Genomic DNA, 57671 nt, shown 5'->3' on the forward strand with positions numbered 1-57671 from the left:
ATCGGCGAGTCGCCGTTTCACGGCGAAAAGGCGGAAGCACTCGCGTTCAGCGCAGGGCGCGTGCATCGCAAGACGGACGCGGCGGAAAAGGGCGTGCCGTTCGCGCAGATTCTTGAAGCGGCACGAATGCATTCGGCGACGGGCCGCGGCAGCGCGACAGGCGGCTTCGACGATCCGCTGAAGAAGGACTATTCGATCTATTCGTACGGCGTGCATTTCGCCGAGGTGACGTGGCAGCCGGAAATCGCGCGGCTGCGCGTGAGCCGCGTCGTCACGGTGATCGACGGGGGGCGCATTTTAAACCCGCGCGCCGGGCGTAATCAGATCGAAGGGGCCGTCGTGATGGGCGTCGGCATGGCGCTGTTCGAGCACACGATGTACGACGCGCAAAACGGCGCGCCCATCAACAGCAATCTCGCCGATTACATCGTCGCGTCGCATGCGGATTCGCCCGAGATCGACGTGACGTTTCTCGATTATCCCGATCCTGTGTTCAACGAACTCGGCGCGCGCGGGATCGCGGAGATCGGGCTAGCGGGGATTGCGGCCGCCATCACGGACGCCGTGCATCATGCGACGGGTGTCAGAGTGCGCAAGCTGCCCGTGATGATCGAGGATCTGCTGGGCGGCGAAGCGTAACGGTTGCGGGGGCTTACGCCTCGCCAACCACCTCCGCCCCCGCGGCGGGCGCTGCCTCGACGCCCGCTGCATTCTTCTCATCCCTCGCGCTTTTCACGCGCCCGATCCACGCACACGCGAACACCGCGCCCGCTGTCGCAAGCCAGCCCACGGTGCCATAACCGGCGATATGTCCGTGCGCGTCCGTCGACAGCAGCAAGCCGCCGAACCACGCGCCGCAGCCCGTGCCCATCGCCTGCACGGCGCTGTTCGCGCTCAGGAAAGCGCCGCGCGTCTGCGGCGCGGGCACGGTCGTGAGCAGCGCCTGCATCGGCACCATCCGCGACGACATCGCGACCATGAAGAACGGGAAGAACAGCACCATCGCGTAGAACGGCACATCGGGCAAATGCGTGACGAACAGCACGGGCAGCACCGACAGCAGAGCAGCAACGCGGAACACCTGCTTCTTGCCGTAGCGATCCGCGAGCTCTCCGACGCGGCGCGACGTGAAGAACGTCGCCGCGCCGCCCGCCATGTACAGCCACGACAGATTCGCGGGCGCGACGCCGTGATTCGCGACGAGCGTCGGCGCGATGAACGGGATCACGAGCATGTGCGAGACCATCACGACGAACGTCAGCGCGAATGCATCGAGGTGACGCGCATTGGCAAAGAGCCGCCACAGATCGGGCAGCACCTGCGCAAGCGGCGTGCGCTGTTTCTGCAGATGCGCGGTCAGCGACGGCACGACGCGCAGACCGCCGAGCCAGATCGCGCACGACAGCGCGACCAGCAGCACGAACGGCGCGGCCCAGCCGAAATGCGCGCCGAGCATCACGCCGGCGGGCACGCCCGCAATCGCCGCGAGCGAGAACGCCGTCATGATCGTGCCCGTCGCGGCGCCCCGACGCGAGACGGGAATCACATCGCCGACGATCGCCATTACGACCGAGCCCAGTACGCCGCCCGTGATGCCCGCGAACGCGCGCGCCGCGAGCAGCAGCGGATAGTTCGGCGCGAGCGCGCAGCCCAGGTTCGACAGTGCGAATAGCGCGTAGATCGCGAGCAGCAGACGCCGCCGGTCGAAGCGGTCGATGTACGTCGCGGCGAAGAGGCCCGACAACCCCGAGCACCACGAGTACGCCGACACGGCCGTCGCGAAGCGCGCGGGTGAAATCTGGAACGCGTGCATGATCTGCGGGCCGAGCGGCATCATCACCATGAAGTCCATGATGATCGTGAATTGCGTGAGCGCGAGCAGCCACAGGAGGCGCCGCTCGCGTCGTTTGTCCAGGCCGCCTGGTTCGTTCGGTTCGTTTAGTTCGTTTAGTTCATTCAGCGAGCGCATTCAGAGGCTCCGGTTAGAAGCGTTGCGTCAGTCATCGAGATTTTCATGGACGGCCTGTTCGCCTTCTTTCCAGTACGCCGACGCGCGAATCCGCGACTTGTCGAGGCCGCGCTCGTTGACGAGGTGATAGCGGACCGCGCGCATCGTCGCTGCTTCGCCGGCGGCCCATACGTAGCCGTCGCCATCGGGCAGGAACGTTTCGCGCACGGCTTGCAGCAGGGCGCTGCCCCGATAGGCGCCTTCACTGCGATAGCGCCATTCGATATAGAGATCGGCCGCCGTGTCGAATTCGATGCGCGCCGACGGATCGGCCACTTCGATCACGGCCGCGACGCGCGAGCCGTGCGGCAATTCCGCGAGCCGCCGGCCGATCGCGGGCAGCGCCGTATCGTCGCCGATCAGCAGATGCCAGTCGAAGCCCGTCGGCACGACGAACGAGCCACGCGGCCCACCGACGCCCAGATACTGTCCCGCCTTCGCCTGTGTCGCCCATTCGGTCGCGGGACCGGCTTCGTGCAGTGCGAACTCGAGTTCGAGCTCGCGCGCGTCGCGGTCGAAGCGCCTCGGCGTGAAGTCGCGCGCGACGGGGCGCGGCTGGCCGTTCGGAAACACCGGGCCGTCAGGGCCCGCTTCCGGCATCGCGGGCCTTTCTTCGCCGGGAGCGGGGAAGAACACTTTCACGTGATCGTCGAACGAGGCGGACGCGAAGTCGTGCAGATCGTCGCCCGTCAGCGTGACGCGGATCAGATGCGGCGTGACGGTCTCGACGCGCTTGACTTGCAGCAGACGGAATTTCAGCGGATGACGCACGCGCGTCACTGTCAGATCGGATCGGGTTGCTTGCATACGTTGTTCTCTCCAAGGGTTCGTCCGAATCGTTCAAGCCGGCGCGCCGTTATCGGTGTCGGGCGCCGTGCGGCCGTTCTCGCGCGGCTTGCTTTCGATTTCGGCCGTGGCGCGCGCGAGAATCGCCGCGATGCGCCGCTGCTCTTCCGGCGATGCGTTGTCGCGCAACAGCAGCGCATTTTTCAGCGCGCGGCGTGCTGCCGTGAGCTCGGGCAGCCAGCCGCCCGGCGCGTCGTCGCCTGCTTCGCCCGGTTCGCCCGCGAACGCACGGCGCACCGAGTCCATCTTGCGGGCAATGTGCGCGAGCTTCGCGAGCATCAGATCGGCGCGCTCGCGGTTCGCAGCGAGGTATTCGCGGCCCGCGTCGGCGAGCGAGTAGCGCTTGCGGTTGCCTTCGAGTTGCACCGTCACATAGCCGAGTTCTTCCAGATACGTGAGCGCGGGGTAGACCATGCCGGGGCTGGGCGCATAAAAGCCGTTCGAGCGCGTTTCGAGCGCCTTGATCAGCTCGTAGCCGTGGCGCGGCTGTTCGTCGATCATTGCGAGCAGCATCAGTTGCAGATCGTCGGACGTGAACTTGCGGCCGCGCGGAAAGCCGTCGCCGTCTCCGCCAAACCCGCCGCCCCCGCCGAATGGACCGCCGCCGAAGGGGCCGCCAGAAGAACCGCCTCCGAACGGCCCGCCATGACGTCCGCCGCCGCGATGGCGCCCGATCGCATGCCAGAACGCGTGAAAGCGCTCGTAAATGTGGAAGAACGAAGGATCGCGGCTGAATGCGGTGTCGCGCGAGAACTCGCGTGAAAAGCGCGAATGGTGATGACGCATGGTTCATCTCCGAGTGTCGTAAGATGTGTCTTAAGATATATATCGAAAGATAATCCGTCAAGCTTAAATTTGTGTGGCTGCTGCTGTGACTGAGCTAAAGGCGGCGTTGCGCCGGAATGAGGCATCCGCAAACCGCGCATGCTAATCTCGGTCGGTTTCGGTTGCTGACGGGGCAAAACGGACAATCAGATGAGCGATGCTTCCATCGATCCCGACTCTGTCGCCCGGACGGCTTTCGTGCTGGGCGCGCGTCACCGCGCGCTCGATCAGCCGTGGCGGACGCAGCGCCGCGCGCAGTTCGTCCATGTCGCGCAAGGCGTTCTGAGCGTGCACACGGAGGGCGGCCTGTGGGTCGCGCCGCCGCATCACGCCGTCTGGATGCTGCCGGGTGTGCCGCACCGGATGTCGTCGTCAGCGGCCGTCACGCTGCGCGTGCTTCACGTCGACGTGGGCGCGCCGTCCGCGCCCACGCGCTGTGGCGTCGTGGCCGTCGACCGTCTGATGGACGAATTGCTCGGCGCGGCGTCGGCATTCGATCCGCACGCGCCCGCGGACGACGAAGAGTCGCGCCTGATGGCCGTGATCGCCGACCGTCTGCCGCGCCTCGCGCACGTGCCGCCGCTTTCGCTGATCTATCCGCGCGACCCGCGCGCGCGTCTGATCGCAGATACGCTCGCGGCCGATCCCGGCAGGCCCGGCGTGCTCGACGATTTCGCCGGGTTCGCGGCCATCACCGCGCGCACGGCGGCGCGCCTCTTCACGAAGGAAACGGGGCTGACGTTTGGCCAGTGGCGTCAACAGTTGCGCCTGTTGACGGCGCTCTCGCGTCTGGGCGCGGGCGCGAGCGTCACGCAGGTCGCGCTCGCGGTCGGCTACAGCGACGTGTCGTCGTTCATCGCCGTGTTCAGGGACGCGCTCGGAGAAACGCCCGCGCGTTTTTTCCGCTGACCGCGCGAAGGCGCTTCGCGGGCACGCGCCTCTGCATCCACGTTCGTTGCACGGCCAATGCATACGGCCAATGCACACGGCCAATGCACACGGCCAATGCATAGGGCCAATGCATAGGGCCAATGCCCGCTCAGCAGATGCTCAATGCGCGCCCGACGCGTCCCCGCCGCCGCGCACAGGCCGCGTGATCCAGATGAGGGGAATGATCAGCACGAAGATGATCGCCGACGCATAGAAGATGTCGTTGAGTCCCATCATCGCGGCCTGCGTGTTCACGGTGAAATCGAACATCGCGTTCGACGTCGACGGACTCACGTGCAACAGCGTCTGCGTCGCGTCGATCTGCTGCGCGAACAGCGGATTGTTCGCATTGGCCTGCTCGGTCAGACGTTCGTGATGCAGGATCGTGCGGTTGTTCCAGGCCGTGCCCGCGATCGACGTGCCCACTGCGCCGCAAAACACGCGCACGAAATTCGACAGGCCCGCCGCCGCCGGCACTTTCGGGCCCGGCTGGCCGGCGAGAATGATGGCCGTCAGCGGGACGAAGAACAGCGCCATCGGGATGCCTTGCAGCAGCGTCGGCAGCACGAGGTGCCACGTGTCGATTTCGATCACGTACTTCGAGCGCATGAAGAACACGATCGCGAAGCCGACGAACGCGAGCGTCGCGATGATGCGCGCGTCCGAGCGCGGCAGCACGCGGCCCATCACGGGCGCGAGGATCACCGCGAAGATGCCGAGCGGCGCGGTCACGAGCCCGGCGTCGACGGAGCGGTAGTTCAGATACTCCTGCATCCATTGCGGCAGCAGCACGAGATTGCCGAAGAACACTGCGTACGCGACGGAAATCGCGATCGTGCCGCCGAGGAAATTGCGCTGCGTGAAGAGCCGCAGATCGACGACGGGATTCGGCTCGGTCAGCTCCCACACGAGAAAGAACGAGAAGCTGATCAGCGCCGTCACTGCGAGCGCGACGATCACGGGCGAGCCGAACCAGTCCAGATCCTTGCCTTTGTCGAGCATGATCTGCAGCGACGCAACCCATGTGATCAGCAGGCCGAGGCCGACGACGTCGATGGGCAGCTTGCGCGTCGGCGTTTCGCGCGTGCGGTAGATCATCCACGTGACGCCCGCCGCGAAGATGCCGACGGGAATGTTGATGTAGAAGATCCAGGACCACGAGTAGCTGTCGGTGATCCAGCCGCCGAGCGCCGGGCCCGCGATCGGGCCGACGGTCGCCGTCATCGCCCACAGCGAGAGTGCGCTCGACGACTTTTCCTTGGGCCACGAGCTGAGAAGAATCGCCTGCGATAGCGGAATCAGCGGACCGGCCACCGCCCCCTGGAACACGCGTGCGAGCAGCAGAATGGGCAGCGACGGCGCAACGCCGCACAGCCACGACGCGATCACGAAGCCGAGAATCGCGCCGATGAACAGCCTGATCTGCCCGAAGCGCTGCGTGAACCAGCCCGTCAGCGGAATCGACACGGCGTTCGATGCAGCGAACACCGTGATGACCCACGTGCCTTCATCGACGGACACGCCCAGATTGCCGGAGATCGTTGGGATCGCAACGTTGGCGATCGAGGTGTCCAGCACGTTCATGAACGTCGCGAGCGCGACGGCGAAGGTCGCGAGCGCGAGCTGTCCGCCATGCAGCGGCGGTGGAGCAGGCGGTCCGGGCGGCGGCGCGGCGGGCTTCGGAGGGGAGGGAGAGTCGTTCGATGGATTCGGTCGGTTCGGATCGTTCGGTTCGCTCAAGCGGATCTCCGGCGGTGAACACGCGCAAGCCGTCGGACGGCGCGGCGTTGTCGGCAGTGGCTGACGGCACTTCATGCCGATGATAGTCGCAAGCGGCAACGGGCACAGGCCGAGTGCACAGGCGGGCAGGATTCATCGCGCGATCGCGTTCGGGTCTGCACTTTGCATGCACGAAGAGCGGAACAGAAATGCGTTGTCCAGTGGCGCGTCGCCTGTCGATGTGAGTTGTTGGGCGCCACACACGCTTCGCGCAAAACGCGCGCAAAATCGCGACGTGCGGCGTATGCTGCCGCCTGCGCGTGACCGGCAGCGGAAAGGCCCGCAATGCACGCCGCACAAGATGAAAGGATGAAGGCGATGGCCTGGGAACGATTCGACAACGGCTGGCGGCTCGCGCCCGCCGATGGACCGGCGACGGCGCTGGTCGTGCTGCTGCATGGCGTCGGCAGCAATGCTCAGGACCTCGTTCCGCTCGCGGATCTGTGGCGTGCAGCGCTGCCGCAAGCGGCGTTCGTTTCGCTCGACGGCAGCGAGCCTTTCGACGGCGGCTTCGGCGGGCGTCAGTGGTTCAGCCTGCGCGACGTCAATGAAAGCAATCGTCCGGGGCGCGTCGCGGCCGCATGGCCCGCGCTGCAAAAGATGCTCGACGCCGAACTCGCGCATTGGGGCATCGGTTACAGTCAGCTTGCACTCGTGGGCTTTTCGCAAGGCTCGATGATGTCGCTGCATCACGTGGCGACGAATCCGCAGCGCGCGGCCGTCGTGGTCGCATTTTCAGGGCGGCTCGCGTCGGCGATCACGACGCTCAGCGCCACGCCCGTCACGCTGATCCACGGCGAAGACGACGAAGTGATACCCGTGCAGGAAACCGAGCGTGCCGCAATCGCGCTGACGGACGCGGGCTTCGACGTCGAAGCGTTTGCGCTGCCGGGCGTCGGCCATACGATTTCCGGCGACGGCGTCGACCTCGCCCGCGAAGCGCTGGTGCGCGCGCTGACGCCGCTCGCGCGGACCTGAACCGCCTTCATCGCGAACCCACAAGGGGCTCGTCGACACGGCCGTGCGGGCGGCTGTGCGACATCCAGAATCAATATTCCTAAAGTTCGCCAGGTATCTGCCGATATGCGTTCAAGGGCCGGAAAAAGTTTCCGACGCACTGCCGCACTGCTTGTTAGCGGTGTGACATTTTCGCTGCCGCCTCGGCAGCTCAACACTTTCAAAAGAGCCTGACTATGGCCAGATCGCATGCGCAATCGGTTTTCGGACGCCTGTTCAGCGACTCCGTGGCGGTCGACCTCGGCACAGCCAACACGCTGATCTACACAGACGATGGCGGCATCGTGCTCAATCAACCTTCGGTGGTGTGCTTCGACAGGCAGGAGTCGGCGGCGGGGCGCAAGCGCGTCGCGCTGGTCGGCGACGAGGCGAAGCAGATGCTCGGGCGCACGCCCGTCAATCTCGAAGCGGTGCGCCCGATGCGGGCCGGCGTGATCGCCAATTTCCCGGCGGCGGAGCACATGATCCGGCAGTTCGTCGGCATGGCGCGCCCCCGGCCGTTCTTCGCGCGACGCGCGTCGTTCACGCTCTGCGTGCCGTCCGGCGCGACGCAGGTCGAGCGCCGCGCGATCCGCGAGGCGGCGGCCGCCGCCGGCGCACGCAAAGTGAACCTGATCGACGAGTCGCTCGCGTCGGCCGTGGGCGCGGGCTTGCCGGTGTCGTCGGCGACGGGCTCGATGGTCGTCGATATCGGCGGCGGCACGACGGAGATCGGCGTGATCGCGCTGGGCGGCACTGCGTACACGGGCTCGATCCGCGTTGGCGGCGACCAGTTCGACGCGGCCATCATCAAGCACGTGCGCAACAACTTTCATGTGCTGCTCGGCGAGCAGACGGCCGAGCATGTGAAGAAGACGATCGGCTCGGCGCTCGCAATCGTGCCGCCCGATACGATGCGCGCGACGGGACGCGGCGTCGACGACGGCCTGCCGCGCACGGTCGAGCTGTCGACGCAGGATATCGTCGAGGCGATCGCCGCGCCGCTGCGCCAGGTGCTGGGGGCCGTGAAAGCCGCGCTGGAAAACGCGCCGCCCGAGCTCGTCACCGATATCGCGGATGCGGGCATCGTGCTGACGGGCGGCGGCGCGCTGCTCGGCAATCTCGCGCGCTACTTCAGCAACGAACTGCACATCGACGTGCGCGTCGCCGACGAGCCGCTGACGTGCGCCGTGCGCGGCGCCGGCGTGGCGGCTAGCGCAGGGCTGGTCGAAATGTCGGCGTATGACTGACGCAATCGTTTGACATTGTTTTGTGGCGCTTCAAAAGACGCTTTAAAGGCAGCTTCAAAGACCACTTCGCCGCGTTGCTCGCGACGTATCCGTCAGCGACAAACGCGCGCGAAAGTGCTGTGTGACAATGAGGCTTTGTGGCGCGCGTGTCGTCGACCGCGCGCCTTTTTCATTGGCCTCTTTCAGTGACTCCGATTTCCGCTTCTTCACCGCATTTCGTCGACTTGCCCAACGGCTTGCGCATGCCTTATGTCGAGCAGGGCGAGGGCGAACTGCTGCTCTTCGTGCACGGCTCGCTGTGCGACTACCGTTACTGGGACGCGCAGCTCGCGGGCTTGTCGAAGCGCTATCGATGCGTGGCTGTGAGTCTCACGCACTACTGGCCCGCTGCCGATACACCCGCGACGATACCGTTCAGCTGGAGCAGTCACGCCGATGAAGTCGCACAGTTCATCGAGCGTTTCGGCGCGGGCGCGGCGCACGTCGTCGGGCATTCGCGCGGCGGCTGTGTCGCGTATCACTTCGCGCGCCGTCACGCGCACCATGTGAAGACGCTGACGCTCGCCGATCCGGGCGGGCCGCTGCGGATCGGCGACCGCGCGCCCGCGAGCCTCCCGGAGACGGTCAATGCATTGCGGGCGCGTGCCGCGCACCTGATCGAAGAAGGACAGGTCGATGCGGGGCTGCAGCTCTTCGTCGATTCCGTCAGCCGTCCGGGCTTCTGGTCGAAGAGCACACCGAATTTCCGGCGTATGGCGACTGATAATGCGCACACGCTTGCGCGCCAGTTCCGCGATCCTCTGCCCGCCTATACGCCCGACGATGCTGCGGACGTGAAGTGTCCCGTGCTGCTGATCGATGGCGAGAAGAGCCCGCTGATGTTCCGGCGCACGGCCGAAACGCTCGCATCATGGCTGCGCGACGCGCGCCGCGAAACGGTGATGGGGGCTTCGCACGGAATGAATCTCGCGCATCCCGCCGCCTTCAACCGTCTTGTCGACGCGTTCGTTCAGGCCACACGTTGACATTTCTGACAGGTCAGTCTTTAGCGTGCGCGTCGACATCGAGCGCGCGCTCGGCCGCTTCGCCGACGAAGCCGCGATAGTACAGATGCACGCCGATCGCGAGCGAGTCGTGACGGATCTCGTTGAACGCCTTCCACGCTTTCATCGGCTCCTTGAACACGAGGTAATGCGCTTCCTGCGAGACGAGACGCGCGACCTGATGCAGGCCATGCCCATGCAGACGGTCGACGAGTTCGTCGAGGCTGCGGTGCGTGCGCGCGTCCGTGCGCGGATAGAGCATGTGCAGAACCGCGACCTTTTCCGTGGCAAGCGCCGCCGACAGCGCGAGCACGATGTCCTGATGATTCAGCGCCGTGACGACGATATCGTCCGTTTCTTCTGTCGCGGGAAAGAGCGTGTCGATGTTCATGTTCATTTTGTGCATTCCTGTGTCTGACTTTAAAAGAGACCCGCCGCTTGATCGATCTCGCGGCGGGTCAAAGACAGCATTGTGTTTTGCAGGGGAAGCTCAACACGAATCCAGTATCTCAGACGCAATTGCGTTTAGCGTCACGCGCTGGAGCAAAACATTGTTGCATTGAGCGTTCTCTCTTTCATCTGTCTGTCGGCGTGGAGCCTTTATTTCATGTTCGAGTATTGCTTCGTACGAGATTGATTGTTGCGCGAGAGCGATGCAATCAAACGGCATGCGGGCCGTAGAATGCACACGGCTGCCGGAGGCGCGGACGCGCGTGATCGCCGGCTTCGCAATGTCTCAGGAATGCAAAGTCGAAAGGAATCCCAGATGAACGTATCAACGACCAAAGCCTTGCTGTCGTTTTCGAATAGCGACGAGAAGATCGAGCTGCCGGTTTATAAAGGATCGATGGGTCCGGACGTAATCGATATTCGCAAGCTCTACGGACAGACGGGCAAGTTCACTTACGATCCGGGCTTCATGTCGACGGCGTCGTGCAATTCGGCGATAACGTATATCGATGGCGATAAGGGCGAATTGCTGTATCGCGGCTATCCGATCGACAATCTCGCGCAGAACGCGGACTTTCTGGAAACGTGCTACCTGCTGCTGAAAGGCGAGTTGCCAAATGCGCAGCAAAAGAAAGAGTTCGAAGACACCGTCACGAAGCACACGATGGTTCACGAGCAGATGCATTTCTTCTTCCGCGGCTTTCGCCGCGACGCGCACCCGATGGCGATTCTCGTCGCCGCAGTCGGCGCGCTGTCGGCGTTCTATCACGACTCGCTCGACATCAACGACCCGACGCATCGCGATGTTTCCGCGATTCGCATGATCGCGAAGCTGCCGACGCTGGTCGCGATGGTGTACAAGTACTCGATCGGCCAGCCGTTCGTGTATCCGCGCAACGACCTGTCGTATAGCGCGAACTTCATGCAGATGATGTTCTCGAACCCGGCGGAAGAGTACAAGGTCAACGACGTACTGGTGCGCGCGCTGGACCGCATCCTGATCCTGCACGCAGACCACGAGCAGAACGCGTCGACGTCGACGGTGCGCCTCGCAGGTTCGTCGGGTGCGAATCCGTTTGCATGCATCGCAGCGGGTATCGCCTGTCTGTGGGGCCCGGCGCACGGCGGCGCGAACGAAGCCGCGCTGAACATGCTCGAAGAAATCGGCTCGGTCGACAACATTCCTGAGTTCATCAAGCAGGTGAAGGACAAGAACTCGGGCGTGAAGCTGATGGGCTTCGGCCACCGCGTCTACAAGAACTACGATCCGCGCGCGAAGCTGATGCGCGAGACGTGCCACGAAGTGCTGAACGAACTGGGCCTGCACGACGACCCGTTGTTCAAGCTCGCGATGGCGCTCGAAAAGATCGCGCTGGAAGACGAGTACTTCGTGTCGCGCAAGCTGTACCCGAACGTCGATTTCTACTCGGGCATCGTGCAGCGCGCGCTGGGCATCCCGACGTCGATGTTCACGTGCATCTTCGCGATGGCGCGTACTGTCGGCTGGATTGCACAGTGGAACGAAATGATCGCCGATCCCGAGCAGAAGATCGGCCGTCCGCGTCAGCTTTTCATCGGCGAAACGCCGCGTGACGCGAAGCCGGTCGCACGCCGTTAAGCGTTTGTCAGTTATCGAAGCTTGCTTTTGCACACCCTATCCGCGGCATCGTCTGAAAGCGCAGGCGCCGTTTCCGCAAGAGGGAAACGGCGCCTTTTTCATTCGGGCGCCGCATTCGATATCGGCAGGATGGCGAATCAATTGCTTTGCGTTCGTCCCGCGCGTGAGGGACTTCGCTGCTCGCCTGAAGCCATTTCACGCATCGACAGCACGACCCGTGCCATGTGCGCCGCCCGACTCCCGCTTCATGCATTACACGAAAAAATCATGAAGATCGGGGCACCCGCCGCGCTATCCTCTGTCCTAATTGCGCGAACCCTCTACAATCGGAACGAAGCCACTAGCACAGGAGCATGCTGATGCAGGATCCAGAAGCACTCGGCGGACTGACCCATCAGGGCGGCGTGGAATATCGCGGCGACGACCCTGACAGCGCGTTCATCGCGCCGGAAAACCTGAATATCGCCGCCGCGACGCAGCATGTGCTGAAATCGGGCGGCACGTTCATCGTCAACGATCCGCTCGGCGATGTCACGGGGCACGACGACGGTCTGTTCGTCAACGATACCCGCGTGCTGTCGCAGCTGCGTTTGACCTTCGGCGGCCGCGCGCCGTCGCTGCTGTCGGGCAGCGTCAGCAGCGACAACACTTCATTCACCGCGCATCTGACCAATCGTCCGCTGCCGCCGCTCGGCGGCAACAGCACGCCGGAAGGCGTGATTCACGTCGAACGCGTGCGCGTGCTGTCGGGCACGGTGATGAACGAAGCGATCGAGCTCACCAACTACGGCACGACGGATGCCGTCGTGCCGCTGTCCATTTCGTTCGCGAGCGACTTTCGCGACATGTTCGAAGTGCGCGGCCTGAAGCGTGACCAGCAGGGCTCCGTCGAAACGCCGCGCGTGCACAAGAACGAAGTGTTGCTCGGCTATGTGGGTCTCGACGACGTCGCGCGACGCGTGCGCGTCGCGTTTTCGCCGATGCCCGACAAGCTGCTGGCGGGCCGCGCCGATTACTCGGTGAATCTGCCGGCGCAGGCGTGCGTGTCGATCTATCTGTCGGTGGCCGTGCAGGTCGAGGCGCACAAGGGCGCGCCCGACGTCAACGTGCCGCAATCGACGCATACCGTCACCGAGCTTCACGTGTCGCAGATCGATGCGGCGCGGCCGCGCGTGGGCCGCTCGGCCGTGCGCGCGGCGCTCGTCGACGCGCACCTGGTGATGCGCGAGCGGCGCCGCGCATCGGCGCGCGTGCGCTCGAGCAATCCGCTTTTCAACGCGTGGATCGACCGCTCGCAAGCGGACCTCAATCTGCTGACGACGGATCTCGCGACGGGGCCGTATCCGTATGCGGGCATTCCGTGGTTCTCGACGCCGTTCGGGCGCGACGCCGTCATCACGTCGCTGCAGACGCTGTGGCTGCAGCCGGCTCTTGCGCGCGGCGTGCTGCGCTTTCTCGCCGAGCATCAGGCGAAGGAGGACTCCGCGTTCCGCGATGCCGCCGTCGGCAAGATCATGCACGAAATGCGCCGCAGCGAAATGGCGGCGACGGGCGAGGTGCCGTTTGCGCTGTACTACGGCGGTGTCGATACGACGCCGCTGTTCATCGTGCTCGCGGGCGCGTACGTTGCGCGCACGGGTGACACGAAGCTCGTCGACGAGCTGTGGCCGGCGCTCGAACGCGCGACGAAGTGGGTCGCGGCCGTGTGCGACCGCAACCGCTACGGGCTGCTCGACTATCAGCGCGCGTCGGACAGCGGCCTCGCGAACCAGGGCTGGAAGGACAGCCACGATTCCGTCTTTCACGCGGACGGACGCTACCCCGACGGGCCCATCGCGCTCGTCGAAGTACAGGCCTATGCGAGTGCCGCGTTCGACACGATGGCGCACTTCGCGACGCTGCGCGGCCAGACCGAGGAGGCTGCGCGCTATATGCAGCGCGCAATGGCGATACGTGCGTGCGTCGAAGACAAGTACTGGATGGACGACACGAGCTTTTACGGCATCGCGCTCGACGGCAAGGGCGATCTGTGCCGCGTGCTCGCGTCGAATGCGGGACATCTGCTCGCGTTCGGCTTGCCGTCGCGCGAGCGTGGCGAAGCGGTGGCACGTGCGCTGGAGTCGGCGCTCTTTCATACGGGCTGGGGCGTGCGCACACTGGCGGCGGGCCAGCCGCGCTTCAATCCGATGGCGTATCACAACGGCTCAGTCTGGCCGCACGACAATGCGATCTGCGCGCGCGGCCTCGCGCGCTATGGCAACAAGGCGGCGGCCGTGCGTCTGTTGCAGGCGCTCTTTCAGGCAGCCGTCAATTTCGACATGCGGCTGCCGGAGCTGTTCTGCGGCTTTCCGCGCCGCCGTGGCGAACCGCCGACGGCGTATCCCGTCGCGTGTCTGCCGCAAGCCTGGGCAGCCGGCTCGCCGTTCATGATGCTCGAAGCGTGCCTGGGCGTGACGATCGACGCGGAGCGGCGCGAAGTGCTGATCGAGCAGCCGATGCTGCCCGATGGTATCGACTGGATCGAGATCAGCGATCTGCGCGTCGGCGATTCGTCGGTGTCGATCACGTTCCGGCGCGTCGCGGGCAAGGTCGTGGCGTCGGCGGAGCAGGGGGATGTGCGGGTGATCGCGCTGTTGTAAGCCGCCGTCCATCAACCTTCGTCGACGGAGCCCGAACATGCCGCAAAACGTCTACGTCGTGTTCAAGGGCGCGCTGAAACTGGGCGTGCCCTTTCTCGACGGCTACAAAGGCGACCCGCACTATGTGATCGTCGTCGACGATACCAAAGGGGGCGACTTCGAGATCGTCACCAACGTGAAGTCCGACAGCTCGCTCACGGGCCCCGCCGGATACCACGTGCTCTATGCGTGGAACCCGTATTTCGATCATCCGATGATCGCCGATCTCGCGAAGCTGCCGCTCGGCCTCACGCAGACGGGATTTCCGAAGCTCGACTACGTGCACGACACGCGTCTCGTCGATCTGACGACGATGCGCCCCATCACGCTCGATACGCAGACCGAGCACAACGACATCAACGCGCTCGTCAACGGGATGCTGCAACTCGACATGTCGGCGGCGCACGTCGACTATGTCTATCGAAGCAAGAGCGGCACCGACAGGCGGCACGGCTGGAAGCCCACGGAGAATGTCAGCGTGTACGGCTTCGGCTTTCTGTTCGAACCGGAGAAGGACGGCTTGCACGAAACGCACATGAATCAGGGCAATCCGAAGCCGCAGCCGGGCAGCCACGTGAGGGACCACTCGTCGGAGAACGGGACCTTTCAGGACGGCGCAGTGCTGGTCGAAGTGGATGGACGGTTTCAGGCGCTCTTCGTGGCGTTCCAGACGCAGCTCGTGCCGACCGACAACCGGGGCTGGCCGATTCCCGGCACGTCGCATCCGATTCTCGGCTAGCAGCACGCCGACGTGCCCATCGCTGCACGATGCTGACACGGTGCTAAGCTTGCAAACGCGTTCAGCGTAATTTCAGGGGCGGCGTCGCTTGCGCCGGTTTCATCCGACGAGTGCCGGCCAGCGCAGCAGCCCACGGGAGAACCTCATGGCGGCACGCTCGATTGCATCGTTGTCCCTCTCGTTCGGCCTCGTGTCGATTCCTGTACGGCTCTATTCCGCGACCGAAAGCGGGTCGGACGTGCGCTTCAATATGCTCGCGCCCGACGGTTCCCGCGTGAAGCAGCAATACATCTCGGAGACGACGGGCGCCATCGTCGAGCGCTCGTCGATGAAGAAGGGCTACGAGTTCGAGAAAGACCGCTTCGTCGTCTTCACGGCCGACGAACTGAAGGCGCTCGAAGAAAGCGCGAGCCACGTCGTCGAGATCGTGGCCTTCATTCCGGAGAAGTCGGTCGATCCCGTCTACTACGACAAGGCGTATTACATCGCGCCCGACAAGCGCGGCGGCAAGCCCTATAGCCTGCTGCAACAGGCGCTCGCGGAGAGCGGCCGCTGCGCGCTGGCGAAGTGGGCGTTCAAGGGCAAGACACGCATCGTCCAGGTGCGGCCCGCCGAAGACGGCCTCGTGTTCCAGCAACTGCTGTTCGCGGACGAAGTGCGCTCGCTGAAGGACCTGAACATCGAGCACGTGAGCGTCACCGCGTCGGAGCTTAAGCTCGCGATGCAGATCATCGAGCAGGGCGCCGAGGACCACTACGACGCGAGCGCATACGAGGACGAGGAGAAGAAGCGCATCCTCGCGGCCATCGACAGGAAGATAGAAGGCCAGCAGGTCATCTCGGCCGAGCGCGCAGATGTGCCCGAGCCGGGCGGCGAAGTGATCGACCTGATGGAAGCATTGCGCGCGAGTCTGAAAGGCGGCGCGAGGGCCAAGCCTGCTGCCGCGTCCGCGAGTCCATCCGAGAGTCCGTCTGCAAGCCCGCAAAAGCGCAAGGCCGCCGAGCCCGTGACCGACATCGCCGCCGCGCCGAGAACGCGCAAGCCTGCTGCGCGCGCGGCGAAAGCACCCGCTGCCGAAGTGCCCACCAAGGTTCGGGCGCGCAAGTGACGAGAGCGGATGCGGCGCATAGCCTGTCGATGCGCGAGCTGGAATCGATGCTGGGCGTGTCGCGGCGAGTCGTCTCGGGACTCGTCGACGCCGGCTTCGTGACGCCGACGCGCGGCCCGCGCAACGCGCTGCGTTTCACGTTTCAGGATGTCGTGCTGCTGAGGACGGCGCTCCAGTTGCGTGCATCGAATATTCCTCCGCGCAAGATCGTGCAGGCGTTGCAGCGCCTCAGGTCCGAGTTGCCCGAAGCGTTGCCGCTGTCGGGCATTCGCGTTACAGCTGTCGGCAATGAGATCGTCGTGCGAACGGGGCCGTCGCAATGGGATGCGATAACAGGCCAGCAACTGCTCGACTTCGAAGTGGCGCAGATCAAGGGCGACGTGGTGTTTCTCGAATCGTCGCCGCAACCGAAGGACGCCGCGCGCGAGGCCGACGAGTGGTACAGCCTCGCCGGTCAATTGATGGAGTCGGATGCGAAGGGCGCGGAGCAGGCGTATAGAAAAGCGATCGCGCTTTCGCCCGAACCGTTTTATGCCGCGTATGTCGATCTCGGCGCGCTGCTATGCGAATGCGAAGCGCGCTGCGAGGAAGCGCTGCACGTATTCGACGACGCGCTGTCGTATTTCCCCGAAGACGCCGTGCTGCATTTCAATCGCGCGGTGGCGCTGGAGGGACTGGATCGGCTCGCGGATGCGGAGCGAAGCTACGAGCGTTGTCTCGAACTCGATCCGTCGTACGCCGATGCGCACCATAACCTGGCCATTCTTCTCGACGGTCTCGGCGACCAGCAGGGGCTGCTGCGGCATCTGAATGCGTATCGGCGGCTGACGAATTAAAGCACCGTCCGTGCCGATATTTCGAGCACGTCCGTTCATCTGATTGTCGATTGGCGAGCGTCCAAAAAGGCGTAGACTTTCCGCTTACGCACGCAGAACCCAGTGTGCGAGAAACGCCTGCGCGGGCTCTCTTGTTCGCCATGCGCACGGGTTGATTTCGGTGCAACGGTACGCACGTAGTGAAGACAGGAATAGAGGTCACAACCCATGCTGAAACCCGAATTCAACGACGCCGACAGCGCGCGTCCGGAACTGCTTTGCTTTCTTGTCGCGATTGCGGCGGCTTCGCACGCCCTGACACAGGAATGGCGTGTCGATCATGTCGTCGAATGCTGCCGTCGCTGGCTGAGGAAAAACGACGTGAAGATGCATTGGCTCGATCGGGTCAAGATCGGGCAACTCGCGCTGAAAATCGCAAGCGAGGATCTGCTGGACGCGGGTATTGCCGTGCGTCTTTCCAGCGTGAACGCGCTCTTTACGAGCGAAATGGAATTGAACGAGGCGAGCACGATGGTGCAGCGAATGATGTCGCTGTGCCAGGAAGCGCTCTGATCGACCGGCGTCGATACCGTTTTTTAAACACAGCATTGCAATCCCGATAGCTGATCGCAAGACGTCCACCGTTCATACTCAACACTCTTGCAGCGCCGCATCGGGCGGCGCGACGGAAGCGCAGTGCAGAGGTTGTTGTGGACGATATCGGAATGAATGAAGCGCGACCGCGGCGCGCCTGTTTGACAACGCGCGGCCTGATCATTGCGGCAACGAGGCGGGTCAAATGGGCAGCCCTGTTCGCCATCGCGCCGTTGCTGATGCAGGCCTGCTCCACGTCGAGTCCAGTCACGGAAGCGGCCAACCCCGGACGATATTCCCTTCATGCGACGGCCGCGGGCGGCAGCGTCGCATGGGCGAGATCGCACAAGGCGGTCATGCAGAGCGCGAGCGATTTCTGTCAGCAGCGCGGGCAGATGCTCAGCGTCGTTTCCGAATCTTCGAAAGGCGTGCGGGCACTCGAAGAACATGAGACAGAACTCACGTTCGAATGTCACTCGCGGTTTTGATTTTGCGCCGCCTGATTCGAGTTGCCGGCTCATAAAAGGGCGCGATAGGGAACGTCCTGATGCTGGCGGGTAAGCGAGCGGTGATAAGAAGCCCGCCAGCGAGGCGGGCTTTGTCAGGCAGTGGCACTGGAACAGTGAAGCAGTGAGTGTGGCGGCGAAGTACTTATCCGCATTCCGCCGGTTCGCTGTTCAGCATGCTCTTCGGAATCGACAGGATCAGCACGCAACTGACGAGAAGACAGGCGCCAAGCGCATACGTGCCGTTGTTGATGTTGCCCGTCAGATCTTTTGCGACGCTGGTGATCATCGAGCCGGTAAAGCCCGACAGGTTGCCAACGGAGTTGATCAGCGCGATGCCCGCCGCTGCCGCCGTGCCCGAGAGAATCTGCCCAGGGAAGGTCCAGTAAATCGGCATCAGGCCAAGGATTGCGCAGGTAGCGATCGTCAGGAACAGAATCGAAACGGGCACGTTGTTCGCGAAGAGCGCGCTCAGAATCAGGCCGACGCCGCCGATGCATGCGGGAATCGCCGCGTGCATCCGACGCTCGCCTGTCTTGCGCGAGTGCGCCGCATTCCAGATCATCGCGACAACCGCGCTGAGGTACGGAATGGCCGTCAGCAAGCCGATGTTAAAGGTGCTTTTCACGCCAGACGCCTTGATGATCGACGGCAGCCAGAACGCGAGGCCATAAAAGCCGGTGTTGAACGTCAACAGGATGAAAGTCAGCAGCCATACGCGCGGGCTCCTGAGCGCCGCTCCAACGCTATGCGTCTTTTTCGCGCTTTCCTGTTCGAGATTTCTTTGCAGCAGGGCCTTTTCGGAAGCCGTCAGCCATTTCGCCGATTGAATGCCATCGCCCATCCGGAAGAGCACCACGAATGCGACAAGAATCGAAGGAATGCCTTCGAGCAGAAGCATCCATTGCCAGCCGCCCAGGCCGAACACCCCATGTGTATTCTCCATCAGCCATCCGGAAACGATGCCCCCTAGCGTCAGGCTCACAGGAATGGCAATCAGGAACCCCGACATCGCGATGCTTTGACGACGGGCCGGGAACCAGTAGTTCAAGTAGAGGATGATGCCCGGGAAGAAACCCGCCTCGCAAACGCCCAGCAGGAAGCGGAGGATATAGAACATCGTCGACGTTTCGACGTGGAAGAAGCTTGCCAGCGGCGAGATGAAGGCGAGCGACGACGAGACGATGCCCCATGTCACCATGATGCGGGCGATCCAGAAACGCGCCCCGTAGCGGTGAAGAAGCAGGTTGCTCGGCATCTCGAAGAAGAAGTATCCCCAGAAGAAGATGCTTGCACCGACGGCATAGACGCCATCGCTCAGGCCGAGCGAGTCGAGCATCTGCAATTTCGCAAAGCCGACATTGACGCGGTCCAGGTAGGCGACGACGTAACACAGAAGCAGCAGCGGCAAGATGCGCTTCAGTACCTTGCGGTAAAGCAGTTCCTCGGTCTCATCGACAGCGACGGATGAAGCCGCGGCCTGAGTGATGGTGGGCATAGGGTTGTCTCCTTTTGCATATGTCGTGTGCGGTCCCGCTCAAACGGGAGACCGCTCACCGTATTGCGTGGTGGATTGCCGGCGCGGCCAATCGTGCCTCGAATCGTAGTTACCGGTAACATTTCGAGTCGAAATTATCGGTACGCGAAAATGTTATCGGTAACGAAGTTAGCACGAGGAGGCATTGCAGAGCAAGCCAGGGGAATCTACCTGGATGCTGGATGACGTCTGCGTCGCTTCTCCAGTGACTCAGACGCACGCGGCATCACACGGCGATTTCTCATGGAAACGCGTAACCTTGGCGACGTGCACAGACCCAGCACAGCGTGATAATATCGAGAAATGTTACCGATAACAGACATGTGAATCCGGCGGCAAGGAGACGGCCGCAGGCACCCGACGGGCGCCGGCGCTGTCCATAATACAGGCGCTAGTGATCAGCACATCGCCAGCACATCGAACAATGGAGTACAACGCAATGACCCAGTCCAACACACGGCGCCTGCGCAGCCAGGAATGGTTCGATGACCCGGCCCATGCCGACATGACGGCACTCTACGTCGAGCGCTTCATGAACTATGGCCTCACGCGCGAGGAATTGCAGTCGGGCCGTCCCATCATCGGCATCGCGCAGACGGGCAGCGATCTCGCGCCCTGCAACCGGCACCACATCGAACTCGCCGCGCGGACCAAGGCGGGCATTCGCGACGCGGGCGGCATTCCGATGGAGTTTCCCGTTCATCCGCTCGCCGAACAGAGCCGCCGGCCCACGGCTGCGCTCGACCGCAATCTCGCGTATCTCGGTCTCGTCGAAATCCTGCATGGATTTCCGCTCGACGGCGTCGTGCTCACGACGGGGTGCGACAAGACCACGCCGGCGTGCCTGATGGCCGCCGCGACGGTCGACATGCCCGCGATCGTATTGTCTGGCGGCCCGATGCTCGACGGCTGGCATCAGGGCAAGCGCGTCGGCTCGGGCACGGTGATCTGGCATGCGCGCAATCTGCTTGCCGCGGGTGAGATCGATTACGAAGGCTTCATGGAGCTCACGACGGCATCGTCGCCTTCCATCGGCCACTGCAATACGATGGGCACGGCGCTGTCGATGAACAGTCTCGCGGAAGCGCTCGGCATGTCGTTGCCCGGCTGCGCGAGCATTCCCGCCGCCTATCGTGAGCGAGGCCAGATGGCGTACGCGACGGGCAAGCGCATCGTCAATCTCGTGCGCGAAGACGTGCGGCCGTCGCAAGTCATGACGAAAGAAGCTTTCGAGAACGCGATCGTCGTCGCGTCGGCGCTGGGGGCGTCCACCAACTGTCCGCCGCACCTCATCGCAATTGCCCGCCACATGGGCGTCGAGCTGAGCCTCGACGACTGGCAGCGCGTCGGCGAGCAGGTGCCGCTCATCGTCAACTGCATGCCGGCTGGCGAGTATCTGGGCGAGAGCTTCCATCGGGCGGGCGGTGTGCCCGCCGTGCTGCGCGAACTCGACGGCGCGGGGCTCGTGCATCGCGACTGCCTGACGGTGTCGGGCCGCACCATCGGCGCGATCGTCGACAGCACGCCTGAGCCGGACCGCGACGTCATCAGGAGCACGGACGAGCCGCTCAAGCATGGAGCGGGATTCATGGTGCTGTCGGGCAACTTCTTCGATAGCGCGATCATGAAGATGTCGGTGGTCGGCGATGCGTTCAGGCAAACCTATTTGAGCGAGCCCGGCGCGGAGAACACGTTCGAGGCGCGCGCCATTGTATTCGATGGACCGGAGGACTATCACGCGCGCATCAACGACCCGTCGCTGAACATTGATCAGCATTGCATTCTCGTGATTCGCGGCGCGGGCACGGTCGGCTATCCGGGCAGCGCGGAAGTCGTCAACATGGCTCCGCCCGCCGAACTGGTGCGCAAGGGCATCACGTCGCTGCCGACGATGGGCGACGGCCGGCAGAGCGGGACATCGGCGAGCCCGTCGATCCTCAACATGTCGCCTGAGGCGGCTGTGGGCGGCGGGCTTGCGCTGCTGCAAACGGGCGACCGCATTCGCGTCGATCTGAATGCGCGCAGCGTCGATGTGCTGGTCGACGAAGAAGAGCTCAAGCGGCGGCGCGAGAGCGCGAGCTTCGAGATTCCGCAGGCGCAGACTCCGTGGCAGGAGTTGTATCGGCAGACTGTTGGCCAACTGTCGACGGGCGGCTGTCTGGAGCCCGCGACGCTTTATCTGAAAGTCATCGCCGAGCGCGGCAACCCACGACACTCGCATTGAACGCGATCGGGCTGGCTCGACGCGTTAACGTCCATGCCAGCGCTTATCGAATGAGCGGCCCATAGAAATAAACTGGAGACTTTCCGCACCATGACCTCATCATCCCCATCAGCATTTCTTCCCGATGACATTCAGCAGGCGTTGCTCGTCGGCCGCGTATGGCGTAAAGCGGGCGCGCACGAAGGGCCTTCCGTCGTGCTGGTTCGCAACGGCGAAGTGCTCGATATCACAGCCAGCGTTCCGACTACCGCAGACCTGTTCGATCGCGCCGACATCGCTCAATTTGCGCGAACGGTGAACGGCGAGTCGCTAGGCTCCGTCGACAAGCTGATCGAAGCCAATCTTCTTCACGGCACGGAAGAGCCCGCACTGCGGCTGCTCGCACCCAACGACGTTCAGGCGATCAAGGCATGCGGGGTGACGTTTGCGGTGAGCCTCATCGAACGCGTCATCGAGGAGCAGGCGGGCGGCGATCCGGCAAAGGCACAAGAGGTTCGCGAAACCATCGCTGCGACGATCGGCACGGACCTGTCGAAAATCAAGCCGGGCTCCGAAGCGGCGATGAAGCTCAAGACGGAACTCGAGCGGCGCGGCGCGTGGTCCCAGTACATGGAAGTGGGCATCGGGCCCGATGCCGAAGTGTTCTCGAAGTCGCAGCCGATGTCGGCCGTCGGCTTCGGCGCGGACATCGGATTGCTGCCCGCATCGAACTGGAACAACCCCGAGCCCGAGATCGTCCTCGCGGTCAACAGCCGTGGCGAGATCGTCGGCGCGACGCTCGGCAACGACGTCAATCTGCGCGACATCGAAGGCCGTTCGGCCTTGCTGCTCGGCAAGTGCAAGGACAACAACGCGTCGTGTGCGATCGGCCCGTTCGTGCGTCTGTTCGACGAATCGTTCGATCTCGACTCGGTGCGCAAGACCAGCGTGTCGCTGCGTGTCGAGGGCACGGATGACGGCTTTCTTCTCGATGGCGTCAGCCATATGAGCGAGATCAGCCGCGATCCGGCCGATCTCGTCGCGCAGACATGCGGACGCCATCACCAGTATCCCGACGGCTTCATGCTGTTTCTCGGCACGATGTTCTCGCCGATCAAGGACCGCGACACGCAAGGCGGCGGCTTTACACATCATCTCGGCGACAAGGTCACGATCTCGACGCCGCAACTCGGCGCGTTGATCAATACGGTGCAGTTGAGCACGGAGATCACGCCTTGGACCTTCGGCGTGCGCGCGCTGTATCGCAACCTGGCCTTGCGCGGGTTGCTTTAAGCGATCGCGCGAATTGACCATCGAAAACGCTGAATCAGGAAAGACAACATGAACCAGTTCGACAACTACATCGACGGCAAATGGGTGCGCGGCGCCACCACGTCTGCCAACGTCAATCCCTCCCATCTTGACGACGTCATCGGCGAATTCGCGCAGGCAGACGATGCGCAGACGCGCGACGCGATCGCCGCCGCGCGCAAGGCGTTTGCGCGTTGGTCGCTGTCGACGCCTCAGCAGCGCTTCGATCTGCTCGACCAGGCCGGCAGCGTCATCCTTGCGCGCAAGGCGGAGCTGGGCCGGCTGCTCGCACGCGAAGAAGGCAAGACGCTGCCCGAAGCAATCGGCGAAGTCGGCCGGGCGGGACAGATCTTCAAGTTCTTTGCGGGAGAAGCGCTGCGTATCGGCGGCGAGACGGTGCCTTCCGTGCGGCCGGGAATGACCGTCGAGACGACGCGTGAGCCGCTCGGCGTCATCGGCCTCATTACGCCCTGGAATTTCCCGATTGCCATTCCCGCATGGAAGATTGCGCCCGCGCTCGCGTATGGCAACACGGTTGTCATCAAGCCCGCGGACCTCGTGCCGGCGAGCACATGGGAGCTGGTGAAGATCATCGTCGAAGCGGGCGCGCCCGCGGGCGTCATCAATCTCGTGATGGGCCGCGGCTCGGTGGTCGGCGAAGCGATCGTCAACTCGCCGGACGTCGACGCCGTCAGTTTCACCGGCTCGGTGGCGACGGGCCGCGCGATCGGCGCAAAGTGCTTCGCGACGGGCAAGAAGTTTCAGCTGGAGATGGGCGGCAAGAATCCGATGGTCGTGGTCGATGACGCCGACCTCGATGTCGCCGTCGACGCTTGCATCAACGGTGCCTTCTTTTCGACGGGGCAACGGTGCACGGCATCGAGCCGGCTCATCGTCACGGAAGGTATCCACGATCGCTTCGTCGAAGCAATGAAGGCGCGTATGAAGACGCTGAAAGTCGGCGATGCACTGGCTGACGGAACGCATATCGGGCCCGTCGTCGACGACAAGCAGCTCCAGCAGGACGAGCGCTACATCGCGATTGTGCGCGAAGAGGGCGGAGAGGTGTTCGGCGGCGAGCGCGTCGAAGCATCCACGCGCGGCTATTTTCTCGCTCCCGCGCTGGTGACGAATACGACGGCCGCGATGCGTATCAACCGCGAAGAGGTGTTCGGGCCTGTCGCATCCGTCATCAAGGTCAAGGACTATCACGAGGCGCTTGCGGTGGCGAACGACACGGAGTTCGGCTTGTCGGCGGGCATCTGCACGACTTCGCTGAGTATTGCGAGCCACTTCCGCCGACACGTCCAGGCGGGCATGGTCATGGTGAATACGGCGACGGCCGGCGTCGACTATCACGTGCCTTTTGGCGGCCGCAAAGGGTCGAGCTATGGTCCTCGCGAGCAGGGCAGCTATGCGCGCGAGTTTTATACGATCGTCAAGACTTCGTACATCAATCCGGGCGCGGTCTGACACGAGAGGCGAACCGGGGCAACCCTGCCGATTCGATGCGAGGCGTCGGCAGGCCGCGTTTCGATGTGAATAAACGTACGCCGGGTACGATCGCGACGTGGAGGCTTGCTGCTGTATCCGGATCAATGCTTCTAATGCGGATGACGGTCATGTTGGGATGACTGGGCGCCGTTGGCATGATGTCCGTGGCCGTTGTCATCACGCGCATATTCGCCACTCTTCATCATGCGCATCATCTCCACGCCGCCCGTGCGGAAAAAGACAGTCGTCAGGACGATAAAGACGATGCCGAAAGTGATGTCCAGAATGGTGGTGTAGTTGAAAGTGACGGCGGCGTCGACGACAGCGGTGTGCCGCTCATGCGGCACCCAGCCCGCCGCCTGGAACAATGCCTCTATAGTCAGCGCGGCCGCGACCATCGCGACGTAGAAGGTCGCGATCATGAAGGCGGTCATTTTGCCGCCGTAGTACTTTCGATAGATGTTGACGATCGGAAGGATGATGAGGTCGCCGAATATGAATGAGGCAACGCCTCCGAAGCTGATGCCGCCCTTCCACAAGACGGCTGCCAACGGTACGTTCCCGACCGAACAGGTAAATGATGCGACCGCGATGAGTGGGCCGATGAAGGCGCCCCAGATCATTGCGAGTGTCGGATGACTCATCAGAAAGAACTTTTGCCAGAAGCTGTCTGGTACCCATGCCGCTATGGCTCCGGCAACAATCAACCCTAAGCCAATATCTCGCCACAGCATCGTCCAGTTCATCATGTAGCTATGACTGATGGCCGTTAAGCCGTCCTTCGATATGAGGCGATCTTTCCAGGTGCCATTCTGTTCACCCATCGACATCGCAGCATGTCCTTCCATGCTGCCGGCGATACCTTTGTCTGCTTGCTGGATGGCCTGCGTTTTCAGGGTATCCCTCAAAAAGAACCGGAACAGCAGAACGAGCACGATAATCATCACAGGGCCGCCGATGAATTCGGCGGCGGCAAACTGCCATGCAATCAGCACCCACATCAATACGCCTAGTTCAAGTACCAGATTGGTTGCGGCGAACTGGAAGGCCATGCTTGCGGTGAAGTTGGCGCCTTTGCGAACCATCGAGCGCGCCATCGCGACGGCTGCGTAGGAACAGGAAGACGACGCCGCGCCAAACAGGCTTGCAAGGGTCAGTGAACGCGCGGAGTCGTCCGGCAGCAGTTTCGACATCTCGGACTTCGACACCGTCACTTCAATCACGGCGGAGAACAGAAAGCCCAGACTGAGTCCCCAGAAGATCTGCCATAGCATGGTGAAAGACATCCACAGGGCGTGGCCCAATGCGCTGAGAATTTGCACTGCGACCTCCCGCGTCTGTCGCGATGGATGCGAACATAAAGTAGATAACATGGATCGTATCGAACCCGAGCGGCCTGGAAAAAAAGGGAAAGCCGTCACTTGCGGCCCATTGGACGATGAGAAGAATGCGCGGAGTGTTGTATCCAGGACAATCGATACTCGTGACTTGCTCAGCACCCGTCATGCCTGGCGAGAGACCTCGACATGAGACGTTGCGGCTTCACTGACGCAACAGCGCGCATTCGTTTTCGTTGCTGCTTCGCCCACTGAGCATCCGCTACACACCATTCTGACGAAGTCAGCCCCTTACGATTATTCGCACAATACGAGGTGTCGAATGGATGGTCGACAGGAACATTCTCCGCGGTCCATGACGTCGCGACTCACATGGTGGATTGCGTCCGTCATCGTGGCGCTAAGCGTGATCGCGGGTGGCGCATCTTTTTCCGCCGCCTATCACGAGGCGAACAAACTGCAGGACGGTCATCTCCGGGAAATCGGCGCGCTGATTAACGCGGGGAAACTGGTTCTCGCAGCGCCCATAGTTGCGTGGCAAGGCAGTCAGGATTCGGACGTGAGGCTCGTCATCTCGCGCCTGGGTCAATCGTCAGCCGGCACAAATGCGCCGATCACCCTTCCGCAGACGCTTCCGGACGGGCTGCACAATCTCGATGAAGAGGGCAAGAGCTGGCGCGTCAGTGTGCGCACATTGCATTCGGGTGAGCGAATTGCAGTCGCAGAACTTTCAGTGGTGCGCGACGAAATCGCAAGAGACGGCGCGATGAGAACGCTGTTTCCGATGCTCGCCCTGACGCCCATATTGGTCGCGCTCATCATCTTTCTCGTACGTACGACGTTGCTGCCTGTGCGTCGTCTTGCCAATGTTGTAGACCAGCAGGACGATGCGACGCTCGATGTGCTGTCCGAGCAGGACATTCCAAAGGAACTGCTTCCGTTCGTCACGTCGATAAACCGGCTGATTGACCGGCTCAAGGATGCAATGTCACAGCAGCGCCGGTTTATCGCGGATGCCGCTCATGAGTTGCGCTCGCCGCTCGCCGCACTCTCTTTGCAAGCAGAACATCTCGGCGCCGCCGACAACCCGCTTGTGGCGCGCGAGCGACTCGTGTCGTTTCAGGCAGCGATACGGCGCACGGCGCGGCTGGTCGAACAACTGCTGACGCTGGCCCGTTCGCAGCATGGCTCGTCCATGAAGCCGGCTGTCGTTTGCGTTCGGCAACTGGCGAATGAAGCAGTCGTCAATGCGGTCGATATGGCGCAGAGCAGGCAAGTCGATCTCGGGCTCGACAAGGTCGATGACGTCGAGGTGATTGCCGATGCCGCCGCGCTCTCCGTCGTCTTGCGCAATCTCGTCGATAACGCGGTCCGGTACACGCCGAAGGGCGGCAGGGTCGATGTGTCGGTCACACGGAACGGCGAGCATCTGCTGGTGGAAGTGAAGGATTCCGGGCCTGGGATTCCGGAAGACCAGCTATCGCGAGTGCTGGAGCCGTTCTATCGCATCCCTGGAACTGCCGCCGCAGGCAGTGGCCTCGGCCTTTCGATCGTGTCGGAAATCGCGCGGCGTAGCGGTGGCGGACTGGTGCTCGCAAACATGGATAGAGGACTCCGTGTCTGTTACCGACATCCGCTCTCCGCACAGAAAGGCATTGCATCCTAAGTGGGCGTTCAGCATCCCTCGGTGGAAGTAGTCGAACGATCCGCCCTTCGTTAGATCGCTCCCCATACCGGGTGGTAACATTTGTTGTCATCCCATAGCCCCGTACACCGTATGCCCGACAACTTCGATCAGCTCGCCGCCCTGATTCGCGGACGCTTTCAGGAACTCAGTCCGCAGTTCCAGATGGGAGCGGCGTTTCTGCTCGATCATCCCGACGAGGTCGCCGTTTCGTCGATGCGCAAGGTCGCCGAGCGCGCACAGGTGCAACCCGCGTCGCTCGTGCGCCTGTCGCAGCAACTGGGTTTTCCGGGCTGGAACGAGTTGCGCGACCTGTTCGTCGCGCGGGTGCGCACGCGCCCCGAGCCGCTGACCACGCGCGCCCGCTCGCTCGTCAAGGGCCATGCGAAAGACGCGCTCGCGCACGATCTGCTCGTCGCGCATCAGCACAATCTCGAAGTGACGGCGGCGCACAATGCGCGCGTCACCGTCGAAGCCGCGAAGCTGCTGCGGCGTGCATCGCACGTGCATGTCGGCGGCTTCCGTTCGTGTTATCCCGTCGCATTCGGCCTTGTCTACGGATACCGTCTCTTTCGCTCGTCGGTGTCGCTGCTGACGGGCGAAGCGGGCACGCTCGAAATGCAGCTGCGCGGCATCGAGCGCGATAGTGCAACCGTCGTCGTGAGCTTCGCACCGTATTCCGTCGAAGCCGCGCGCGTCGCCGAGGCTGCGCTCGAAAAAGGCAGCAAGCTGATCGCCATCACGGACAGCGCCGTGTCGCCCATCGCGCTGAACGCCGACAAGGTGCTGATTTTTTCACACGAAAGCCCGTCGTTTTTTCCGTCCCTCGTGGCGGCGACGGCGATCGCCGAATCGCTGGTCGCGCATCTGCTCGCGCTCGAAGGCACGGACGCCGTACAGCAGCTCGAACTGGCCGAACAGTCGCTGCACGCAAAGGGCGCTTACGTACCCTGATGTCCTGATCGACGGGCCACGGTGGGTTCCGTGGCGCGAAACACGTGCGAGCAGATGCGCACGGCGGGCTTGCGCCGCGATTGACAACATATGTTGCCGTGACGTATAAATGCGCATCGCGTGTTGATTGATGTCCGAGGCCTCGTTTCGGCACCTTTATTGAACGCACTTGCACGCACGGCGGCTCGAGCGCCGCCGCTCTCCCTACCTCCAAGGAAAGCGCATGACTACCGTATTCCACCGCATGCCGAAGCAGACGTTGCCCGTCGCCGTGAAAGGCGAGGGCATCGAGATCATCGATTCGACGGGCAAGCGTTATATCGACGCATCGGGCGGCGCGGCCGTTTCGTGTCTCGGTCACAGCAACCAGCGCGTGATCGACGCGATCAAGCGCCAGGCGCAGGAACTGCCGTATGCGCACACGTCGTTCTTCACGACGCAGCCCGCCGAGGAACTCGCGAGCTATCTCGTCGAACGCGCACCGCAAGGGCTCGGGCACGTGTATTTCGTGTCGGGCGGCTCGGAGGCGATCGAGGCCGCGCTGAAGCTCGCGCGCCAGTACTTCGTCGAAACGGGCGAGCCGCAGCGCCGCCATATCATCGCGCGACGCCAGAGCTATCACGGCAACACGCTGGGCGCGCTCGCGATCGGCGGCAATGCGTGGCGCCGCGAGCCGTTCCTGCCGCTCCTGATCGACGCGCATCACGTGAGCCCTTGCTACGCGTATCGCGAGCAGCGCGCTGACGAAACGGAGGAGCAGTTCGCGCAGCGTCTTGCCGACGAACTCGAACAGAAGATTCTCGAACTCGGCTCGCAGACGGTCGCGGCGTTCGTCGCCGAAACGGTCGTCGGCGCGACGGCTGGCGCCGTGCCGCCCGTGCGCGAGTACTTCCGCAAGATTCGCGCGGTGTGCGACCGCTATGGCGTGCTGCTGATTCTCGACGAAATCATGTCGGGCATGGGCCGCACGGGCCATCTGTTCGCGTGCGAAGAAGACGGCGTGGCGCCCGATCTGCTGACCATTGCGAAGGGGCTCGGCGCGGGCTATCAGCCGATCGGCGCGACGCTCGTGAGCGACAAGATCTATAGCGCGATCACGGGCGGCTCGGGCTTCTTCCAGCACGGCCACACGTATATCGGCCACGCGACGGCCTGCGCCGCCGCGCTCGAAGTGCAGCGCGTGATTGCCGACGAGCATTTGCTCGACAACGTGAAAGCGCGCGGCGAACAGCTGCGTTCGCTGCTGCGCGAGCAATACGCGCAGCATCCGTATGTCGGCGACATCCGCGGCCGGGGTCTTTTCGTCGGCGTCGAAATGGTGAAAGACCGCGCGACGAAAACGCCGTTCGATGCGAAACTGAAGCTGCACGCCGCGATCAAACGCGAGGCGTTCCAGCGCGGTCTGATGGTGTATCCGATGGGCGGCACCGTCGACGGCAAGATCGGCGATCATGTGCTGCTCGCGCCGCCGTTCATCTGCACGCCGCGCGATATCGAGCAGATCGTCGGCCGCCTGAAGGATGCGATCGAAGGCGCGCTTGCCGCGACGGGCGCTGCCTGATTCAAACCGAACCCACTCTCGAAGAACTTGCGATGACCAACCGTCTGCCACCATTCGACGCCAGCCGCGCGTCGCCCGAACAGAAAGCCGTGCTCGACGAAATCCTGTCGGGCCCGCGCGGCAATCTGAACGGTCCGTTCCTCGGCTGGATTCATAGCCCCGAACTCGCGCAGCACGCGCAGCGCCTCGGCGCGTTCTGCCGCTACAAGACGGGCCTGTCGCTGCGGCTGTCGGAACTGGCGATTCTCGTGACGGCATCGCGCTGGCAGGCGCAGGCCGAGTGGTTCATCCACTATCCGATCGCCATCGACGCGGGCGTGCGCGCAGAAGATGCCGAAGCGATCCGGCAAGGCCGCGTCCCTTCGTTCGCCGATGCCGACGACGCGCTCATCTATGCGTTCACGACCGAGCTGTACGACGCGAAGCGCGTGTCAGATGCGACGTATGCGAAGGCCGTCGAGCGCTTCGGTCATGAAACGACGATCAATCTCGTCGGGCTGCTCGGCTACTATGCGCTGGTCGCGATGACGCTCAACGTGTTCGGCATGCGCGCGCAAGGGCAGGACTCGCTGCCGTTCCCTGAATAAGCGCGATGCCTCGATAGCAAGTGGCATCGAACGGTATCGAACCGTATCGAACGTAGAAAGGCCCCGGCTGACGTATCACGTCAGCCGGGGCCTTCGTCCATCTGGCGGCGCATGAATCGTCACGCGCGGCCGCGTCACGACGCTGCGCTCAGTTCGCGTTCAGTTCTGAGCTTAGTTGCCGCGGAACGTCGAGAAGATGCGTTGTTCGACGCTCGGACGCGAACCCGATTGCGACGAGCCAGCCGTCACGCCGCCGACTTCCGACGACTGCGACGACGCGCCGAATTGAGGCGTGGCCTTCGGATACGACACGTCGTTCTGGTCGAGCGTGCCGTTTTGCTGCGCGGCGACCAGCTCGGCTTGAACCTGTGCACGCGTCACGGGGCCATTGGCTTGCTGCGCGAACGAGACGGCGGGAACGATCAGCGCCGATGCGACAACGACTGCGGAAAGAAGCGATTTCATGGTGACCTCCGAGAACATTGTTGATGAGTTCGGCTGGAATGCTGTGTTCCGAACCGTTGAACCCAGTGTATTTCCGCGGACGTGATGAAAAAAGCGCCTGTTTGGATAAATATTCTTGCTGCCATTGAGATAATCTGCGCGCCGTGCCGCTTCAACGCGCTTCCGTGCGCTTCACGGCAGCGCCACGGATATCCGCCTATGATGAAGCTTCGGTCCACGCCTAAAGCCCACGCTGTCGGCGCGGCGCGCGTGACCGGTGCCAGGGCCGCGGGATTCCGGCGAGACCGTCGCGGCAGGCATCGTGGCTGGAGACGCGCTGCACGAAGCGGGCATGAGATGGGAGAGTCTGATGAAGCGCAAGGCATCGGCAGTCTGGCAGGGCGGTCTGCAGGACGGCAAGGGTTCGATCTCAACCGATAGCGGCGTCCTCAAGGACACGCAGTATTCGTTCTCGACGCGCTTCGAAAACGGCATCGGCACGAATCCCGAGGAGCTGATCGCGGCGGCACATGCGGGATGCTTTTCGATGGCGTTGTCGGCGGAACTCGGCAAGGCGAATATCAAACCCGAGCGCATCGCCACCACGGCGACGGTCACGCTCGACAAGGACGGCGGCGGCTTCGCGGTGACGGCTTCGCATCTCGACGTCGTCGTGAAGATTCCGGGCGGCGACAAGGCCGCGTTCGACAAGGCGGCCGCGGATGCCAAGGCAGGCTGCCCGATCTCGAAGGTATTGAACGCGACGATCACGATGGACGCGAAGCTCGAAACCTGAGCATTCGCGGCGCGCAACGCAGCGCTCTTTCGCTTGAAAGCCGCTGCGCTCCACCTGCTTGCCCGCTTCGCGCGTGCGCGCCAGTCCTGCACGCGCGAAGCGGCTCATCTGCGGTTTCTCTTCAACCTTCGACGGAGCGGCCATGACATCACAGGCAGACAAGGCGCGCGCGTTTCGCGCGCTGCATGAGGCGAGCGATCCGTTCGTCATTCCCAATCCGTGGGACATCGGTTCCGCGCGCCTGCTTGAAGCACTCGGCTTCAAGGCGCTCGCGACGACGAGCGCGGGCTACGCGTTTTCGCGCGGCGTGCCGGATAACGCGGTGGGCCGCGAGCAAATGATCCGGCATCTCGCCGACCTTGCGCCGGCGACGGATCTGCCCGTCAGCGCGGACCTCGAAAACGGCTTCGGCGACGCGCCGGAAGATGCCGCCGAGACGATTCGCCAGGCGGTATCGGCGGGCGTCGTGGGCGGTTCAATCGAAGACGCGACGGGCCGCGCCGACGATCCCATTTACGCACACGTGCATGCCGTCGAGCGCGTGCGCGCTGCCGTCGAAGTGGCGCGCTCTTTGCCGTTTCCGTTCACGCTGACGGCGCGCGCGGAAAATTACCTCGTGGGCCGCCCCGATCTCGCGGATACGATTCGCCGCCTGCAAGCATTCCAGGAAGCGGGCGCCGATGTGCTCTACGCGCCTGGCCTGAAGACGCGCGAGGACATCGCCGCCGTGGTCAGCTCCGTCGACCGGCCCGTCAACGTGCTGATGGGCATGGCGGGCATGCCGTTTACCATCGAAGAGCTCGCGCAGATCGGCGTCAAGCGGATCAGCGTGGGCGGGGCGCTCGCGCGCGCGGCGCTGGGCGCGATGCTGCGCGCGGCGAAGGAAATGCTCGAGCGCGGCACGTTCACGTACACCAGCGAAGCGGCGACGATGAAGGAAATTACCGATCTGTTCGCTTCCGTGCGCAAGTCCGACCGAGCCGGATGACAGGACCGATGTCGGTGATCAATTAACTGCGAAAACGTAGGTTATTACCCACAGTGATAGGTTTGTTAGATCAGGTATGAGCGTCGCACATCGTTTCGTGCCGCGGCTTGCGGATGGGCGGCGGGGTTCGGCCCATCAACGGCCGTTCATGGCAACCGTTGAACCGTTGTCTGACGCTCGAGCGTCCCTTCTGCTTCCGAAACTGCCATTTGCCCGATACGGACGACGTATCGGAGACGAGCCGAGCGCCGTCTCATGCGCGGAATTCGCGCAGGCTCTCACCGTCTTTTGCTCGACCCGGCACGCCTGGCGTCATCTTGTATCCAGGCCTTTCTATCGCCTGCCGGGCGGCTCTTCACGTGATCGATGAATGCGCGGAGCTTCGGCAGGATCTGCCGGCGGCCTGGATAGTAGAGAAACACACCCGGTATCACCGGCGCGAACGGCTCCAGCACTTGCACGAGTTTCCCCGCTTTCAATGCCTCGGCGGCCATCGGCGCAGGTAGCTGGGCAAGGCCTATCCCCTCGATCGCGGCGCCGAGCATGGTGGGAAAGTCACTGGCGATGAGCGGGCCGGATACGGCGATCTCGATCGTGCTGCCGTTGTCGTTATCGTTGAATGACCATAGCGCGAGCGCGCCGCTGGATCGCCGCCATCGCAGGCATGCGTGCTGGCGCAGATCGTCCGTTTGGCTGGGCCTGCTGCGCCCTTCGAAGTAGGCTGGGCTGCCGACGACGATGAGATGGAACGGTGGCGTCAACGGCACCGCGATCATGTCGTCGGCGATGAACTGACCCAGCCGGATGCCGGCGTCAAATCCTTCCGCTGCAAGATCGATCAACTCCTTGCCGACAGCGATCTCCACCTCGACTTCGGGATAGGCCTTGCAAAAGGATGCGATCAGTGGCTCCAGCAGGATCGGCACCACCGCACGCGGCACGGAAAGACGCAACAATCCGGCGGGCCGCTGGCCGAGTCCGCGCGCAATCTCGCTTGCAGCGACAAGCTCCTCGAAGGCAGGCTTTGCGCGCGAGAGAAACCGTTCGCCTGCTTCCGTGAGGCCAACGCTACGCGTGGTGCGTATGAAGAGCGCTGCGCCAATGCGCGTTTCCAAAACACGCACCGCCTGACTGATGGCTGACGGCGTCACGCCAAGTTCCGCGGCTGCCCTGCGGAAACTCCGATGCTGGGCCACGCTCAGGAACGCCTCCACACCATCGAGCGCTCCCTGTCTGACTGTGAAGTTCTGCTTCATGGCCCATCAACATTGTGATGAATAGTCGTTCACGCAAGACGATGGTACATCTAACGTGCAAATCAGAGTGAGGAGCCTTGCAATGACTGATGCACTTGATGGTGTGCGCGATCACTATCGCGCGACTGGCCTGACCGGGCGGCTGAAGGCCGCGCTCGCGGTTCTTGGACCCGAGGACCAGCCGCTCACACCGCAGCAACTGGTCGCGCTCGACCAGTTTCACACCCGTGGGTTCGCTGCGACCGCCGAGCTTGCCAAACTGGCTGGCATCACCGCCGGCATGTCGGTGCTGGACGTCGGCTCGGGCGTTGGCGGCCCGGCCCGTCTGATCGCTGCAACCTGTGGCTGCCGCGTGACGGGTATCGATCTCAGCGAAGCGTTCGTGGATGCCGCACGCTATCTCACCCGGCGAACAGGGCAGAGCGAACAGGTGTCGTTCCATGCTGCCAGCGCGCTGGAACTTCCCTTCGACGGCAGCCATTTCGACGCCGTATTGCTGCAACACGTGGCGATGAACATATCCGGGCGCGCCCGCCTTTACCGGGAGATAGCGCGCGTGCTGAAGCCCGGCGGCACGTTTGCGACGTTCGACGTCGTCGCAAACGGTGGCGAACCGTACTATCCCGTTCCCTGGGCACGAACGCCGTCAACAAGCTTTCTGCTGACAGCCGATGCAACGCGCGAGGTGATCGAACAGGCGGGCTTTCGTACGCTGGTATGGCAGGACGACGCCGAGGCCGCCAAGGCCTGGTTCGCGCAACTGCGTGCGTCAGGGCCGCCGCCCTCGCCAAATCTCGGCGTGGTGATGGGGCCGGACTTCGCACAGCTTTCCGCGAACCTCGCGCGAAGTCTTATGGAAGGCCGACTCGGCATCTTCACCGGGGTATTCGAGGCCGCATCCGCGAAGACACAGGTTCAACCGGAGCGCCAATGATGAGCACCGCCCACGTTCCCGCTGGTATCGTTCCGCCGCGTCCCGCCTGGCGCATCATGCTCTGGATCGTCCCGCTGACAGCCTTGTGGATTGCGTTGATCTACTGGCAGCCGGTTATCCCGGACAGCGGCGTTCCGACCACGGCCCACCAGCTGATGGCTCATGCGTTTATCGCGGTCGGCCTGTGGCTCGGCCTCGAAAGCACGGACCTGACACCCGACCAACGCCGCGCGACCTGGCTTGCGATCATGGGCACGGACACGCTCTGGTTCGCGGTCGTCTGGAGCGCGGCGATCAATGGCGTCTTTCACCTCGACGCTTCACCGCGGTCCGTGCCGTGGCTGCCGTTGGCGATCTTCCTGCCGGTGATGATCGGCGCGCCGTTGTTACTGTTGTCGAAACGGGTGGGCCAGGTGCTCGACGTGATGCCGGCGAGCTGGCTCGTCGCTCTTCAGCTTTACCGGGTATTCGGCGGCTGGGCTCTTGCTGCATGGCTGCGTGGGGTGCTGCCCGGCGTGTTTGCGTTGCCGGCGGGAATTGGCGACGTGCTGACTGGCCTGTCCGCCGTGCTGGCGGCAATCGCCGTGGCGAGCGGTACAGCGCAAGGGCGGAGGGCGGCGATCGCCTGGAACCTCTTCGGCCTCGCCGATTTCGCAGTTGCACTTACCTTGGGGCTGATCACCTCGCCCGGCCGCTTCCAGTTGATCGTTCCGAATGTGCCGGGCATTGGCGCCGGCGCTTATCCGGATGTGCTGACCCCTGCTTTCGTGGTGCCAGGCTCGATCCTGCTGCACGCGCTGTCGCTGCGCCAGCTGATCCGGCGACGTGCCGGCTGATCTTCTTCCTTTCCGTCCATACGCCAGGCAACAGCTGACAGGAGGCAACATGTCACCTGAACTTCTCTTCCGGTTGCATCTCGTTCTGGGGTATGTCACCTGGCTGCCTTGCTTCGGTGTGTACGTCTGGCCCAGGCTCAAATCGATGGACTTGAAGCGCAACGCGCGATCGCTACCTTGCACAGCTTCCGTTTCTTCGGGCTGGCCTTCATCCCTGCCGGGCGTCGTCAGTCCCGATCTCCCGGCCAGCTTCGCGATGTTCGCCGCATATGGCGACTTCGCGACGGGAGTGGGCGCTGCCAGTTATCGCGTTAAATGGCGGTTCGTTCCGGGTGAAAAATGGGAATAGCGACGCGGCTCGCTCAAACTTCGCAGTTCACTGCGACTCGTGCAGCCTTCAGATGACATCGGTGGCAGCGTCACGACGGTAGACTCGGCACCTTTTCTCGACATCATTAATCCGCGGATTCGCGTTTTCGAACTGCGCAAGTGTGGCCATCACATCGCAACCGTGTCAGTCGCGCGCGCAACGGAACGCCGTGCACATCGTTGGCAAATATGTTCTGCTCGCGACGACACTGTAACCGCTGGCGCACAAACAATACCGACTGGGTGCAGATGACTCTGCCGTTGGTCATTTTCTGATGGGCGCTTCCGGGTCTATCGCCCGCGCGCGCCCCGTATTAAACAATAAATTTGAAGTCCTTATTACTGAGTCAAGAAATGCACGCGTGTAGGCTACTCACGGATTGATGACAATGGATGTTGAGCTTTAGATTGCATAGTCAAGTTATGCAGAAAGACCCTGCTGTTGAGAAACGAAAGGTTATCTTAACAACATGGTTTGCTTTCCGGTCATTTCGAAGATTTGGGGCTCGGATATGTTGCGCCAGGCGCGCGCTGGATTGAAAACCCGAGCCCACGCGCCTTTTGAACACCTTCCAAATAAGACACCGCTCGAAAGATTACGCGCCTCCGTTGCGACCGGTTGCCGCATACAAGCAGGTCCATAAACAATTTATAGTTGAGCTGTCTGAGTTGGCCCTTTCCTCGCATTCCATTCCCGATCGGCAAGTGCAATCCGACGGCCGTGTCCGACTTTGCACGGGTTGCGTCCCGACGTGCCGCTGTAGGTGATTCGGCGCTCCTGTGAGCTTCGTCAGTTCCTGGCTACACCATCAAAAAGAGGTAATTGTGAAATACATCAACCGCATCGCAGCGTCGGCAACGCTGGTGGTAGTCGCTTTCAGTCTCGCAACGTTCGCCCAGATTAAGTTCTTTCCGAATACCACTGACGACAACCCGGTCGCGCGTATTGTCCTAAACATCGAGTCCTGGACTAGTTAGTGAAAGAGAATCACCCGGAAAAGATCAATGGAGGATCTTGCACCGCGCTCATCAAGCGAACCAGCGGCGGTCGTCCGGACAAGGACGGTCTACATCGCTCAATGGCATGCCGTAGCTCGCTTTCTACCAGGCCACATTGGCAGCCCCGAAGCCGTGCCGGCAAGCGGCACGCGAACGTAATCGGCAGGAGATGACACCGGTATCGAGTTCCCGTTCGACCGGACTGAAGTTCTGCCCAATACCTCTGCCGCGCACAACCTCGTTGCTTTGCGGCGATCCGCCAGCCACTTTGAGACGGTTGATGACTCGGCTAAGGAACCACGCTACCCATGTTCGGAGTTCCGCAGTTCGATTCGAGCGGCCGCGGAGATGGCCGCCGCGAGCACCAGTTCAGCGAATGTTCTCCGGAGCGGACGCTGTAGCGATCAATGGCGTCTTTCCGGCAGGTTGGGTGAATGCGTACTCCCGCCCTTGAAGGGACGTTCGTCCATCGCTTCGATGGACCATTCAAGCGTCCGCTTCGTTCAAGCAGCCGACAAACATGCTCGAAGTTGCTGGATCCATTTCTCATGGGCGTCACTATGCCGAATGTGCAGAGATACGCGAGGCGTGGCGTCGTCGCGGTCAGGCAAGCAGGTATTCCCGCGCTAAACTGCGCGCGCGATGCAGGCGGCTTTTTGTCGCTGGGACCGATAAACAAAGTCGCGCGGCGATCTCGCCGATCGTGAGTTCTTCAAAGTCGCGGAGCAGGAGGACGTCGCGGTAGTCGGGTGGCAGCGACTGCAGTGCCTCGATGAGTTCACGGCGCAGCGAATCGGTGTCGTGCTGCGCCAGGCATCGATCGACATCCTCTTCGTTGTAAGGATCGAAGTTCAATGCCTTGCGACCGAGTCGCCTGCATTCGTGGCGTACCACGCTGAAGAGCCAGCCCGAGAATGCGGCGGCGGCGGGAACCGACTCGAACTTGGGTGCGACGATGAGCAGCACTTCCTGGACTGCATCGTCGACGTCCGAAATAAAGCAATTGCGCTGCGCATAGCGGCGTATGTCTGGCTGAAAGAGGCGCAGCAGGCGCTCGAGCGCGACGGGCTCACCTTAACCTGCTGCGTCGATTGCTGCCTGCTTTTGTTCGTCGACGGGCATATCACCGCTTCTGGTGTCTCGCGAGGCGCCGACCCACCATCGCACAGGCAGGGCAGAACCCGACCAGACCGGAAATGGTGATGCCTGCGGCTGCCAGCGCTCCGATAACTCCGGCGACTCCCTTGAGAAACACGATTGAAAGCGCCGCCCCGACAACACCTGGAATGATACGGAGAACGCGCTCCCAGCCTGGAACATTCTTGACGTAAAACTTGTTTTGCTTCCTTTATCAAGGTGAGAGACGACCTCTCCGGAAGCTAAGAGGCAGCGACAACGCAAATCGGTTCGCGACCCGATTTATTTTTGTTTGTCTTTTTAGCGGGTGTAATCGGCTCGTTGTGACACCGCAAGCGCGTTCGTAGACATGATATGGCCGTGCTGCTCGGGCCTCCTTTGCCGGGCGGCGCGATGAATGTGCTCAGGACGCCGTATGGCCGCTTACAAACGCGCATTGGCGATGGACGGTACTGCCACGCGTAGGCCGAGCCGGTGATCGGGCAGCGCGAAGGCCGGCGGGCATGAGGCCGGGCATGTTTCTGCAGAATGCGCGAGGGGCGAGGTGAGGGAAATCGCCAATGAGTTTTAGCCGGGTCATCTTTGTTCTGCCTCGCATCCGCGGCGTAGGCCCATGCGCGGATGGCAGCACAAACGCAAAAGACAACCAGCGCGGCAGACGAAAAGCTGCCGTTTACCCGAATTTGAGCCCCTTCTGCTCCATGGTTTCCCGCAACCTTAGCCCAGGGTACTTCTTCTCGACGATACGCAAATCGTTGCACATCTCTTCGATCAGCCAGTCGCGCACATTCGCGACGAAAGGCCGTAGCGGTTTGCTGGCTGGCGTCACCAGACAGCAGCGCCGGTTCATCACGATGATCTCTTCTTCGGCAGGCAGCAATGCCCCTTGCGCCAGCCAGTGCGACACTACATTGAGCCAGCCCAGCGCCATGCCCTGGCCAAGCAGGGCGGCCTGCACGACGATCGCATAGTCGCTGAAGCTCAGCATGCTGGCGACGTGCCGTGCGTGTCCGGCGAACGCGTCGAAGCGTTCGTGCCAGCCGCGCTGCTCGTCGTCCATTACGATGACTGTGTCGCCGTGTTGGCGGCCCGCGTCAGTCTGCGAAATCTCCTGGTAGCGCTGGTTGCATACGGGCAAGAGCGTTTCGGGCATCACCAGCACCGCGTTCTCGTCGATCTCCCCATCGTGCAGAAAGCGCATGCCGAGATCGACATCGTTGAGCGGACCGCCGATGCGCCCCGATATCAGCTGAAAGCGCAAGTCGATATTGGGAAAAGCCTGATTCAGGCGGCCCATGCGCGGCATCAGCCAGTGCGTGGTGAAGCCCGTCGATACCGACAGCATGACCGTCTCGACACCCGTCGCACGGGCCTCGATTTCCCTGATTGCGTTTTCGATCCCATTGAAGCCATCCGAGATCGCGCGGTACAGAATCCTGCCACTTTCGGTCAGCTCAATGCCACCGCGGACACGCTCGAACAGACGTACGCCGATATGGTCCTCCATGCGCGCCAGCATGCGGCTCACGGCGGGTTGGCTCACATATAGCTCCTGCGCCGCGCGCGTGAAGTTGCCGCAACGGGCGGCCGCTTCGAACACAAACAGCGCATTGGCGCTCGGGAGTTTCCTGCGAAGGTTTGGCATGACCTGATGTTATGCCCGATCCAACAATTTGGGAATTGCCGTCAAAAAGAACGGGACTTATATTTTTTCTCAGGCCACCCCTTTCCAGCGAGAGATACGCAATGGACGCACGAGCGAAAACGGGAGTATCGATCCGGTCGGCAACGAAGCGTTACGGTCCGGTGGTCGCGCTGGACGACGTGTCGCTCGATATCGCACCCGGTGAATTCGTGTCGCTGCTCGGGCCGTCCGGTTCGGGCAAGACGACGCTGCTCGGCATCCTGGGCGGCTTCGTTCAGCCGACCTCCGGCGCGGTCTGGGTCGGCGAGCGCGACGTTACGTTTGTGCCGCCGCACAAACGCAACATCGGCATCGTGTTCCAGAACTATGCGCTGTTTCCGCACATGACGGTCGGCGAGAACGTGGCCTTTCCGTTGCGCGCGCGCCGGGAGCCGAAGGCGAGCTGGCCGAAGAAAGTTGCCGATGCGCTCGCCATGGTGGAACTGAGCGGCTACGAGTCTCGCAACATCAGCCAGTTGTCGGGCGGCCAGCGTCAGCGCGTGGCGCTCGCGCGCGCGATGGTGTTCGAGCCGCAACTGATCCTGATGGACGAACCGCTCTCCGCGCTCGACAAGCAGCTGCGCGAAACCATGCAGATCGAGCTGCGCCGCCTGCATCGCAAACTCGGCGCGACCATTATCAATGTCACGCACGATCAACGCGAGGCGCTCACGATGAGCGACCGCGTCGCCGTATTGAAGGACGGCAGGCTCGTGCAGATCGACACGCCCGAGCGCCTCTATGACCGGCCCTGCGACGCGTTCGTCGCGAGCTTCATTGGCGAAGCGACGCTGCTCGACGTGAGCCGCGCCGGCGACGATGCCGTGCGTCTCGGCGATGCCGTGTTGCGCACCGCGCATCGGCTGCCACGCGGTGAAAAGCTGTTGCTCGCGGTGCAGACTGAAAAGCTCGTGATTGACGGCGGCGATGTGCACCCAGGCGCCAACCGTCTGTCGTGCCGTGTCACGGAAGTGCTGTACCAGGGTGAGAGCTTGCGCGTGTTCGCCTCGCTCGGCGACGGCACGGCCATCAGCCTGAGACAGCCCGGCAGCCACGAAGCGCGCCGGCGCATTCCATCGCCGGGCGCGCAGATGACCGTCGCGCTCGATCCTCAGGACACGATCGTCGTGTCCGCCTGATTTTTCTCGCCGCCTGTGCACGGGCATTCTGTCTTACGCGATTCACGCAAACTGCAAAGGGATGATGCAAATGAAGCTCACCGATTTCAAGGTTCTGACGTTCGATGTTGTCGGCACGCTAATCAACTTCGAGAAGGGCGTGCTCGCGTCCGTACGGCGTCTGGGCGGCACGAAAGGGAAAGACCTGACCGACGACGAGATCTTCGAGCCGTACATGCGCGGCCGCGCGACATATCCCGGCCGTTCGAGCCACGAGATGGCGAACGTGTATCTGTATCTCGCGAAAGAGCTTGGCTTGCCCGACGATGCGCAATCGGCCGCTGCATTCCAGCGCGACGTGCTCGACTGGCCCGCGTTCGAGGATTCCGTCACTGCGTTGAAGCGCCTGCGCAAGCACTATCGTCTCGTCGCGATGACGAATGCGGATCGCGTCGCGCTATCGGCGTATGCGCACACGCTCGACGATCCGTTCGACGACACCGTGTGTTGCGACGAAACGGGCGTCGCGAAACCCGATCCGCAGTTCTTCGCCTATAACCGCGGACGTCAGGCTGCGTTCGGCTACAAGTTCAACGAGATCCTGCATACTGCGCAGAGCCAGTATCACGACATCGGCATCGCGACGAAGCTGGGTTACGCGACCTGCTGGATCGAGCGTCGCCAGGGCATGAAGGGTTTCGGCGCAACGCCCGTTCCCGAAAACGTCACCCAGCCGACGTTCAGGTTCGCGACGCTCGCCGCGCTCGCGGATGCTGTCGAAGCCGAAGCGCGCGCCGCCTGATCATGCTCGCGCCCACGACACCGCACAGGCCGCAGCCGGATTCGCTCTGGCGGGCGATGGCTGCGCGTCCGCCCGTCATGCACGCGCCCGTCAGCACGGGCTCGCCGCTCGCGCGCGATCTGATCGTCGATGTGGCGATCATCGGCGCGGGGTACTCCGGGCTCGCGGCGGCGTACGCGTTACAAAAGCGCGGGACCGAGTGCGCGGTGTTCGACGCGAACCCCGTTGGCTGGGGCGCGAGCGGGCGCAATGGCGGCGTGGTGTCGTCCAAGTTCCGTCTATCGTTTCCGTCGATTGCCAGCGCGTACGATCTCGACACCGCGAAGCGCATGCATCGGCTCGCGCATGACGGCGTGCGCGCCGTCGAACAGTTCGTCGACGAGTTCAAGATTGGGCGCGCCAGCTTCGAACACACAGGCAGCCTTCGTTGCGCGCACACGGAGCGCGCGTTCGCGTCGATTCGCGCCGAAGCCGACTGGGTGCGCACGCAATTGGACGATACGTCGATGACGGTTCTCTCGCGCGAGGAGGTGACGCACGAGACGGGATCGAAGGGTTTTGTCGGTGGCGTGCTGAGCGCCGACGCGGGCACGATCCTGCCGCTCGAGTACGTGCGCGGCATTGCACGTGGCCTGACAGCGCGCGGCGTCCCTATCTACGAATCGACGCCGGTTCTCGACATGAAGCGCGTGCAGGAAGGGGTCATGCTTCGCGCGCCCGGCGGCACCGTGCGCGCGAAGCAGGTGATCGTCGCGACCAATGCCTACTCGAATCTCACTGACGCTACCTCTCCCTATCAACGCGAGCTCGTGCCGTTTCGCAGCGCGATGATAGCGACGGAAAAATTGTCGCCTGAGCTCGATGCGAAGCTGATGGTCAATCGTCGGAGCTACACCGAGACGCGCCGCATGATGAAGTGGTTTCGCAAGGTTGACGGGCGCATGCTGTTCGGCGGGCGCGATGCGTTCGGCAAGGAGGGACAGGCAACGGGCTTCGACGCGTTGCAGCGCGCGATGATCGCACTCTTTCCCGATCTCGCGGGCGTGGAGGTCGAGTACCGGTGGTCGGGCTACGTGGGGATGACCTTCAACGCGTTGCCGCATGTCGGGCGCAGCGATGATGTCACGACCTTCTGTCTCGGGTATAACGGAGCGGGCGTCGCGATGGCGAGCCTGATCGGCCAGCATGCGGCCGCGCTCGCGCTCGGCGAAAAGCCCGAGCTGGCTTTGCTGGGGCAGGAAGGCTTGCGGCCCGTGCCGCTTCATTCGCTGCGCGCGCCGGGCGTTCGACTCGTCGCTGCGTGGTATCAGTTTCTCGACGCCGTGGGTGCATGATGACGACAGTCAAACGGGTATTTCAGGAACAGACCGTAATGCAGGCCGCTACGATCGATCCGTCGGTTCGACATCAGCGGCGCGAAGACCGCGCAATGCTGCTGCTGATGGGGCCTGCGCTGCTCGTCGTCGTGGTGCTGCTCGTGTTGCCGCTCGCATGGCTTTCGTGGCAGTCGGTCTATCACGATGGGGCGTTCACGCTCGCCAACTATCGGCGCATCTTTACAGGCACCTATCTCGACACCTTCCTGCTGACGTTCAGGCTGAGCTTCATCGTGACAGGCATTACGCTGTTGCTCGGCTATCCCGTCGCGTATTTCGCGGCATCCGTCCCGCCGAAATGGAGCGCGCTGATACTCGGCATGGTGATCCTGCCGTTCTGGACCAGCGTGCTCGTGCGCACCTATGCGTGGCTCGTGCTGCTGCAACGCACGGGGCTCGTGAACAAGGCGCTGATGTCGATGGGACTGATCGACCGGCCCATGCAGCTTGCTTATAACCAGTTCGGCACGATCATCGCGATGGTGCATATCCTGCTGCCGTTCATGGTGCTGCCGCTTTACTCCGCGATGCAGAAGATTCCCGTCAACCTGTCGCAGGCGGGCGCGAGCCTCGGCGGTTCGCCGCTGCATGTGTTCTGGCGCGTGTTCCTGCCGTTGTCGATGAGCGGCGTCGTGGCGGGCGTGACGCTCGTGTTCGTGCTGTGTCTCGGCTTCTACATCACGCCTGAACTGATGGGCGGCGGCAAGTCGATCATGGTCTCGATGGTCGTGAGCCGCAACGTCGAGATCTACAACAGTTGGGGCGCGGCGAGCGCGGTGAGTGTGGTGCTGCTGATCTGCGTGTTCGCGATCTTCTATGCCGCGAGCCGCGTGATTCCACTCGAAAAGACCCTGGGCGCCAAATGAACAAGATCTCGTTCGGAAGGTTCACGCTCGGCGCGGGCGTGGTGCTGATCCTCGTGTTCCTGATGTTGCCCGTGGTGATCGTCGTGCCGCTATCGTTCTCCGATACGCGTTTCATGACGTTCCCGCCGCCTGCGTATTCGCTGCGCTGGTATCACTCGTTCTTCGACAATCCCGCATGGATCGAAGCGGCGCGCGTCACGTTGACGGCCTCCGTATGCGCCGCGCTGATCGCGACGCCGCTCGGCATCGCCGCTGCGTATGGGATTCAGCACGGCTCGCACTGGTCGATGAAGTATCTGCGCACGCTGCTGATGCTGCCTTTGATGGTCCCCATCATCATCGTCGCGGTGGGCGTGTTCTTCGTGTTCACGCAAGCGGGATACGTGAACACGCTGGGCGGGCTGATCGTCGCCGATACGATGCTGGGGCTGCCGTATGTGCTGATCTCGGTCGGCGCGGACTTGCGAACCTTCGACCGCACGCAGGAGATGGTCGCGCGCAGTCTCGGCATGAACCGTTTTCGCAGCTTCATGGCGGTGACGCTGCCGCAGATCAAGGCGAGCGTCATCTCCGGTGCGGTGTTCGTGTTCATTCAGGCGCTGGATGAAACAGTGGTTGCGCTGTTCATTTCGGGCGGCTCGAACCAGACGCTGACGCGGCGCATGTTCGTCACGCTGCGCGACGAGATCGATCCGACCATTGCCGCGATCAGCACGATGCTGACGGCGCTGACATTGTGTCTCGTGATGATCGTCGTCGTGAGCCGTCGCTCGTCGACCGTCGCGCGGGCCTGATTTCTTTCTGGGAAACGGGATGTCCAATTCACTGAAGTTCTATATCGACGGCGCGTGGGTCGAGCCGTCCGGCACAGCGCGTCTGCCCGTCATCGATCCTTGCACCGAAGAGCCGTTCGCCGAAGTGGCGCTCGGCAATCCGCAGGACGTCAATCATGCGGTTGCGGCAGCGAAGCGCGCGTTCGCATCGTTTTCCCTCACGCAGCCTGAGGAACGCGTCGCGCTGATCCGGCGCATTCTCGATGCGTATCTCGAACGCTATGACGAGATGGCCGCCACGATCATGCGCGAAATCGGCGCGCCTGCGACGCTCTCTCGCGCGTGGCAAGCGGCACTCGGCAAGCGTCATCTGGAAGAAGTGCTGCGCGCGTGCGAGACGTTCGAATGGCAGCGCAAGCGTGGCACGACGCTGATCAATCACGAACCCGTCGGTGTCGTCGCGTTGATTACACCGTGGAACTGGCCGATCAATCAGATCGTCTGCAAGGTGGCGCCCGCGATTGCAGCAGGCTGCACGATGGTGCTGAAGCCTAGCGAGGTGTCGCCGCTCAATGCGGTGCTGTTCGCGGAGATTGTCGATGCCGCCGGCGTGCCCGCTGGTGTGTTCAATCTGGTAAACGGCGACGGGCCGACCGTGGGCGCCGCGCTGTGCAGTCATCCCGATGTCGATATGGTGTCGTTCACGGGTTCGACGCGCGCCGGTGTCGAGGTCGCGAAGCTTGCGGCGCCGACTGTCAAGCGCGTGCATCAGGAACTGGGCGGCAAGTCGGCGAACATTCTGCTCGACGACGTCGATTTCGAAGCGGCTGTCACGGCGGGCGTCAATTCATGCTTCGGCAATAGCGGGCAGTCGTGCAATGCGCCGACGCGGATGCTCGTGCCCGCGTCGCGTCATGACGAAGCGGTCGATATCGCGAGACGCGCGGCGAACGCGCAGCGCGTGGGCGCCGCCGATGCGCCGGATACGACGATGGGCCCCGTGGTCAGTGAAGTGCAGTATGGACGCGTGCAGCGTCTGATCGGCATCGGCATCGACGAAGGGGCGCAGCTGGTGACGGGCGGCCTGGGGCGCCCCGATGGAATGACGCGCGGATACTTCGTGAAGCCGACCGTATTCGCGAACGTGACGCCGTCGATGACGATCGCCCGCGAGGAAATCTTCGGGCCTGTGCTCGCGATCATGCCGTATCGCGATGAAGACGAGGCGATTGCCATCGCCAACGATACGCCGTTCGGGCTTGCGGCCTACGTGCAGTCGGCGGATGTCGAGCGGGCGCGGCGAGTCGGGTTCAGGATGCGCGCGGGCAGTGTGTATCTGAACTATCCGGCGTGGGATGCAGGCTCGCCGTTCGGCGGGTATAAGCAGTCGGGGAATGGCCGGGAATATGGGGAGTGGGGACTCGAAGCGTTCCTTGAGGTGAAAGGGATCGTGGGGTTTGGGGGCTGAAGAGAGTACGAAGGTAAGCCCGCTTATAGGGTGGTACCCGCATGGCGCCGCGAAGCGAACTGCTCACGATGAGCGGGACGGTTGGCGGTGCGTAACTTCGTGCGTATGCTTTGCCTCAGAGCACCACGCGGCGCTTAAGCAGATCCGCGACTCTCTCGGCCACCATAATCGTCGGCACATTCGTATTCGCGCACGGAATCGACGGCATCAGAGACGCATCGCAGACATGCAGTCCTTCCACGCCGTACACGGCGCCGTCCGCATCCGTCACTGCCAGCGGATCGCGTGCATCACCCATCCGGCAGGTCCCCGACGGATGCCACGTTCCGCCGACCGAGCGCGTCACATACGCCGTCATCGACTCATCGTCGGCCAGCAGTTCTCCGATCGACACCCCCTGCGTGACCACGCGGCGAACCAGCGACCCACGCAACGGCCCCGCGATATCGAGCAGCGCGCTCAATGCGCCGCGCTGGAGAGCATTCCACACGCCCGGCACGGCCACGGCCGCAACACGCGGCGAATAGCTCGACGGGAACACGATATCCCGATGCGCGGCCATCGAAGGCGCGCCCAGCGTCCGCTCGCCGAAGCGCAACGCGAGCTTCAACCGTTCGAGGTCGCGCGCGTCCGACAGCATCGCGAAGTCGACGTGCGGCTCCTCGAACGGACTCGCCGACGCGAGCTTCACCTGCCCGCGCGAATACGACTTGTTGACCCAGAAGAAGATCGTCCCGAGCCGATAGCCGACCGAATGCCATCCCGAGCGCGACAGGATTGCGCCGTGCATGTCGCCGGGCACCGTATCGGGCAGCCCCGAAGAAAAGCGCACGATGGCCTGCTCGTGATGCTCGTCGGGAAACGGCGTGCGGGCGACGCGCGGCAGAAATGCCGACACGGCAATCGACGGATGCTCCATCAGGTTGCGTCCTACGCCCGCGCGATCCGCGCGCACCTCGATGCCGAGCGCCGCGAGATCGCTGGCGGGACCGACGCCGCTTCTGAGCAACAGTGCGGGACTATGAATCGCGCCCGCGCTGACGATCACGCGCGCGGCGCGCACGTCTTCGTGCGAACCATCGGCACGCAGAATGCGCGCGCCCGTCGCGCGCCGCCCATCGAACAGAATCCGCTCGACCACAAGGCCCGTGCGAATCGACAGGTTCTTGCGCGCGCGCACAGTGTCGCTGAGATAGCAGACAGAAGTCGGAATGCGTTCGCCCGCCGCGCTCACTGCAATGGAGCCAATGAACGCGCCGTCTTCCCACGGACCGTTCTGATCGTCACGCAGCGCATGGCCGTGCGCTTGCAACGTGCCGAGCACCGCTCGCACGAACGGCGAGATGCGCGCCCACGCCGTGCGCTGAATTCGCACGGGCCCGATCGCGCCATGCAGTTCGCCGTCGAAATCGCAATCGGATTCGAGCTTGCGGAAGTAGGGCAAACACGCTTGCCAGTTCCAACCGCGCGCGCCGAGCGCTTCCCATTCGTCGTAATCGGCGGGCGCGCCGCGATTGGCCATCAACGCGTTGATCGCCGAGCCTCCGCCTAGCAGCTTCGCCTGTTCATAGCGGCGCAGCGCCGCAGGCGCGCTCATGCGCGCCTTCAGTTGCTGCCAGATGTTGTTCGTGTCGAGATAGGCGCGGCCCGGATAGCGGCTGCGGATCGCATCGGGCATGGTCGTCTGCGAAATGTCGCGGCCCGCTTCGATCAGACACACGCGCTTGCTGGCGTCTTCGGAAAGTCGCGCGGCCAGCACGCATCCAGCCGATCCACCGCCCAGAATCAGATAGTCGATCACGTCGAATCGTATGAGGCGCGCGGTTCAACAACGGCGCGCGAGCCGATGAAATGAAAAGCGCCCGCAACGAACGACGTTCCCGCGGGCGCCTGAATGATGATGGACGACGGCCTGCTTACTGCATGAACTTCAGCCAGCGCGCTTTTGCCTGAATGCCGGCATCGGATGCCCACCATTCTTCGGACATCAACGCCTGCTTCTGAGCGTTTTCCGGCGAGCTCGGCAACTCGCTGGCGCGCTTCGCCGTGATCTTGCCCGTCTTGAACGCAGCGGGATTGCCGGGCCCGTAGTCGATATAGAGCGGCAAATTGGCTTGCAACTCCGGCGACACAGCGGCGTTGATGAACTGGATCGCTTCGGGCAGATTCGGCGCGTTCTTCAGCACGCACAACTGCGTGTTCTGCAGAATGCCGTCGTTGAACGTGAAATCCACATCGGGATCATCCTTCTTTACGGCGCTCGCGCGGCCGTTCCAGATCATCGTCATGTCGACTTCGCCGTCGTGCAGCAGTTGCGCCGACTGGCCGCCCGACGTCCACCACACGGTAATGTCCGGCTTGATCTGCTGAAGCTTCTTGAACGCGCGATCGACGTCGAGCGGATAGAGCTTGTCGCGCGACACGCCATCCGCGAGCAGCGCCGCTTCGAGCACGGTCTGCGGATCGTTGCGAAGCGCGCGCGTGCCCGGGAAGTTCTTCACGTCCCAGAAGTCCTTCCAGCTTTGCGGCACTTTCTTGAGGTTCTTTTTGTTGTAGCCGATGACGGTCGAATAGAACTCATAGGCGACCGAGTAGGGCGTGCGATATTTTTCCGGCACCGACGCCGCATTCGGGATCTTCGAGAAGTCCAGCTTTTCCAGCAGACCTTCGCGGCCGCCCCGCAGACAGTTCGATGTCGGCGTATCGACCACGTCCCAGATCGGCTTGCCCGTCGCGCCTTGCGCCTTGATCTGCGGCCAGGCGTCGGGAATGCTGTCCTGGCTGATCGTGATGCCCAACTGTTTCGCGGCAGGGTCGAGGATCGCCTTGGTCTGGGCTTCCTGATATGTGCCGCCTTGCGAGACGAAGGTGATTTTTCCCGCCGCGAAGGCGGGCGCCATGCCCGCGATGCTCAACGCGACGGTCATTGCTAACGGGCGAAACCTGGCTATGTTGATCACGACTTTTCCTCGACACGGTTAAAGCGAAGACATCTTCCAGGTCGTGCTGTTGGGCCGCCGGCTTGTTACTGGAAGCAAAACAGCACGGGATTGATTGAAAATATAGTGAGTCAATTTCGACGGAGCAACGCCGGAATTGTTGGAGTCCCCATGACGTGGTGTTATGTCAGACGCTTGCTGCGCATGTCACCAGGGCTCCTACCAATCGCATGCCGTCAGAAGATCACGTAGACCTTGCGCATCGTCTCTTCGACTTCCCATGTGCCTTCTGTATCGGCTTCGAAAAACAGCGTGTCGCCGCCCGTGAAATGGACGGTGTCTTCGCCGTCGGGTGTGAAGCGGCCACGGCCGCTCAGGAAGTGCATGACCTCGGCTTGCTTGACCGAGCGGCGGTAGGTGCCGGGCGTGCATTCGAAGATGCCCGTGTCGATCGACTCGCTGCCGCGTATCACCTTCCGCACGCCCGATACCCTGATCTCCGGCGTGCCCGGAAGACCGACCGGGCCCCAGTCTTCCAGACCCTGCAAGGCGATGCTCTGTTTGATCTGCTGGACTTTCATCTCGTGTTTTCGTTGACGATGGTTGGAAGGGCCATACACGTTATGGCGCCCGCGTGATGCGCCGCTCGATCTTCCCGAGCCGCACGACGGTCACGCCCGCGCGCAACTGCCTGAGCGACGGCATCACGAGCATGCAGTCGGGATACGGCGTGCGCACGGCTTCGCCTTCCGACCATGCGATCACGCTGCCTGCATCGGGAAACACTTCGAGCCCGGTGTAGTTATCGGCGAAGCGGAAGTCGAGGCTCTTCGCGACGACGGGCTCTGTCACGCGCACGATCAGCATTTCGTCGCGCAACGGCATGAGCCAGCCATCACACAGATCCGCTTCGTCGACGACGCCCGACAGCATCAAAAAGCGCGCCGTCACATCGCGCGCGACGGCCACCGCGCTCGCTTCCCAATGCTGGCCGCATTCGATCAGCAGCGCGTTCTTCGCGCTCTGCGGATCGCCGAAGCCTTCGTAATCACGCATGCGGCGGCCTTCGGGATGACCTTCGTCGCAGATCACCGTGGCGGGCGTGCCGAGCTTCTCCGACAGCGCGATGCCTTTATCGAGCGGCCCCGCGACGATCAACGGCTTGCTCTTCTCATGCATCGAATGCAGGTCGAGCAGCAGATCGACGCTATCGATCACGGGCCGCATTGCGCGTGCACGGCGCAGTTCGCTCGAATCGAGTGCGGTGTTGTCAAGCATTTGCGCCGTCCACACGCGGTTGAAGTCCTGATCGTCGAAGCGCGCCGCATCGGGTGTCGACGGATCGAAGCGCGCATACGCATCGACGTTCGCGAACGCGAGCGTCAGCTTGCCGCGCTTTGGACGCAGCTTCGCGCGCAGCAGCGCATCGACGACGATCGCGCCGCACACTTCGTTGCCGTGCGTAAGCGCGTTGATCATCACGTGCGGACCGTCGACGCCCGAATCGAAGGTATGCACGTATGCGATGCCCGTGTCGCTGCGTTCGTGCGCCGAGATGTCGGGAAACGCGAGTTCGATTGGATACGCGTGCGCGCTCATTCGAGTCCGCCCTGGCAGAGATATTTGATCGACAGGTAGTCGTCGAGGCCGTACCTGGAGCCTTCGCGGCCATAGCCCGATTCCTTCACGCCGCCGAACGGCGCGGCTTCGCTCGCGAGCGCACCTTCGTTGATGCCGACGATGCCCGCTTCGAGTTGTCGCGCGACGCGGTCGATGCGCCGCACGTCCTGGCTGTAGAAGTACGACGCGAGGCCGAACGGCGTGTCGTTGGCGGCGCGGAGCGCTTGCTCTTCGTCGTCGAAACGGAACAGCGGCACCACAGGTCCGAAGGTTTCTTCGCAGCTAAGTTGCATCTCGGGCGTTGCATCGGCGAGCACGGTGGGCGCGTAGTAAGTCGGGCCGAGTTCCGGTAAGCGCTTGCCGCCCGTCAGCACGCGTGCGCCGCGGCTCACGGCGTCGTCGACGTGCCGCGCGATCTTGTCGATGGCGCGCGCGTTGATCATCGGGCCGATCTGCGCGGCGGGATCGGTGGCGGGCGCAACCTTGAGCGCGGCGACGCGCGTCGCCAGCAGATCGGCGAAACGCTCGTACACGCCCGACTGCACATAGACGCGATTCGGGCACACGCAGGTCTGCCCGCCGTTGCGGAATTTGGACGCGAGCAGGCCCGCGACGGCGGCGTCGAGATCGGCGTCGTCGAACACGATGAAAGGCGCATTGCCGCCGAGTTCCAGCGACAGCTTCTTCAGCGTCCCCGCCGATTCTCGCGCCAGATACTTGCCGACAGGCGTCGACCCCGTGAACGTGATCTTGCGCACGCGGCTGTCGCCGAGCCAGTCCGCGACGGCGGGCACCGCGTTCTCGCGCGAAGCCGAAATCAGGTTCAGCGCGCCCGCCGGCACGCCTGCTTCATGCGCGAGCATCACGAGCGCGAGCGCGGTGAGGGGCGTGTCCTCGGCGGGCTTGCCGACGACCGTGCAGCCCGCCGCGAGCGCGGGCGCGATCTTCCGCGCGATCATCGCCAGCGGGAAATTCCACGGCGTGATCGCGGCGACGATGCCGACGGGTTCCTTGATCGCGCTCATGCGCTTGCCGCGCTGCTGCTGCGGAATGATGTCGCCGTAGATGCGCGTCGCTTCGTCGGCGAACCACGCAACATACGACGCGCCGTACATCACTTCGCCACGGCCTTCGGCGAACGGCTTGCCTTGCTCTAGCGAGATCAGGCGGCCGAGCGCATCGGCGTTCTCGACCATCAGCGCATGCCAGCGGTGCAGCACGGCTGCGCGGTCCCTCGGCAGCGTGTCGCGCCAGCCGGGGAATGCGCGCGCGGCGGCATCGGTGGCGGCGCGGGCGTCGGCGGCGTCACTGTCGGCGACCTGTGCGATCACGTTGCCCGTCGCCGGATCGGTGACGTCGAAACGCTTGCCGCCCGCTGACGCAACCCATTTACCGTCGATGAAATTGTCGCTGCGGATCAGTTCGCTCAACACGTATCGCTTTGTCATCAGAACACTCCTTTGCATATCAGACGGCATGAGGCGGCGTGCATCACGCGAGCCGGTGCGCGACCGCGGCGCCCACTTCGGCGGTGTTGGCCTTGCCGCCGAGATCGCCCGTATGCGGGCCGTCCTTGAGCACGGCTTCGATCGCGGCGAGGATCGCGTCGTGCGCCTCGCGTTCGCTGCCCTGACGGTTGCCGAGAAAATCGAGCATCATTGCCGCCGACCAGATCATCGCGATGGGGTTGGCGATCCCCTTGCCCGCGATGTCGGGCGCGGAGCCGTGCACGGGCTCGAACAGCGATGGGAATGTGCGGTCCGGATTCATGTTCGCCGACGGCGCAATGCCGATCGTGCCGGTACACGCGGGACCCAGGTCCGACAGGATGTCGCCGAACAGGTTGGTCGCGACCACCACGTCGAAGCGGTCGGGATTCAGCACGAAGCGCGCGCACAGGATGTCGATGTGCTGCTTGTCCCACTTCACGTCGGGATAACGCGCGGCCATTTCGGCGGCGCGCGCGTCCCACCACGGCATGCTGATCGAGATGCCGTTGCTCTTCGTCGCCACCGTGATCTTCTTCGCGCGGCGCTACGCCAGCAATTGGGCATCGAGCGCGCGCAAGGTTGCTATCGCGCATATGCCGACGCGGTCGCTACGGTGGAGCGGCTGATACGCGAAGAGCAGATCGACTGCGACTATCTTGCATCGGGCAAGCTGAAGCTGGCTGCGAAGCCGCAACACATGGCGCACCTCGAGCATACGGCCGAGCTGATCCACCGCGAAGTCGATCCCGATGTGGAAATCGTCCCGCGCGAGCGTATTCGGAGTGAAGTCGTATCTGATGGTTTCTACGGCGGTCTGCTACACAAGCACGGCGGGCAGATGCACATGGGGAAATTCGCGGTCGGGCTAGCGAACGCGGCCGTCCGCAACGGTGCGCGGCTTTTCGAGCACGCGGCCGTCACGTCCATTGACAAGTCCGGCAGTGTGTACCGAATCGAGTCTGCACGTGGAACGCTACGCGCGCAGCAGGTATTGATTGCGACAGGCCCATCCCGCCATGGACCGTTCGGCCGGTACCGCCGGCGCATGGCACCGGTCGGTTCATTCATCATTGTGACGGAACCGTTGCCTGCGGAGGACCTCGCCCGGCTGTTGCCAAATCGCCGCTCGTACGCGACGAGCCGCCTGATGCACAACTACTTCCGCATCACGCCCGATTCACGGTTGCTATTCGGTGGACGTGCACGGTTTACGGCATCGGAGCAGCCCTCGGACGAAAAAAGCGGCCGTATCCTGCAGGCGAACCTCGCGCATATGTTCCCGAGCCTTGCCAATGCGCGCATCGACTATTGCTGGGGCGGTCTTGTCGATATCACGGCGGACCGTCTGCCGCGCGCCGGCCAACACGACGGCATCTATTTCTCGATGGGCTACAGTGGCCACGGCACGCAGATGTCAACGCACATGGGTCAGGTGATGGCCGAGGTGATGGCCGGGAATTCTGAAGGGAATCCCTGGCGAGACTTCGAGTGGCGCGCGATTCCGGGACACACGGGCAAACCGTGGTTTCTGCCGCTTGTCGGCGCGTACTTCCGGATCAAAGACGTCTTCTACTGACGAACAACTCCCTTGTGGAGGAGACAGATGCACAAGATAAATATGCGCGACGCTGGGGCCAGCGTCGGCGATGAACTTCAACAGATCACGCGCAAAGGCGTGTCGCGACGCAATCTGCTTCGCGCGATGGCGGCCGGCGGGATGCTGTCGATGACTGGCACGGGACTGCTGGCCGCGAGCGGGTCGGCATTCGCACAACAGAGTCCCAAAAAAGGCGGGAAGATTCGCGTCGCGACGCAATCGGCGTCCACTGCGGATACGCTCGATCCTGCGAAGGGCGCGCTGAGCACGGATTACGTGCGCGCCAACATGTTCTACAACGGTCTTACCGAGCTCGATTCGCATCTTGGCGCCAAAATGGCGCTCGCAGAGTCGCTGGAAACGAAGGACGCGACCGTGTGGGTCGTGAGGCTGCGCAAGGGCGTGCAGTTTCACGACGGCAAGGCGCTCGCGCCCGCCGACGTTGTCTACTCGATCATGCGCCACAAAGACCCGGCGACCGCCTCGAAGGCGAAGACGCTCGCGGACCAGATCAAGGACGTGAAGGCGACGGGTGCGAACGAATTGACGATTACTCTCGAAGGAGCGAACGCCGACCTGCCAGTGATCCTGGCGACTTCGCATTTCATGATCATCAAGGACGGAACAAAAGATTTCAGGACGGCTGTCGGCACCGGTCCGTTCAAGCTCAAGGAATTTTCGCCGGGCGTGCGTACCGTAGGCGTGCGCAACGAGACGTACTGGAAGACAGGACTGCCGCATCTCGATGAGATCGAACTCATCGGCATCGGCGATGAACCGGCGCGCGTCAATGCGTTGCTTTCAGGTGACGTGCAACTGATCAATGCGGTGACGCCCAACTCGGCGCAGCGGATCAAGGGGACACCCGGGTTTTCAGTGCTCGAAACGAAAACGGGCCAGTACACGGACCTGATCATGCGCGATGAAGGCGGCATCACGGGCAACGAGGATTTCCGCCGCGGCATGATGTACCTGCTGGATCGCGAACAGATCCTCCGCGCGGCGTTTCGTGGCTACGGCGCGATCGGTAACGACCAGCCTGTTGACCCGACGAACGGGTACTACTTTGCGGGTCTGCCGCAGCGGAGTTTCGATCCGGACAAGGCCAGGTTTTATTTTCAGAAGGCCAAACTCGGCAGCGCTCCGCTGCAACTGTACGCGTCGCCGGCGGCGACAGGATCGGTCGAAATCGCGATGTTGCTGCAGGCGGCCGCGCCGCGCGCTGGCCTCAACCTCCAGGTGAGCCGTGTCCCCGCAGACGGCTACTGGTCGAATCACTGGATGAAGCATCCGCTCAGCTTTGGCAACGTCAACGCGCGGCCGAGTGCCGATGTGCTCTTCACGCAGTTCTTCAAGTCGGACGCGCCGTGGAACGAAGCGAACTGGAAGAACCCGAAGTTCGACCAGATGCTCATCGCTGCACGTGGCGAGCCTGACGATGCGAAGCGCAAGAAGATCTATGGCGACATGCAGGTGATGGTGCATGAAGCCGGCGGTATTGGCATTCCGCTGTTCGTGAGTTCACTCGACGGCCATACAACCAGGCTGAAAGGGCTTGGCTCGATTCCGCTGGCCGGACTGATGGGCTTCACGTTTGCGGAACACGTCTGGCTCGAGTCCTGACCTGCCACGTCTTCAGTCGCGCCGCTACTTCGCGGCGCACCCTTTCTGTACAGGAGGCGTTTCCAGTATGAAAGCAAACGCGCAACGACTCATCGCCGCCCGCCTCGGTTTCGCGATGGTCACGCTGCTGCTGGTGTCGGCCATTGTGTTCGCGATCGCGGGCCTTTTGCCCGGCGACGCGGCGCAGCAGGCGCTCGGCCAGGCGGCCACGCCGGAACAGGTGGCCGCCTTGCGTCACCAGTTTGGTCTCGACCAGCCCGCTCTGCAGCGCTATTTCCAGTGGCTCCTGCACATCGTGAGCGGCAGTTTCGGCATGTCGCTGTCGAACAACATGCCGGTGAGCGAGCTGATCGCAACCCGCCTGCCGAATACGCTCATGCTTGCAGGGCTGACGGCCGCTGTGTCGGTGCCCATCGCGCTGGCGATCGGCATTCTGTCGGCAATGTATCGCGGTTCGCTGCTGGACCGCGCCCTCAACGTGCTGACGTTGTCGACCATCGCTGTGCCCGAGTTTCTGATTGCGACGATCGCCGTGCTGATCTTTGCTGTCAAGCTTCGCTGGCTGCCGGCGCTGTCATATCTGTCGGAGGTCACGTCGTTCGGCGCGCTGGTGCGAATTTACGCGATGCCCGTGATGACACTGTGTTGCGTGATCGTGGCGCAGATGGCTCGTATGACGCGCGCCGCGGTGCTCGACCAGCTGAACGCGTCGTACGTCGAGATGGCGGTACTGAAGGGCGCGTCGCCCGTCCGCATCGTGTTGCGTCATGTGTTGCCGAATACGATTGGCCCCATTGCCAATGCGGTTGCCCTGAGTCTGTCGTATCTGTTCGGCGGCGTCGTGATCGTCGAGTCGATCTTCAACTATCCCGGGCTCGCGAGCCTGATGGTCGATGCCGTCACGAACCGCGACATGCCGCTGGTGCAAGGCTGCGTGATGGTGTTCTGTGCGGCGTATCTCGCCCTGGTACTCATCGCCGACCTGTGCCAGATCATCTCCAATCCGAGGCTGCGTCAACGATGAACCGACCCAACACATCCCATGCAAGGACCGTTCTGTACACGGTACCTGGCGAAGAAACCCGCCCTTGTGCCGATGCGCTCGAGGACGCGCCCGCCGCAGTCCCCGTCGGAAAGCGTAGTCCGCTGCGCCGTCTCGCGAACCGTCTCTCGCTGCTGGGCCTGGTCGGCCTGGTGATCGTCGTGTTCTGGCTCTGCGTTGCGTTCATCGGCCCGCTGGTTGCGCCGTACAAGGGGGGCGCGGTGACGTCCACTGAGGTATTCGGGTCGTACAGCGCTGCGCATCTCTTCGGCACCGATTATCTGGGCCGCGACATGCTGAGCCGGGTGCTGTATGGCACGCAATACACCGTGGGACTGGCGCTTGCGTCGACGGTGCTCGCCAGTTGCATCGGCACGTTCTTCGGGCTGATTGCGGCCGTGTCCGGGCGCTGGGTCGACGAAATCATGAGCCGACTGTTCGACGCACTGATCTCCATTCCAAGCAAGATCCTCGCGCTCGTCGTCATCGCCGCGTTCGGTTCGTCAGTGCCGATGCTGATCATGGTCGCCGCGCTCGCGTACATTCCCGGCGCGTTTCGCATCTCGCGCTCGCTCGCGGTCAACCTGATGACGCTCGAATATGTACAGGTCGCGAAGGCGCGTGGCGAAGGACTGTTCTACATTGCGCGCGTCGAGGTGCT

49 protein-coding genes and 3 pseudogenes (2 of these 52 running past the window's edge) are annotated in these 57671 nt (G+C 63.0%); 34 read left to right on the forward strand and 18 right to left on the reverse strand.

All coding sequences use genetic code 11. The annotated features are described in order from the left end of the window. Positions 1–639 carry the end of a xanthine dehydrogenase family protein molybdopterin-binding subunit gene (locus BMW76_RS10460; protein WP_090865064.1) on the forward strand. 1596 nt of this gene lie to the left of the window's left edge, so only the last 639 of its 2235 coding nucleotides appear in the window; its start codon lies beyond the left edge, outside the window; the stop codon is at positions 637–639. A 13-nt stretch (positions 640–652) separates the two neighbouring features. Here BMW76_RS10460 and BMW76_RS10465 read toward each other — a convergent pair whose 3' ends face one another. Genes BMW76_RS10465 through BMW76_RS10475 form a run of 3 tightly spaced genes read right to left on the reverse strand, consistent with a single transcriptional unit; the run spans position 653 to position 3640 of the window. Continuing rightward, positions 653–1969 (reverse strand): MFS transporter, encoded by a 1317-nt coding sequence (locus BMW76_RS10465; protein WP_090865065.1) that lies wholly within the window; start codon positions 1967–1969, stop codon positions 653–655. A 27-nt stretch (positions 1970–1996) separates the two neighbouring features. Continuing rightward, positions 1997–2815 (reverse strand): siderophore-interacting protein, encoded by an 819-nt coding sequence (locus tag BMW76_RS10470; protein WP_090865066.1) that lies wholly within the window; start codon positions 2813–2815, stop codon positions 1997–1999. Between the two features lie 33 nt (positions 2816–2848). Further along, positions 2849–3640: a PadR family transcriptional regulator gene (locus tag BMW76_RS10475; RefSeq protein WP_090865067.1), complete on the reverse strand. Its 792-nt coding sequence runs from the start codon at positions 3638–3640 to the stop codon at positions 2849–2851. A gap of 189 nt (positions 3641–3829) precedes the next feature. Here BMW76_RS10475 and BMW76_RS10480 point away from each other — a divergent pair, with 189 nt between their 5' ends. Continuing rightward, positions 3830–4588: an AraC family transcriptional regulator gene (locus tag BMW76_RS10480; RefSeq protein WP_090865068.1), complete on the forward strand. Its 759-nt coding sequence runs from the start codon at positions 3830–3832 to the stop codon at positions 4586–4588. Positions 4589–4729: 141 nt separating this feature from the next. Here the strand turns inward: BMW76_RS10480 and BMW76_RS10485 are convergent, their stop codons facing one another. Continuing rightward, on the reverse strand, positions 4730–6349 hold the full coding sequence (locus BMW76_RS10485; RefSeq protein WP_090865069.1) for a DHA2 family efflux MFS transporter permease subunit: 1620 nt from the start codon (positions 6347–6349) through the stop codon (positions 4730–4732). Positions 6350–6706: 357 nt separating this feature from the next. On the opposite strand from BMW76_RS10485, the gene BMW76_RS10490 reads away from it, so the two are divergent. From BMW76_RS10490 to BMW76_RS10500, 3 genes are all read left to right on the forward strand, one after another. Further along, a complete protein-coding gene (locus BMW76_RS10490; RefSeq protein WP_090865224.1) occupies positions 6707–7366 on the forward strand; it encodes an alpha/beta hydrolase in 660 nt (219 codons plus the stop codon). A 215-nt stretch (positions 7367–7581) separates the two neighbouring features. Beyond that, entirely contained in the window at positions 7582–8634 is a 1053-nt protein-coding gene (gene mreB, locus BMW76_RS10495) for a rod shape-determining protein (RefSeq protein ID WP_090865070.1), read from the forward strand. Between the two features lie 242 nt (positions 8635–8876). Continuing rightward, on the forward strand, positions 8877–9659 hold the full coding sequence (locus BMW76_RS10500; protein ID WP_090865225.1) for an alpha/beta fold hydrolase: 783 nt from the start codon (positions 8877–8879) through the stop codon (positions 9657–9659). A gap of 13 nt (positions 9660–9672) precedes the next feature. Here BMW76_RS10500 and BMW76_RS10505 read toward each other — a convergent pair whose 3' ends face one another. Next, positions 9673–10074 (reverse strand): hypothetical protein, encoded by a 402-nt coding sequence (locus tag BMW76_RS10505; RefSeq protein WP_090865071.1) that lies wholly within the window; start codon positions 10072–10074, stop codon positions 9673–9675. 369 nt (positions 10075–10443) lie between these two features. Between BMW76_RS10505 and gltA the strand changes: the two genes are divergently transcribed. From gltA to BMW76_RS10535, 6 genes are all read left to right on the forward strand, one after another. Next, positions 10444–11745 carry a citrate synthase gene (gene gltA, locus BMW76_RS10510; protein WP_090865072.1) on the forward strand — a complete coding sequence of 434 codons (1302 nt, stop codon included), beginning with the start codon at positions 10444–10446 and terminating at the stop codon, positions 11743–11745. Positions 11746–12104: 359 nt separating this feature from the next. Further along, positions 12105–14384 carry an amylo-alpha-1,6-glucosidase gene (locus BMW76_RS10515; protein WP_090865226.1) on the forward strand — a complete coding sequence of 760 codons (2280 nt, stop codon included), beginning with the start codon at positions 12105–12107 and terminating at the stop codon, positions 14382–14384. 37 nt (positions 14385–14421) lie between these two features. Continuing rightward, positions 14422–15162 (forward strand): YukJ family protein, encoded by a 741-nt coding sequence (locus BMW76_RS10520; protein ID WP_090865073.1) that lies wholly within the window; start codon positions 14422–14424, stop codon positions 15160–15162. A 145-nt stretch (positions 15163–15307) separates the two neighbouring features. Next, on the forward strand, positions 15308–16270 hold the full coding sequence (gene ku, locus BMW76_RS10525) for a non-homologous end joining protein Ku (protein WP_090865074.1): 963 nt from the start codon (positions 15308–15310) through the stop codon (positions 16268–16270). Beyond that, positions 16267–17106 carry a tetratricopeptide repeat protein gene (locus BMW76_RS10530; protein ID WP_090865075.1) on the forward strand — a complete coding sequence of 280 codons (840 nt, stop codon included), beginning with the start codon at positions 16267–16269 and terminating at the stop codon, positions 17104–17106. Before ku ends, BMW76_RS10530 begins: the two co-directional genes overlap by 4 nt. 207 nt (positions 17107–17313) lie before the next feature. Further along, positions 17314–17658, forward strand: coding sequence for a hypothetical protein (locus BMW76_RS10535; protein ID WP_087737246.1), 345 nt, complete (start codon positions 17314–17316; stop codon positions 17656–17658). A gap of 672 nt (positions 17659–18330) precedes the next feature. Here BMW76_RS10535 and BMW76_RS10545 read toward each other — a convergent pair. Continuing rightward, positions 18331–19683 carry an MFS transporter gene (locus tag BMW76_RS10545; protein ID WP_090865076.1) on the reverse strand — a complete coding sequence of 451 codons (1353 nt, stop codon included), beginning with the start codon at positions 19681–19683 and terminating at the stop codon, positions 18331–18333. 478 nt (positions 19684–20161) lie between these two features. On the opposite strand from BMW76_RS10545, the gene BMW76_RS10550 reads away from it, so the two are divergent. The 3 genes from BMW76_RS10550 to BMW76_RS10560 all read left to right on the forward strand — a co-directional run bounded on the left by BMW76_RS10550 (position 20162) and on the right by BMW76_RS10560 (position 24709). Continuing rightward, the gene (locus tag BMW76_RS10550; RefSeq protein WP_090865227.1) at positions 20162–21946 is read left to right on the forward strand and encodes an IlvD/Edd family dehydratase; all 1785 of its coding nucleotides are present in this window, start codon (positions 20162–20164) and stop codon (positions 21944–21946) included. Positions 21947–22036: 90 nt separating this feature from the next. After that, on the forward strand, positions 22037–23218 hold the full coding sequence (locus BMW76_RS10555) for a fumarylacetoacetate hydrolase family protein (protein ID WP_090865077.1): 1182 nt from the start codon (positions 22037–22039) through the stop codon (positions 23216–23218). Positions 23219–23266: 48 nt separating this feature from the next. Then, complete coding sequence (locus BMW76_RS10560; protein ID WP_090865078.1) at positions 23267–24709, forward strand: aldehyde dehydrogenase family protein; 1443 nt, start codon at positions 23267–23269, stop codon at positions 24707–24709. Positions 24710–24840: 131 nt separating this feature from the next. Here the strand turns inward: BMW76_RS10560 and BMW76_RS10565 are convergent, their stop codons facing one another. Then, entirely contained in the window at positions 24841–26052 is a 1212-nt protein-coding gene (locus BMW76_RS10565) for a permease (protein ID WP_090865079.1), read from the reverse strand. A 370-nt stretch (positions 26053–26422) separates the two neighbouring features. Here BMW76_RS10565 and BMW76_RS10570 point away from each other — a divergent pair, with 370 nt between their 5' ends. The 4 genes from BMW76_RS10570 (at position 26423) to BMW76_RS10585 (ending at position 30853) form a co-directional block, all read left to right on the forward strand. Further along, entirely contained in the window at positions 26423–27733 is a 1311-nt protein-coding gene (locus BMW76_RS10570) for an ATP-binding protein (protein ID WP_090865080.1), read from the forward strand. A 111-nt stretch (positions 27734–27844) separates the two neighbouring features. Further along, positions 27845–28705, forward strand: coding sequence for a MurR/RpiR family transcriptional regulator (locus tag BMW76_RS10575; protein WP_090865081.1), 861 nt, complete (start codon positions 27845–27847; stop codon positions 28703–28705). Positions 28706–28928: 223 nt separating this feature from the next. Continuing rightward, on the forward strand, positions 28929–30266 hold the full coding sequence (locus BMW76_RS10580) for an aspartate aminotransferase family protein (RefSeq protein WP_090865082.1): 1338 nt from the start codon (positions 28929–28931) through the stop codon (positions 30264–30266). Between the two features lie 32 nt (positions 30267–30298). After that, complete coding sequence (locus BMW76_RS10585; RefSeq protein ID WP_090865083.1) at positions 30299–30853, forward strand: carboxymuconolactone decarboxylase family protein; 555 nt, start codon at positions 30299–30301, stop codon at positions 30851–30853. 171 nt (positions 30854–31024) lie between these two features. Here BMW76_RS10585 and BMW76_RS10590 read toward each other — a convergent pair whose 3' ends face one another. Further along, positions 31025–31336, reverse strand: a complete 312-nt coding sequence (locus BMW76_RS10590; protein ID WP_407668930.1) for a DUF4148 domain-containing protein — start codon at positions 31334–31336, stop codon at positions 31025–31027. A gap of 331 nt (positions 31337–31667) precedes the next feature. On the opposite strand from BMW76_RS10590, the gene BMW76_RS10595 reads away from it, so the two are divergent. Together BMW76_RS10595 and BMW76_RS10600 are read left to right on the forward strand one after the other, a co-directional pair. Continuing rightward, positions 31668–32093: an OsmC family protein gene (locus BMW76_RS10595; protein ID WP_087737290.1), complete on the forward strand. Its 426-nt coding sequence runs from the start codon at positions 31668–31670 to the stop codon at positions 32091–32093. Positions 32094–32235: 142 nt separating this feature from the next. Beyond that, the gene (locus tag BMW76_RS10600; RefSeq protein ID WP_090865084.1) at positions 32236–33081 is read left to right on the forward strand and encodes an isocitrate lyase/PEP mutase family protein; all 846 of its coding nucleotides are present in this window, start codon (positions 32236–32238) and stop codon (positions 33079–33081) included. 278 nt (positions 33082–33359) lie between these two features. Here the strand turns inward: BMW76_RS10600 and BMW76_RS10605 are convergent, their stop codons facing one another. Further along, positions 33360–34337, reverse strand: a complete 978-nt coding sequence (locus BMW76_RS10605) for a LysR family transcriptional regulator (RefSeq protein ID WP_090865085.1) — start codon at positions 34335–34337, stop codon at positions 33360–33362. A gap of 82 nt (positions 34338–34419) precedes the next feature. Here BMW76_RS10605 and BMW76_RS10610 point away from each other — a divergent pair, with 82 nt between their 5' ends. Genes BMW76_RS10610 through BMW76_RS42770 form a run of 4 tightly spaced genes read left to right on the forward strand, consistent with a single transcriptional unit; the run spans position 34420 to position 36729 of the window. Further along, on the forward strand, positions 34420–35271 hold the full coding sequence (locus BMW76_RS10610; RefSeq protein WP_090865086.1) for a class I SAM-dependent methyltransferase: 852 nt from the start codon (positions 34420–34422) through the stop codon (positions 35269–35271). Beyond that, positions 35268–36107, forward strand: a complete 840-nt coding sequence (locus BMW76_RS10615; protein ID WP_245763169.1) for an MFS transporter — start codon at positions 35268–35270, stop codon at positions 36105–36107. The genes BMW76_RS10610 and BMW76_RS10615 overlap by 4 nt, the downstream gene beginning before the upstream one ends. Before the next feature lie 49 nt (positions 36108–36156). Next, complete coding sequence (locus BMW76_RS10620; RefSeq protein ID WP_245763170.1) at positions 36157–36456, forward strand: hypothetical protein; 300 nt, start codon at positions 36157–36159, stop codon at positions 36454–36456. A gap of 39 nt (positions 36457–36495) precedes the next feature. Continuing rightward, complete coding sequence (locus tag BMW76_RS42770) at positions 36496–36729, forward strand: helix-turn-helix domain-containing protein (protein ID WP_177200352.1); 234 nt, start codon at positions 36496–36498, stop codon at positions 36727–36729. A 1349-nt stretch (positions 36730–38078) separates the two neighbouring features. On the opposite strand, the gene BMW76_RS10635 is transcribed toward BMW76_RS42770, so the two are convergent. The 3 genes and pseudogenes from BMW76_RS10635 to BMW76_RS10645 form a co-directional block, all read right to left on the reverse strand. Next, entirely contained in the window at positions 38079–38525 is a 447-nt protein-coding gene (locus BMW76_RS10635) for an RNA polymerase sigma factor (protein ID WP_245763176.1), read from the reverse strand. Between the two features lie 73 nt (positions 38526–38598). Continuing rightward, a pseudogene (locus tag BMW76_RS10640) lies at positions 38599–38787 on the reverse strand (YgaP family membrane protein); the annotation flags it as partial. A gap of 498 nt (positions 38788–39285) precedes the next feature. Further along, a complete protein-coding gene (locus BMW76_RS10645; RefSeq protein WP_090865090.1) occupies positions 39286–40257 on the reverse strand; it encodes a LysR family transcriptional regulator in 972 nt (323 codons plus the stop codon). 101 nt (positions 40258–40358) lie between these two features. On the opposite strand from BMW76_RS10645, the gene BMW76_RS10650 reads away from it, so the two are divergent. The 6 genes from BMW76_RS10650 (at position 40359) to BMW76_RS10675 (ending at position 46699) form a co-directional block, all read left to right on the forward strand. After that, positions 40359–41435, forward strand: a complete 1077-nt coding sequence (locus BMW76_RS10650; RefSeq protein ID WP_090865091.1) for an ABC transporter ATP-binding protein — start codon at positions 40359–40361, stop codon at positions 41433–41435. Positions 41436–41505: 70 nt separating this feature from the next. Then, a complete protein-coding gene (locus BMW76_RS10655) occupies positions 41506–42216 on the forward strand; it encodes an HAD-IA family hydrolase (protein ID WP_090865230.1) in 711 nt (236 codons plus the stop codon). 2 nt (positions 42217–42218) lie between these two features. After that, entirely contained in the window at positions 42219–43550 is a 1332-nt protein-coding gene (locus BMW76_RS10660) for an NAD(P)/FAD-dependent oxidoreductase (RefSeq protein WP_090865092.1), read from the forward strand. Between the two features lie 38 nt (positions 43551–43588). After that, positions 43589–44458 (forward strand): ABC transporter permease, encoded by an 870-nt coding sequence (locus BMW76_RS10665; RefSeq protein ID WP_407668931.1) that lies wholly within the window; start codon positions 43589–43591, stop codon positions 44456–44458. Next, a complete protein-coding gene (locus BMW76_RS10670; protein WP_090865094.1) occupies positions 44455–45252 on the forward strand; it encodes an ABC transporter permease in 798 nt (265 codons plus the stop codon). The genes BMW76_RS10665 and BMW76_RS10670 overlap by 4 nt, the downstream gene beginning before the upstream one ends. A 19-nt stretch (positions 45253–45271) precedes the next feature. After that, the gene (locus BMW76_RS10675) at positions 45272–46699 is read left to right on the forward strand and encodes an aldehyde dehydrogenase family protein (protein ID WP_090865095.1); all 1428 of its coding nucleotides are present in this window, start codon (positions 45272–45274) and stop codon (positions 46697–46699) included. Between the two features lie 115 nt (positions 46700–46814). Here BMW76_RS10675 and BMW76_RS10680 read toward each other — a convergent pair whose 3' ends face one another. The 6 genes and pseudogenes from BMW76_RS10680 to BMW76_RS41075 all read right to left on the reverse strand — a co-directional run. Then, positions 46815–48500 (reverse strand): GMC family oxidoreductase, encoded by a 1686-nt coding sequence (locus BMW76_RS10680; RefSeq protein ID WP_090865096.1) that lies wholly within the window; start codon positions 48498–48500, stop codon positions 46815–46817. 115 nt (positions 48501–48615) lie between these two features. Next, entirely contained in the window at positions 48616–49626 is a 1011-nt protein-coding gene (locus tag BMW76_RS10685) for an ABC transporter substrate-binding protein (RefSeq protein WP_090865097.1), read from the reverse strand. Positions 49627–49874: 248 nt separating this feature from the next. Next, a complete protein-coding gene (locus BMW76_RS10690) occupies positions 49875–50219 on the reverse strand; it encodes a cupin domain-containing protein (RefSeq protein WP_090865098.1) in 345 nt (114 codons plus the stop codon). Between the two features lie 40 nt (positions 50220–50259). Continuing rightward, complete coding sequence (locus BMW76_RS10695) at positions 50260–51237, reverse strand: M14 family metallopeptidase (protein ID WP_090865099.1); 978 nt, start codon at positions 51235–51237, stop codon at positions 50260–50262. After that, positions 51234–52706, reverse strand: a complete 1473-nt coding sequence (locus BMW76_RS10700) for an NAD-dependent succinate-semialdehyde dehydrogenase (RefSeq protein ID WP_090865100.1) — start codon at positions 52704–52706, stop codon at positions 51234–51236. The genes BMW76_RS10695 and BMW76_RS10700 overlap by 4 nt, the downstream gene beginning before the upstream one ends. Before the next feature lie 43 nt (positions 52707–52749). Further along, positions 52750–53292: pseudogene (locus BMW76_RS41075) on the reverse strand (isocitrate/isopropylmalate family dehydrogenase); the annotation flags it as partial. Between BMW76_RS41075 and BMW76_RS10710 the strand changes: the two are divergent. The 4 genes and pseudogenes from BMW76_RS10710 to BMW76_RS10725 all read left to right on the forward strand — a co-directional run. Continuing rightward, positions 53287–54324 (forward strand): annotated as a pseudogene (locus tag BMW76_RS10710) (NAD(P)/FAD-dependent oxidoreductase); the annotation flags it as partial. The pseudogenes BMW76_RS41075 and BMW76_RS10710 overlap by 6 nt on opposite strands. Before the next feature lie 27 nt (positions 54325–54351). Further along, a complete protein-coding gene (locus tag BMW76_RS10715; RefSeq protein ID WP_090865102.1) occupies positions 54352–55968 on the forward strand; it encodes an ABC transporter substrate-binding protein in 1617 nt (538 codons plus the stop codon). Positions 55969–56035: 67 nt separating this feature from the next. Continuing rightward, on the forward strand, positions 56036–56992 hold the full coding sequence (locus BMW76_RS10720) for an ABC transporter permease (protein WP_090865103.1): 957 nt from the start codon (positions 56036–56038) through the stop codon (positions 56990–56992). Beyond that, positions 56989–57671, forward strand: the 5' portion of a protein-coding gene (locus tag BMW76_RS10725) for an ABC transporter permease (protein WP_090865104.1). Its footprint extends 274 nt past the window's final position; the window shows 683 of its 957 coding nt (coding positions 1–683); it begins with the start codon at positions 56989–56991; its stop codon lies off the right edge, out of view. The genes BMW76_RS10720 and BMW76_RS10725 overlap by 4 nt, the downstream gene beginning before the upstream one ends.

Source organism: Paraburkholderia diazotrophica (assembly GCF_900108945.1).
Lineage (GTDB): Bacteria > Pseudomonadota > Gammaproteobacteria > Burkholderiales > Burkholderiaceae > Paraburkholderia > Paraburkholderia diazotrophica.

Bases quoted from the DNA above. Each gene is read 5' to 3' on its own strand.
- BMW76_RS10465 (WP_090865065.1), bottom strand. From the start codon at position 1,969: ATGCGCTCGCTGAATGAACTAAACGAACTAAACGAACCGAACGAACCA.
- BMW76_RS10470 (WP_090865066.1), bottom strand. From the start codon at position 2,815: ATGCAAGCAACCCGATCCGATCTGACAGTGACGCGCGTGCGTCATCCG.
- BMW76_RS10475 (WP_090865067.1), bottom strand. From the start codon at position 3,640: ATGCGTCATCACCATTCGCGCTTTTCACGCGAGTTCTCGCGCGACACC.
- BMW76_RS10480 (WP_090865068.1), top strand. From the start codon at position 3,830: ATGAGCGATGCTTCCATCGATCCCGACTCTGTCGCCCGGACGGCTTTC.
- BMW76_RS10490 (WP_090865224.1), top strand. From the start codon at position 6,707: ATGGCCTGGGAACGATTCGACAACGGCTGGCGGCTCGCGCCCGCCGAT.
- mreB (WP_090865070.1), top strand. From the start codon at position 7,582: ATGGCCAGATCGCATGCGCAATCGGTTTTCGGACGCCTGTTCAGCGAC.
- BMW76_RS10500 (WP_090865225.1), top strand. From the start codon at position 8,877: ATGCCTTATGTCGAGCAGGGCGAGGGCGAACTGCTGCTCTTCGTGCAC.
- BMW76_RS10505 (WP_090865071.1), bottom strand. From the start codon at position 10,074: ATGAACATGAACATCGACACGCTCTTTCCCGCGACAGAAGAAACGGAC.
- gltA (WP_090865072.1), top strand. From the start codon at position 10,444: ATGAACGTATCAACGACCAAAGCCTTGCTGTCGTTTTCGAATAGCGAC.
- BMW76_RS10515 (WP_090865226.1), top strand. From the start codon at position 12,105: ATGCAGGATCCAGAAGCACTCGGCGGACTGACCCATCAGGGCGGCGTG.
- BMW76_RS10520 (WP_090865073.1), top strand. From the start codon at position 14,422: ATGCCGCAAAACGTCTACGTCGTGTTCAAGGGCGCGCTGAAACTGGGC.
- ku (WP_090865074.1), top strand. From the start codon at position 15,308: ATGGCGGCACGCTCGATTGCATCGTTGTCCCTCTCGTTCGGCCTCGTG.
- BMW76_RS10535 (WP_087737246.1), top strand. From the start codon at position 17,314: ATGCTGAAACCCGAATTCAACGACGCCGACAGCGCGCGTCCGGAACTG.
- BMW76_RS10545 (WP_090865076.1), bottom strand. From the start codon at position 19,683: ATGCCCACCATCACTCAGGCCGCGGCTTCATCCGTCGCTGTCGATGAG.
- BMW76_RS10550 (WP_090865227.1), top strand. From the start codon at position 20,162: ATGACCCAGTCCAACACACGGCGCCTGCGCAGCCAGGAATGGTTCGAT.
- BMW76_RS10555 (WP_090865077.1), top strand. From the start codon at position 22,037: ATGACCTCATCATCCCCATCAGCATTTCTTCCCGATGACATTCAGCAG.
- BMW76_RS10560 (WP_090865078.1), top strand. From the start codon at position 23,267: ATGAACCAGTTCGACAACTACATCGACGGCAAATGGGTGCGCGGCGCC.
- BMW76_RS10570 (WP_090865080.1), top strand. From the start codon at position 26,423: ATGACGTCGCGACTCACATGGTGGATTGCGTCCGTCATCGTGGCGCTA.
- BMW76_RS10575 (WP_090865081.1), top strand. From the start codon at position 27,845: ATGCCCGACAACTTCGATCAGCTCGCCGCCCTGATTCGCGGACGCTTT.
- BMW76_RS10580 (WP_090865082.1), top strand. From the start codon at position 28,929: ATGACTACCGTATTCCACCGCATGCCGAAGCAGACGTTGCCCGTCGCC.
- BMW76_RS10585 (WP_090865083.1), top strand. From the start codon at position 30,299: ATGACCAACCGTCTGCCACCATTCGACGCCAGCCGCGCGTCGCCCGAA.
- BMW76_RS10590 (WP_407668930.1), bottom strand. From the start codon at position 31,336: ATGTTCTCGGAGGTCACCATGAAATCGCTTCTTTCCGCAGTCGTTGTC.
- BMW76_RS10595 (WP_087737290.1), top strand. From the start codon at position 31,668: ATGAAGCGCAAGGCATCGGCAGTCTGGCAGGGCGGTCTGCAGGACGGC.
- BMW76_RS10600 (WP_090865084.1), top strand. From the start codon at position 32,236: ATGACATCACAGGCAGACAAGGCGCGCGCGTTTCGCGCGCTGCATGAG.
- BMW76_RS10605 (WP_090865085.1), bottom strand. From the start codon at position 34,337: ATGAAGCAGAACTTCACAGTCAGACAGGGAGCGCTCGATGGTGTGGAG.
- BMW76_RS10610 (WP_090865086.1), top strand. From the start codon at position 34,420: ATGACTGATGCACTTGATGGTGTGCGCGATCACTATCGCGCGACTGGC.
- BMW76_RS10615 (WP_245763169.1), top strand. From the start codon at position 35,268: ATGATGAGCACCGCCCACGTTCCCGCTGGTATCGTTCCGCCGCGTCCC.
- BMW76_RS10620 (WP_245763170.1), top strand. From the start codon at position 36,157: ATGTCACCTGAACTTCTCTTCCGGTTGCATCTCGTTCTGGGGTATGTC.
- BMW76_RS10645 (WP_090865090.1), bottom strand. From the start codon at position 40,257: ATGCCAAACCTTCGCAGGAAACTCCCGAGCGCCAATGCGCTGTTTGTG.
- BMW76_RS10650 (WP_090865091.1), top strand. From the start codon at position 40,359: ATGGACGCACGAGCGAAAACGGGAGTATCGATCCGGTCGGCAACGAAG.
- BMW76_RS10655 (WP_090865230.1), top strand. From the start codon at position 41,506: ATGAAGCTCACCGATTTCAAGGTTCTGACGTTCGATGTTGTCGGCACG.
- BMW76_RS10660 (WP_090865092.1), top strand. From the start codon at position 42,219: ATGCTCGCGCCCACGACACCGCACAGGCCGCAGCCGGATTCGCTCTGG.
- BMW76_RS10665 (WP_407668931.1), top strand. From the start codon at position 43,589: ATGCAGGCCGCTACGATCGATCCGTCGGTTCGACATCAGCGGCGCGAA.
- BMW76_RS10670 (WP_090865094.1), top strand. From the start codon at position 44,455: ATGAACAAGATCTCGTTCGGAAGGTTCACGCTCGGCGCGGGCGTGGTG.
- BMW76_RS10675 (WP_090865095.1), top strand. From the start codon at position 45,272: ATGTCCAATTCACTGAAGTTCTATATCGACGGCGCGTGGGTCGAGCCG.
- BMW76_RS10685 (WP_090865097.1), bottom strand. From the start codon at position 49,626: ATGACCGTCGCGTTGAGCATCGCGGGCATGGCGCCCGCCTTCGCGGCG.
- BMW76_RS10690 (WP_090865098.1), bottom strand. From the start codon at position 50,219: ATGAAAGTCCAGCAGATCAAACAGAGCATCGCCTTGCAGGGTCTGGAA.
- BMW76_RS10695 (WP_090865099.1), bottom strand. From the start codon at position 51,237: ATGAGCGCGCACGCGTATCCAATCGAACTCGCGTTTCCCGACATCTCG.
- BMW76_RS10700 (WP_090865100.1), bottom strand. From the start codon at position 52,706: ATGACAAAGCGATACGTGTTGAGCGAACTGATCCGCAGCGACAATTTC.
- BMW76_RS10715 (WP_090865102.1), top strand. From the start codon at position 54,352: ATGCACAAGATAAATATGCGCGACGCTGGGGCCAGCGTCGGCGATGAA.
- BMW76_RS10720 (WP_090865103.1), top strand. From the start codon at position 56,036: ATGAAAGCAAACGCGCAACGACTCATCGCCGCCCGCCTCGGTTTCGCG.